At 40.1% G+C, this 56,321-nt stretch carries 64 protein-coding genes and 1 pseudogene (2 of these 65 running past the window's edge); 13 read left to right on the top strand and 52 right to left on the bottom strand.

From position 1 onward, the window contains the following. The 20 genes and pseudogenes from infB to QZ114_RS03615 form a co-directional block, all read right to left on the bottom strand. On the bottom strand, positions 1-2,571 hold the 5' portion of the coding sequence (infB, locus tag QZ114_RS03705; RefSeq protein WP_295499807.1) for a translation initiation factor IF-2. The gene continues 234 nt to the left of window position 1, outside the view; only the first 2,571 of its 2,805 coding nucleotides appear in the window; the start codon lies at positions 2,569-2,571; its stop codon lies beyond the left edge, outside the window. 16 nt (positions 2,572-2,587) lie between these two features. Continuing rightward, positions 2,588-2,887: a YlxQ-related RNA-binding protein gene (locus QZ114_RS03700; RefSeq protein ID WP_061369062.1), complete on the bottom strand. Its 300-nt coding sequence runs from the start codon at positions 2,885-2,887 to the stop codon at positions 2,588-2,590. After that, the gene (locus tag QZ114_RS03695; protein WP_000857561.1) at positions 2,880-3,173 is read right to left on the bottom strand and encodes an RNase P modulator RnpM; all 294 of its coding nucleotides are present in this window, start codon (positions 3,171-3,173) and stop codon (positions 2,880-2,882) included. The genes QZ114_RS03700 and QZ114_RS03695 overlap by 8 nt, the downstream gene beginning before the upstream one ends. A gap of 18 nt (positions 3,174-3,191) precedes the next feature. Beyond that, positions 3,192-4,328 carry a transcription termination factor NusA gene (gene nusA / locus QZ114_RS03690; protein ID WP_295499803.1) on the bottom strand — a complete coding sequence of 379 codons (1,137 nt, stop codon included), beginning with the start codon at positions 4,326-4,328 and terminating at the stop codon, positions 3,192-3,194. 42 nt (positions 4,329-4,370) lie between these two features. After that, complete coding sequence (gene rimP / locus QZ114_RS03685) at positions 4,371-4,877, bottom strand: ribosome maturation factor RimP (protein ID WP_366926343.1); 507 nt, start codon at positions 4,875-4,877, stop codon at positions 4,371-4,373. 99 nt (positions 4,878-4,976) lie between these two features. Next, positions 4,977-5,612 (bottom strand): tRNA (guanosine(46)-N7)-methyltransferase TrmB, encoded by a 636-nt coding sequence (trmB, locus tag QZ114_RS03680; protein ID WP_295499799.1) that lies wholly within the window; start codon positions 5,610-5,612, stop codon positions 4,977-4,979. Beyond that, on the bottom strand, positions 5,609-6,403 hold the full coding sequence (gene ccrZ, locus QZ114_RS03675; RefSeq protein ID WP_295499797.1) for a cell cycle regulator CcrZ: 795 nt from the start codon (positions 6,401-6,403) through the stop codon (positions 5,609-5,611). The genes trmB and ccrZ overlap by 4 nt, the downstream gene beginning before the upstream one ends. Before the next feature lie 162 nt (positions 6,404-6,565). Next, positions 6,566-7,177: a CPBP family intramembrane glutamic endopeptidase gene (locus QZ114_RS03670; protein ID WP_295499796.1), complete on the bottom strand. Its 612-nt coding sequence runs from the start codon at positions 7,175-7,177 to the stop codon at positions 6,566-6,568. Between the two features lie 30 nt (positions 7,178-7,207). Further along, positions 7,208-7,456 carry an immunity protein BlpZ gene (blpZ, locus tag QZ114_RS03665; protein WP_295499794.1) on the bottom strand — a complete coding sequence of 83 codons (249 nt, stop codon included), beginning with the start codon at positions 7,454-7,456 and terminating at the stop codon, positions 7,208-7,210. 36 nt (positions 7,457-7,492) lie between these two features. Then, positions 7,493-7,876 (bottom strand): immunity protein, encoded by a 384-nt coding sequence (locus QZ114_RS03660; protein ID WP_295499792.1) that lies wholly within the window; start codon positions 7,874-7,876, stop codon positions 7,493-7,495. Between the two features lie 82 nt (positions 7,877-7,958). After that, positions 7,959-8,333: an immunity protein gene (locus tag QZ114_RS03655; protein ID WP_295500261.1), complete on the bottom strand. Its 375-nt coding sequence runs from the start codon at positions 8,331-8,333 to the stop codon at positions 7,959-7,961. Positions 8,334-8,392: 59 nt separating this feature from the next. Continuing rightward, positions 8,393-8,713, bottom strand: a complete 321-nt coding sequence (locus QZ114_RS03650) for a hypothetical protein (RefSeq protein WP_000645118.1) — start codon at positions 8,711-8,713, stop codon at positions 8,393-8,395. 14 nt (positions 8,714-8,727) lie between these two features. After that, entirely contained in the window at positions 8,728-8,955 is a 228-nt protein-coding gene (locus QZ114_RS03645; protein WP_084887559.1) for a bacteriocin class II family protein, read from the bottom strand. A gap of 127 nt (positions 8,956-9,082) precedes the next feature. Beyond that, positions 9,083-9,486 (bottom strand): annotated as a pseudogene (locus tag QZ114_RS03640) (immunity protein). A 58-nt stretch (positions 9,487-9,544) separates the two neighbouring features. After that, positions 9,545-9,976, bottom strand: coding sequence for a CPBP family intramembrane glutamic endopeptidase (locus tag QZ114_RS03635; RefSeq protein WP_295499788.1), 432 nt, complete (start codon positions 9,974-9,976; stop codon positions 9,545-9,547). 674 nt (positions 9,977-10,650) lie between these two features. Beyond that, the gene (locus tag QZ114_RS03630; protein ID WP_295499786.1) at positions 10,651-11,055 is read right to left on the bottom strand and encodes an immunity protein; all 405 of its coding nucleotides are present in this window, start codon (positions 11,053-11,055) and stop codon (positions 10,651-10,653) included. A gap of 452 nt (positions 11,056-11,507) precedes the next feature. Further along, on the bottom strand, positions 11,508-11,627 hold the full coding sequence (locus tag QZ114_RS03625) for a PncF family bacteriocin immunity protein (protein ID WP_004269601.1): 120 nt from the start codon (positions 11,625-11,627) through the stop codon (positions 11,508-11,510). 482 nt (positions 11,628-12,109) lie between these two features. Beyond that, the gene (locus tag QZ114_RS09835; protein ID WP_366926340.1) at positions 12,110-12,466 is read right to left on the bottom strand and encodes a hypothetical protein; all 357 of its coding nucleotides are present in this window, start codon (positions 12,464-12,466) and stop codon (positions 12,110-12,112) included. Between the two features lie 68 nt (positions 12,467-12,534). Next, the gene (locus QZ114_RS03620; protein WP_295499783.1) at positions 12,535-13,884 is read right to left on the bottom strand and encodes a sensor histidine kinase; all 1,350 of its coding nucleotides are present in this window, start codon (positions 13,882-13,884) and stop codon (positions 12,535-12,537) included. A 13-nt stretch (positions 13,885-13,897) separates the two neighbouring features. Beyond that, positions 13,898-14,635: a LytTR family DNA-binding domain-containing protein gene (locus QZ114_RS03615; protein WP_295499781.1), complete on the bottom strand. Its 738-nt coding sequence runs from the start codon at positions 14,633-14,635 to the stop codon at positions 13,898-13,900. A gap of 295 nt (positions 14,636-14,930) precedes the next feature. Here QZ114_RS03615 and QZ114_RS03610 point away from each other — a divergent pair, with 295 nt between their 5' ends. Next, the gene (locus QZ114_RS03610; RefSeq protein WP_295499779.1) at positions 14,931-15,260 is read left to right on the top strand and encodes a helicase BlpT; all 330 of its coding nucleotides are present in this window, start codon (positions 14,931-14,933) and stop codon (positions 15,258-15,260) included. Between the two features lie 60 nt (positions 15,261-15,320). Here the strand turns inward: QZ114_RS03610 and QZ114_RS03605 are convergent, their stop codons facing one another. Together QZ114_RS03605 and QZ114_RS03600 are read right to left on the bottom strand one after the other, a co-directional pair. Then, positions 15,321-16,370, bottom strand: coding sequence for an ABC transporter permease (locus tag QZ114_RS03605; RefSeq protein WP_295499777.1), 1,050 nt, complete (start codon positions 16,368-16,370; stop codon positions 15,321-15,323). Continuing rightward, complete coding sequence (locus QZ114_RS03600; protein ID WP_295499775.1) at positions 16,367-17,098, bottom strand: ABC transporter ATP-binding protein; 732 nt, start codon at positions 17,096-17,098, stop codon at positions 16,367-16,369. The genes QZ114_RS03605 and QZ114_RS03600 overlap by 4 nt, the downstream gene beginning before the upstream one ends. Before the next feature lie 67 nt (positions 17,099-17,165). Here QZ114_RS03600 and QZ114_RS03595 point away from each other — a divergent pair, with 67 nt between their 5' ends. Continuing rightward, positions 17,166-17,576 (top strand): HIT family protein, encoded by a 411-nt coding sequence (locus tag QZ114_RS03595; protein ID WP_295499773.1) that lies wholly within the window; start codon positions 17,166-17,168, stop codon positions 17,574-17,576. A gap of 9 nt (positions 17,577-17,585) precedes the next feature. Continuing rightward, entirely contained in the window at positions 17,586-17,873 is a 288-nt protein-coding gene (locus QZ114_RS03590) for a hypothetical protein (RefSeq protein ID WP_295499771.1), read from the top strand. 395 nt (positions 17,874-18,268) lie between these two features. Here the strand turns inward: QZ114_RS03590 and dnaJ are convergent, their stop codons facing one another. The 15 genes from dnaJ to QZ114_RS03515 form a co-directional block, all read right to left on the bottom strand. Then, positions 18,269-19,405 carry a molecular chaperone DnaJ gene (gene dnaJ, locus QZ114_RS03585; protein WP_261026197.1) on the bottom strand — a complete coding sequence of 379 codons (1,137 nt, stop codon included), beginning with the start codon at positions 19,403-19,405 and terminating at the stop codon, positions 18,269-18,271. A gap of 198 nt (positions 19,406-19,603) precedes the next feature. Then, positions 19,604-20,236, bottom strand: a complete 633-nt coding sequence (locus QZ114_RS03580; protein ID WP_295499768.1) for a DJ-1/PfpI family protein — start codon at positions 20,234-20,236, stop codon at positions 19,604-19,606. Between the two features lie 59 nt (positions 20,237-20,295). Next, positions 20,296-20,649, bottom strand: a complete 354-nt coding sequence (locus tag QZ114_RS03575) for a hypothetical protein (protein ID WP_295499765.1) — start codon at positions 20,647-20,649, stop codon at positions 20,296-20,298. A gap of 12 nt (positions 20,650-20,661) precedes the next feature. Next, positions 20,662-22,485, bottom strand: coding sequence for a molecular chaperone DnaK (gene dnaK / locus QZ114_RS03570; protein ID WP_295499763.1), 1,824 nt, complete (start codon positions 22,483-22,485; stop codon positions 20,662-20,664). Positions 22,486-22,741: 256 nt separating this feature from the next. After that, on the bottom strand, positions 22,742-23,266 hold the full coding sequence (gene grpE, locus QZ114_RS03565) for a nucleotide exchange factor GrpE (RefSeq protein ID WP_000046041.1): 525 nt from the start codon (positions 23,264-23,266) through the stop codon (positions 22,742-22,744). 26 nt (positions 23,267-23,292) lie between these two features. Then, positions 23,293-24,327 (bottom strand): heat-inducible transcriptional repressor HrcA, encoded by a 1,035-nt coding sequence (gene hrcA, locus QZ114_RS03560; RefSeq protein ID WP_295499759.1) that lies wholly within the window; start codon positions 24,325-24,327, stop codon positions 23,293-23,295. A 160-nt stretch (positions 24,328-24,487) separates the two neighbouring features. Beyond that, positions 24,488-25,000, bottom strand: coding sequence for a DUF2812 domain-containing protein (locus QZ114_RS03555; RefSeq protein WP_295499757.1), 513 nt, complete (start codon positions 24,998-25,000; stop codon positions 24,488-24,490). 34 nt (positions 25,001-25,034) lie between these two features. Beyond that, positions 25,035-25,610, bottom strand: coding sequence for a DUF2812 domain-containing protein (locus QZ114_RS09830; RefSeq protein ID WP_366926342.1), 576 nt, complete (start codon positions 25,608-25,610; stop codon positions 25,035-25,037). Further along, entirely contained in the window at positions 25,610-25,930 is a 321-nt protein-coding gene (locus QZ114_RS03545; RefSeq protein WP_295499755.1) for a PadR family transcriptional regulator, read from the bottom strand. The genes QZ114_RS09830 and QZ114_RS03545 overlap by 1 nt, the downstream gene beginning before the upstream one ends. A gap of 112 nt (positions 25,931-26,042) precedes the next feature. Then, entirely contained in the window at positions 26,043-27,389 is a 1,347-nt protein-coding gene (glnA, locus tag QZ114_RS03540; protein WP_295499753.1) for a type I glutamate--ammonia ligase, read from the bottom strand. A gap of 36 nt (positions 27,390-27,425) precedes the next feature. Beyond that, a complete protein-coding gene (glnR, locus tag QZ114_RS03535) occupies positions 27,426-27,782 on the bottom strand; it encodes a transcriptional repressor GlnR (protein ID WP_000659548.1) in 357 nt (118 codons plus the stop codon). Positions 27,783-27,858: 76 nt separating this feature from the next. Continuing rightward, positions 27,859-28,386 (bottom strand): aromatic acid exporter family protein, encoded by a 528-nt coding sequence (locus tag QZ114_RS03530; protein WP_000119911.1) that lies wholly within the window; start codon positions 28,384-28,386, stop codon positions 27,859-27,861. Positions 28,387-28,521: 135 nt separating this feature from the next. Next, positions 28,522-29,721 (bottom strand): phosphoglycerate kinase, encoded by a 1,200-nt coding sequence (locus tag QZ114_RS03525; RefSeq protein WP_295499750.1) that lies wholly within the window; start codon positions 29,719-29,721, stop codon positions 28,522-28,524. 402 nt (positions 29,722-30,123) lie between these two features. Beyond that, positions 30,124-31,338, bottom strand: a complete 1,215-nt coding sequence (locus tag QZ114_RS03520; protein WP_000666462.1) for a pyridoxal phosphate-dependent aminotransferase — start codon at positions 31,336-31,338, stop codon at positions 30,124-30,126. A gap of 159 nt (positions 31,339-31,497) precedes the next feature. Beyond that, positions 31,498-31,800, bottom strand: coding sequence for a hypothetical protein (locus tag QZ114_RS03515; RefSeq protein WP_295499747.1), 303 nt, complete (start codon positions 31,798-31,800; stop codon positions 31,498-31,500). A 160-nt stretch (positions 31,801-31,960) separates the two neighbouring features. Between QZ114_RS03515 and QZ114_RS03510 the strand changes: the two genes are divergently transcribed. Continuing rightward, a complete protein-coding gene (locus QZ114_RS03510) occupies positions 31,961-32,413 on the top strand; it encodes a universal stress protein (protein WP_295499745.1) in 453 nt (150 codons plus the stop codon). Positions 32,414-32,444: 31 nt separating this feature from the next. On the opposite strand, the gene QZ114_RS03505 is transcribed toward QZ114_RS03510, so the two are convergent. After that, positions 32,445-33,830: a Cof-type HAD-IIB family hydrolase gene (locus tag QZ114_RS03505; protein WP_295499743.1), complete on the bottom strand. Its 1,386-nt coding sequence runs from the start codon at positions 33,828-33,830 to the stop codon at positions 32,445-32,447. A 65-nt stretch (positions 33,831-33,895) separates the two neighbouring features. On the opposite strand from QZ114_RS03505, the gene QZ114_RS03500 reads away from it, so the two are divergent. Continuing rightward, on the top strand, positions 33,896-34,858 hold the full coding sequence (locus QZ114_RS03500; protein ID WP_295499741.1) for an asparaginase: 963 nt from the start codon (positions 33,896-33,898) through the stop codon (positions 34,856-34,858). A 55-nt stretch (positions 34,859-34,913) separates the two neighbouring features. Here QZ114_RS03500 and ccpA read toward each other — a convergent pair whose 3' ends face one another. Beyond that, positions 34,914-35,924 (bottom strand): catabolite control protein A, encoded by a 1,011-nt coding sequence (gene ccpA / locus QZ114_RS03495; RefSeq protein WP_295499739.1) that lies wholly within the window; start codon positions 35,922-35,924, stop codon positions 34,914-34,916. Positions 35,925-36,160: 236 nt separating this feature from the next. Here ccpA and QZ114_RS03490 point away from each other — a divergent pair, with 236 nt between their 5' ends. Continuing rightward, positions 36,161-36,478, top strand: a complete 318-nt coding sequence (locus tag QZ114_RS03490) for a DUF960 domain-containing protein (RefSeq protein ID WP_295499737.1) — start codon at positions 36,161-36,163, stop codon at positions 36,476-36,478. A gap of 45 nt (positions 36,479-36,523) precedes the next feature. Here QZ114_RS03490 and folK read toward each other — a convergent pair whose 3' ends face one another. The 6 genes from folK to QZ114_RS03460 form a co-directional block, all read right to left on the bottom strand. Continuing rightward, positions 36,524-37,336: a 2-amino-4-hydroxy-6-hydroxymethyldihydropteridine diphosphokinase gene (gene folK, locus QZ114_RS03485; RefSeq protein WP_295499735.1), complete on the bottom strand. Its 813-nt coding sequence runs from the start codon at positions 37,334-37,336 to the stop codon at positions 36,524-36,526. 42 nt (positions 37,337-37,378) lie between these two features. Continuing rightward, entirely contained in the window at positions 37,379-37,933 is a 555-nt protein-coding gene (gene folE, locus QZ114_RS03480) for a GTP cyclohydrolase I FolE (protein WP_004247172.1), read from the bottom strand. A gap of 3 nt (positions 37,934-37,936) precedes the next feature. Next, positions 37,937-39,238 carry a folylpolyglutamate synthase/dihydrofolate synthase family protein gene (locus QZ114_RS03475; protein ID WP_295499731.1) on the bottom strand — a complete coding sequence of 434 codons (1,302 nt, stop codon included), beginning with the start codon at positions 39,236-39,238 and terminating at the stop codon, positions 37,937-37,939. A gap of 1 nt (position 39,239) precedes the next feature. Then, a complete protein-coding gene (gene folP / locus QZ114_RS03470; protein ID WP_295499729.1) occupies positions 39,240-40,220 on the bottom strand; it encodes a dihydropteroate synthase in 981 nt (326 codons plus the stop codon). Positions 40,221-40,313: 93 nt separating this feature from the next. Continuing rightward, positions 40,314-41,021, bottom strand: a complete 708-nt coding sequence (locus QZ114_RS03465; RefSeq protein WP_295499727.1) for a CPBP family intramembrane glutamic endopeptidase — start codon at positions 41,019-41,021, stop codon at positions 40,314-40,316. Between the two features lie 58 nt (positions 41,022-41,079). Beyond that, the gene (locus tag QZ114_RS03460) at positions 41,080-42,498 is read right to left on the bottom strand and encodes an NCS2 family permease (RefSeq protein WP_295499726.1); all 1,419 of its coding nucleotides are present in this window, start codon (positions 42,496-42,498) and stop codon (positions 41,080-41,082) included. A 188-nt stretch (positions 42,499-42,686) separates the two neighbouring features. On the opposite strand from QZ114_RS03460, the gene QZ114_RS03455 reads away from it, so the two are divergent. The 5 genes from QZ114_RS03455 to QZ114_RS03435 all read left to right on the top strand — a co-directional run bounded on the left by QZ114_RS03455 (position 42,687) and on the right by QZ114_RS03435 (position 47,794). Beyond that, complete coding sequence (locus QZ114_RS03455) at positions 42,687-43,499, top strand: Cof-type HAD-IIB family hydrolase (protein WP_295499724.1); 813 nt, start codon at positions 42,687-42,689, stop codon at positions 43,497-43,499. A gap of 223 nt (positions 43,500-43,722) precedes the next feature. After that, positions 43,723-44,742: an alcohol dehydrogenase AdhP gene (adhP, locus tag QZ114_RS03450; protein WP_295499722.1), complete on the top strand. Its 1,020-nt coding sequence runs from the start codon at positions 43,723-43,725 to the stop codon at positions 44,740-44,742. A gap of 249 nt (positions 44,743-44,991) precedes the next feature. Beyond that, positions 44,992-45,981 carry a PTS sugar transporter subunit IIB gene (locus QZ114_RS03445; protein ID WP_295499720.1) on the top strand — a complete coding sequence of 330 codons (990 nt, stop codon included), beginning with the start codon at positions 44,992-44,994 and terminating at the stop codon, positions 45,979-45,981. A gap of 74 nt (positions 45,982-46,055) precedes the next feature. Next, positions 46,056-46,868 (top strand): PTS mannose/fructose/sorbose transporter subunit IIC, encoded by an 813-nt coding sequence (locus QZ114_RS03440; protein ID WP_001280328.1) that lies wholly within the window; start codon positions 46,056-46,058, stop codon positions 46,866-46,868. A 14-nt stretch (positions 46,869-46,882) separates the two neighbouring features. After that, positions 46,883-47,794, top strand: a complete 912-nt coding sequence (locus QZ114_RS03435; RefSeq protein ID WP_042749980.1) for a PTS system mannose/fructose/sorbose family transporter subunit IID — start codon at positions 46,883-46,885, stop codon at positions 47,792-47,794. A 54-nt stretch (positions 47,795-47,848) separates the two neighbouring features. Here QZ114_RS03435 and pepC read toward each other — a convergent pair whose 3' ends face one another. From pepC to QZ114_RS03405, 6 genes are all read right to left on the bottom strand, one after another. Then, complete coding sequence (pepC, locus tag QZ114_RS03430; protein ID WP_261042619.1) at positions 47,849-49,183, bottom strand: aminopeptidase C; 1,335 nt, start codon at positions 49,181-49,183, stop codon at positions 47,849-47,851. Between the two features lie 111 nt (positions 49,184-49,294). Beyond that, positions 49,295-50,017 carry a pseudouridine synthase gene (locus tag QZ114_RS03425; RefSeq protein WP_295499716.1) on the bottom strand — a complete coding sequence of 241 codons (723 nt, stop codon included), beginning with the start codon at positions 50,015-50,017 and terminating at the stop codon, positions 49,295-49,297. Positions 50,018-50,106: 89 nt separating this feature from the next. After that, the gene (locus tag QZ114_RS03420) at positions 50,107-50,265 is read right to left on the bottom strand and encodes a hypothetical protein (protein ID WP_295499714.1); all 159 of its coding nucleotides are present in this window, start codon (positions 50,263-50,265) and stop codon (positions 50,107-50,109) included. Positions 50,266-50,285: 20 nt separating this feature from the next. Further along, positions 50,286-50,516 carry a GlsB/YeaQ/YmgE family stress response membrane protein gene (locus QZ114_RS03415; protein ID WP_295499712.1) on the bottom strand — a complete coding sequence of 77 codons (231 nt, stop codon included), beginning with the start codon at positions 50,514-50,516 and terminating at the stop codon, positions 50,286-50,288. Positions 50,517-50,525: 9 nt separating this feature from the next. Beyond that, complete coding sequence (locus QZ114_RS03410) at positions 50,526-51,767, bottom strand: aminopeptidase (RefSeq protein WP_295499710.1); 1,242 nt, start codon at positions 51,765-51,767, stop codon at positions 50,526-50,528. Between the two features lie 21 nt (positions 51,768-51,788). Beyond that, on the bottom strand, positions 51,789-51,941 hold the full coding sequence (locus QZ114_RS03405) for a hypothetical protein (RefSeq protein ID WP_000776626.1): 153 nt from the start codon (positions 51,939-51,941) through the stop codon (positions 51,789-51,791). A 198-nt stretch (positions 51,942-52,139) separates the two neighbouring features. Here QZ114_RS03405 and QZ114_RS03400 point away from each other — a divergent pair, with 198 nt between their 5' ends. Together QZ114_RS03400 and tnpA are read left to right on the top strand one after the other, a co-directional pair. Further along, a complete protein-coding gene (locus QZ114_RS03400) occupies positions 52,140-53,939 on the top strand; it encodes an NACHT domain-containing NTPase (protein WP_295499707.1) in 1,800 nt (599 codons plus the stop codon). 224 nt (positions 53,940-54,163) lie between these two features. Further along, complete coding sequence (gene tnpA / locus QZ114_RS03395; protein ID WP_295499705.1) at positions 54,164-54,628, top strand: IS200/IS605 family transposase; 465 nt, start codon at positions 54,164-54,166, stop codon at positions 54,626-54,628. Between the two features lie 181 nt (positions 54,629-54,809). Here the strand turns inward: tnpA and QZ114_RS03390 are convergent, their stop codons facing one another. Next, positions 54,810-56,321: the 3' portion of a PolC-type DNA polymerase III gene (locus tag QZ114_RS03390; protein ID WP_295499703.1), read on the bottom strand. 2,880 nt of this gene lie beyond the right edge of the window; 1,512 of the gene's 4,392 nt are visible here — the last part of the coding sequence; its start codon lies off the right edge, out of view; its stop codon occupies positions 54,810-54,812.

Raw genomic sequence — 56,321 nt, 5'->3', positions numbered from 1 at the left:
TCCCACTTTAGACACCTTGAAGGTTTCACGAATAACTGCTTCACCAATAACTTTTTCTTCAAATTCTGGATCAAGCATCCCTTTCATGGCTTCTTCCATCTCTTCGATAACCTTGTAGATAATGCTGTGGAGACGGATTTCCACATCGTCAGCTTCTGCCTGTTGACGAGCTTGTGGTGTAGGGCGTACGTTGAAACCAACGATAAAGGCATTTGAAGCTTCGGCAAGGGTTACGTCTGATTCGTTGATAGCACCGACCGCAGAGTGAACGATGGTAACTTTGACACCTTCCACGTCAATCTTTTGAAGTGAGGCAGAAAGGGCTTCAACAGAACCTTGTACATCGGCCTTGATGATAACATTAACTGATTTGAGTTCACCAGCTTTAAGGGTATCAAAGAGGTTTTCAAGGCTGACACGTTGGGTAGCTTGACGTTGTTTCATAAGGGCACGTTTGGCACGCTCTTCACCTGCTGCACGCGCAGATTTTTCATCTTCGTAAACGGCAAAGTGGTCACCTGCCATTGGCGCTTCGTTCAAACCTGTGATTGAAACTGGTGTTGATGGACCTGCTACCTTAACACGACGACCAAGATCGTTGGTCATGGCACGGACACGACCGAAGGTATTTCCGACAACGATTGGGTCTTGGACATTCAAGGTACCTTGTTGAACAAGAAGGGTTGCGACCGCACCTTTTCCTTTATCCAGACGAGCTTCGATAACTGTACCGATCGCACGCACTGTTGGATCCGCTTTGAGTTCTTGGATTTCAGCTACAAGAAGGACTGTTTCCAACAATTCTTCGATGTTTTGGTTGAATTTAGCTGAGATCTCAACAAATTCAGAATCTCCACCCCAAGCAGTTGACATAACTCCATGCTCTGCCAATTCACCGATAACGCGTTCTGGGTTGGCACCTGGTTTATCAATCTTGTTGATGGCTACAATAATTGGAACGTTGGCTGCTTTTGAGTGGTTGATGGCTTCGATTGTCTGAGGCATAACCCCGTCATCTGCCGCTACGACCAAGATAGTAATGTCGGTAACAGAAGCACCACGCGCACGCATAGATGTAAAGGCCGCGTGTCCTGGTGTATCAAGGAAGGTAATCTTCTTGCCATTTTCAACAATTTGGTAGGCACCGATATGCTGAGTGATACCACCTGCTTCACCTGTCGCAACACGAGAGTTACGAAGAGTATCTAGGAGGGTTGTTTTACCGTGGTCAACGTGTCCCATGATAGTTACAACTGGTGGACGCTCAACCAATTCATCTTCATTGAGATAACCATCTTCGACAAAGAAACGTTCGATGTCAGCATTATCCACTTCAACCTTTTGTTTAGCTTCGATACCGTAATCCACCATGAGGAGTTCAATTGTTTCCCCATCCAAGGATTGGTTTTGTGTGGCCATGACACCCATCATAAAGAGTTTCTTAACGATTTCAGCTGGTTCACGTTTGATACGTTTTGCGATTTCCGCAACCGTCATACCATCTGTATACTCAAATTCTGTTGGCAATTCATGGAATTTACGCTCTGTAACAGGTTTTGGAGCCTGATTGCGATTGTTTTGCTTATTGCCTTTTTTATTCTTTTTGTTATTACTATTATTCCAGTTACTATTCTTTTGATTTCTCACTTGATTTTGACTACTTCGATTCTTTTGGTTTTTTCTAGGACCATCTTCTTCGTGATCATAATCGTCACGTTCTTTATCTGGTCGAGCTTGTTTTTTACGACGTGTATCCACTGCAGGTTCTTTTTTCTCAGGCACCACTTCAATTACTGCTTGAACTTGTTGCTCTTGTTGGGCTTGTTCAGCTAGTTTAGCAACCTCTTCAAAGATTTCCTCTGGCTCCTTGCGTTTGTTTGCTTGAGCCAAAGCTTCTTTAGCAGCCTGATATTGCTTGAAGCGTTCCTCACTTGAACGTGCATACTCTGCATTTTGCTCTGCTTTTAGGGCTGCTGCACGGGCTTTAAAGTCAATACGTGGAGCCGCTTGATTTGGACGTTTGTCCTCTTGTTGACGGCGCTCATTTTCACGATTTTGCTGACCTTGCTGTTTCTTAGCTTGGTCATTAAAGCGACGATTGTCGCGATTGCCTTGACCTTGTTTTCCACCATTGCGGTTATCATTCTTTTGATAATTTCCCTTTTGTTGGTCACGGTTATTGCCCTTATTTTGCTTGCGTCGTTCTGCCTGCTCTTTGGCACGAGCTTCACGCTCAGCCTTGAAATTACGACTTTGCGGTTTAGCTACTACTTTTTCTGTTTTAGGAGCGACTGGCTCAGCATTTTTTGCCTCTTCCTTGGCTACAGCTGGTTTAGCTGGCTCAGATTTCTCGGCTTTCTTTTCTGCACTTGCTTTTTGTTCTGCAGATTTTGCTTCTACTTTCGGAGCAGGAGCAGGTTTAAAGCTGGCAGCGATTTTTGCAGCGACAGCTTCTTCCACACTTGATGAGTGGCTTTTCACATCCAAGCCCAACTCTTTTGCACGCGCTACAACTTCTTTACTTTCTTTTCCAAGTTCTTTTGCGATTTCGTACAATCTTTTCTTAGACAAATCATGTCCTCCTCTTCTATTCCATAAGAGACCTCATTTTCTTTGTAAATCCAGCATCTGTTACAGCCAAAACCTTTCTCGATTTCCCGACTGCTATGCTTAATTCCAGTGTTGAAAACACGGTTACAATTTCTACTTGATAATAATGACTTTTATCTTGAATCTTCTTGGTCAGATTGGGTCCAGCATCATGGGCTAGAAAGACTAACTTGACCTTGCCGTCTTGAATGGCCTTGACCACCAATTCTTCACCCGATATGATCCGCCCTGCTCGCTGAGCAAGTCCCAAGAGATTGCTTATCTTTTGCTTATTCAAGTCCTAACTCTCTTCTTTTCACTTTGTGATCCACATAAGCGATCAACTCGTCATAAAAGCTTTCATCCACTTCCATGCTAAAGCTGCGGTTAAAGACCTTCTTCTTTTTCGCCTCTAGGGCTTCTGCATTGTCTAGTTTGATATAAGCGCCACGACCATTAGCCTTGCCTGTCGGATCAATAAAGACTTGCCCTTCTTTGTTTTTGACAATACGGAGCAAATCACGCTTATCAATCACTTCATTGGACACAACAGACTTGCGCAAAGGGATTTTTCTCGTTTTCATATTCCCCCCTAGCAGCTTTTATTCTTCTACAGTTTCGTTTTCTGCTTCCAAACCTACTGAAGCAGTTTCTTCCATAGCTTCAAATTCACTAGCAGACTTGATATCGATACGGTAACCAGTCAAGTGAGCTGCCAAACGAACGTTTTGCCCACGACGACCGATTGCAAGAGAAAGTTTGTTATCAGGAACAACCACCAAGGCACGTTTGCTGTCGTTTTCATCAAAGATAACTTGGTCAACTTCAGCAGGAGCGATGGCATTGTAGATAAATTCGGCTGGATCTGCTACCCACTCGATAACATCGATATTTTCCTCGATTGGCACCATACGATCATTTTTAGCATCGTAGCGAGCTGGGTGGAATTTGCTGGTAATCTTCTTGATATTAGCTCCACCACGTCCAACGATTGTACCGATAGCGTCCACGTTGGGATTGTGACTGCGAACAGCAACCTTAGTACGGTCACCAGCTTCACGAGCCACGCTCATGATTTCAACAGTTCCATCATAAACTTCTGGAATTTCTTGCTCCATCAATCGTTTGATCATTTCTGGATGGCTACGGCTGACAAAGACGTTCACTCCGCGAGGGTTGTCTTCAACCTTGTAGACATAGACTTCGATACGATCATGAGAAGCAAAAACTTCTCCAGGGATTTGGTCTTGTTTTGACAATTGGGCTTCGATACTGCCGAGGTTGACATAGATGAAGCGGTTGTCAAAGCGTTCTACTGTACCAGACATGATTTCTTGTTCATGTTCTTTATAAGTATTGTAGGTAATGGCACGTGTTTGCTTGCGCATTTTTTCCATGATGGTTTGTTTGGCAGATTGGGCTGCTACACGACCAAACTCAGCAGGTGCTTCTTCAAACTTGATTTTATCACCAAGTTCATAGGCTGAATTGATGGCAAGAGCATCTTTCAAGCTGATTTCCAAACGACTATCAAATACTTCATCAACCACTTCACGGACAGTATAAACTGTAAAGTCACCTGTTTTTTCGTTGAAGTCAATAGCTACGCTGTCTGATTGACCATAGCGTCTGCGATAAGCGGAACGAAGCGACTCTACTACTGCGTCGATGATATCTTCTTTTTTGATTCCCTTATCTTCTTCCAAAATGCGGAAGGCCTCTAGCATTTCTTTACTCATGTTTTCTTCACTTTTGAATCCTCAAAAGCTGTCCTTTCTTTTCTATAATTTAACTGCTAAACGTGCTTTTGATATTAAACTGTATGGGATTTGGACAGTTTTCTTACGCGTCTTGTCCATATATTCCATAGTTAACTCGTCCTCTTCAAAGGCCACCAAGGTTCCTTCAAAGACCTTTTGCTTATCTATGGCTTGGTAGAGCCCGACATGGATGTATTTCCCAACCGCTCCAGCGACAGCATCCTTGGTTTTCAAAGGACGTTCCAAGCCTGGACTGGTAATTTCTAGGAAATATTGTTCTGGGAAGGGATCTGGCTTGATAGTGTCTAGGACAGGACTGATCATTTCTGTCAAGTCTGCCGTATCGTTCAAGGTAATTCCTTCAGGTTTATCTACAAAAATACTGAGAATCATGTCACTGCCAATCTTTCCATACTCGATGTCCACGAGTTCAAAAGGTGCTTGAATGACAGGTTCTACAACTTCTCTGACTAATTCTACGATTGTTGCGATTGCGTCCACCTCCTCATAAGCAAGAGGCGAAGATATTTCCCCGCCTCACTTTCTCATATTCTTACTCTTAGTATAGCACGTTTGCCAACTTATGTAAAGCAAAAGCACTTATACAGCCTGATTTCAGGCTATTTCTTAAAATTCTGCCTCAACTCGGTAGATAACTTGCCCCTTGTTGGAGAATTTTTGCTCGTATTCTGTCATGACATTGCCTTCAAAATCACTGGCATGTAAATTAAGCCAGACACCGTTAAGCTTCATGCCATACTGAGAAAAACTCACCAGACTGTACTCAAACAAGCCACGATTGTCCGTTTTGAAATGAATTTCTCCATTTTCAGGTAAGATACGCTTGAAGGTATCCAAGAAGGTCTTGTAGGTCAAACGACGCTTTTCATGGCGTTTTTTCGGCCATGGATCTGAAAAGTTCAGATATAAGCGATCAATCTCACCGTCTTCAAAGTAGTCAGTCAAGTCAGAACCATCTACCCACAAGAGCTTGATATTAGGCACTCCAACTTCAAGAACCTTGTCCAAGGCGTAACTCAAAACAGACTTTTGAATATCAATCCCGATATAGTTGATGTCAGGGTTTTGTTTGGCCATACCTGAAACAAAGGCACCCTTTCCACTTCCAACTTCCACATGAATGGGATTGTCGTTGCCGAACAAATCCCGCCATTTTCCCTTAGCTTCTAAGGGATTGAGGACCACATATTGGGGATTTGCCTCTAGTAATTCTGTTGCCCCTTTACGATTTCTAACTCTCATTTTCTCTTTCCATACTTGTCCCGGAAGAGACGTAGTCCCTTAATCTCCCGATTGACATTTTCTAAATCTTGATTCATATAATATTTGGAAATCTGGCTCAAATAAGAATATTGACCATACCAATACAATTTATTCAATACTGTTTGATTGTACTTATACCCATAGTAGGTCAGCCATTCCTTCCACTCATGTTCTGGAATGTAATGACAGAGCATATGGGCCACATCAAACATGCGATCAGTCAAGCGAACCGAATCCCAGTCTACCAGATAAATCAAACCACTATCTGTCTCAATCCAATTACTATGACGTACATCTCCATGGACAATCGTCGCATGATCCTCTTTAAATCCTGGAACAGTTTTACGTAATTCAGCTACTACTTGACTGAGATACTGATTCTTACGCAAGGCATCTGGAACCATTCCTAGCCAAGATTGCAGTAAATCTGCGGGTCTTTCCATGGCATATCCCAAACGACTCAACTGTGTCATCAAAGGACGTGAACGATGAAGACGAGTTAAAATATTGACGATTTGTTTACTATTCATATCATAGGGGGTCAATATCTTGCCTGTCAACCATTCTTGAGCACACATATCACGCCCATCTGCCAAACGGCGACTCCATAATAACTGTGGAGCAATTTGTTCTCTAGCTAGACCAGGTAGGATTGGAGAGGTGTTCATTTTTACAAAGATACGCTTCCCATCAGGATAGCTACCCATATAAGCCTTGCCACTTTTCCCAGGTATGGGAGTCAGTGTTAGCTCATTATCACCCAAATCCATTTCTTTCCTCCGTATAAAGTTTCCTTACTATTCTACTAGTTTTTGGCCTATTCGTCAACCGCTCCACACCTGATTCTCAAAGAAAAGCCTCTGGATTGGCTTGGGCTATCATTCTAGAAAGAAAAAGGCAAGCACCGTCTTCTGCTTACCTTTTCATGATGTTTAGAAATAAGTTAAGAGTGGCAAACTATTGTAAAACATATGGACTAGAGTAGAAACCCATAGGTTTTGGCTCTTTTTATAAGCAAAGCCCAGTAACAAACCACCAAGTAGATAATAGAAAAACGAGGGCACATCATAAGGTTCATGCATGAAAGAAAAGAGAGAGGAAGTTAGTACAAGTCCCAGCCAAGAATTGTCAAAAACCGCACCCTGAAGAAGTCCTCTAAACAGGAGTTCCTCCTGGATAGGTGCCAAAACTATAGCACTAACAATAAAGGAAAGCGAAAGTCCTTTACTAGCTTCCTCAAGGTGTTGATCCGAAGCACCAGAAACAACTGAGAAAAAAGCATGATAGCTAATACTTACCAGCACAGTGAGAAGAAAAATTCCAATGAAGAGCAAGAGTTGTTTCTTGCTTAACATCCCCAAAGAAATCATATCAAACCATTTCGCATAGCCAAAACTAAGGAAAAGCAAGAGACTCTTTACAACAATGAATGTGTACTGGTGTTGAAAATAATCTCCTTGATTGACGGAATATCCCGCCGCACCAACGATTGCAAATACTAAAAATCCCAAAAACAAGGCATGACACTTATTGAAAATGACCATAAAACTATCCTCCTCAACAAACAGACTTCCCTACACGTCATTCTTTAGTTCTAGCCTTTCCAAAACAAACCATTTGAGTAACCAAAATACGACCACATAACCACCCCCTAAGAAGATAGCCATTAAAGATAGCATGGGATTTAGGAAATAAAAGGCCACAACAGATACAAAGGTTAGCACAAAAACATTAAAGGCAATGGTGTCAGAAGCCAAGACCAGAATATCAGGTGTCAACCAGTCTAAGGTTTTGGAATCTAGGAAAAATAAGTGTTTATGCATGATGACCTCCTCTTGTCAAGCTCTACTGCTGCAAGATTAAGAAGACAGTTTGCTCTTTTTAAGACTAACCCGACTACTAGATAATAGATATATTAAAGCATTAAAGACAATGAAAATATGTCCATAGAATAAAATCAACCTCACATCCAAACCAAGATAAAGTTTGACCATCAAAAAGATGAGCAAAAGAATTTGAAACCATATCGTTTTTCCAAAAATAAATTTAAAACGGTTTTTAATGTCTGCCTCCTTGATTTGTACCGTCACCCCTTTATTGGTAAGAAGAAAAACTCCTGCTTCAAACAAGCCACTGTAGAGAACCAGCCACCCAATCGATACATTAGAGATTTGTAAAAATGTCCCTAAAAGAATATTCAACATACTACTCAAGAAAATAACAAGAAATAATCTGTATTTCATATTAAATACCTCCATTCATTTATTTCACGAACTTTTTAATAGAGTCTTCTACTCAAATATCCTGATAAAAGAGGAAAGAAAGCTACTTTTTATAATACTTCAAGCCCCACATGAGCAGAAGCATGATGATCAAGCAGAGAATAGCACCAATGTAGGCAATCAATTGCTGATAGAATTCTCCTGCTGTGATACCTCTATACAAACAAATAATAGACATAAAGCCTGTCAAACCGATATACATGAGTTGATTGGTTCTAGGACTAACCAAATCATCATCTTTAAATTCTCTTATCCTCATTTCCCTAGTGAAGTAAACAGTGACCAAAATAGAAACCAAGTTAATAACCACTAAAAGAAATTGGAAAACCAAGGAAAAATTTAAAAACTGACGAGCTAGAAACAGATAAGTAGAGACAAGTAAGGGCAACTGCCCTAGGAACAATCTCGCAAGGGAGATGTTCCGTTTTTTAAAAAAATATTTTTTTCATAGCTTTCTCAATTACAATTAAATGATATCTAATCATTTTCTAAAATTTGATAACTTTTGTGAAATGTTTTAGCAGAAACAACTCTATGATTGGTGATATCTATATAATCACCTGGATAACCAAGAACATACATCCCATAACCAGCGAATCCTCCTCCAACTGTTCCAACTAAACCAAACTTGATATTCGTTGCGAGAGAAGTGTTAAGACCTGCCATTAGAATGCGCACATGATTATCCAACCAAACCATATAATTTTTTTGAAAAGCTTCCTCTACCCAACTTGGTTTAGGAGTTGCTTGACCAATTTCCCAAACATCAACAATTTGATTCCCATATTTTGCCTTCATAGCTTCAATCCTTTTTAAATACCATTACATGAGTTTGGAGTTCCCCCTATACCATAAGGACTACATGGTTTTGAAGGATGTATAATAGGCCACTTACCATTTAATTGATCCAAAGTTGGAGACAGTGCTAGCCCACCCAATAAAGCAGAAAGCATATCTCCCCAACCTCCAAAACCACCTTCAACGCAAGCAAGCATATCAGTATCCATAATCTCAAATTGTTCCATCATTTTTATATTCATAACAAATACTACTTTTTTGTTTTGTTGCAACTTTCACCAATTTAGTCTATCATTGTTTTTTAAAATTTTTCATCCAAATCTTGAATTGTCATCTAGATATCTTAAATTGTAAAAACTTCATTAGCCCCTACTTTTTATAATACTTCAAACCCCAAATGAGTAGAAGCATGATAAGCAAGCAGAGAATAGATCCAATATAAGCAATTAGTTGTTGTAAGATTCTCCTGCTGTGATACCTCTATACAAACAGATAATAGACATAAAACCTGTCAAACCGATAAACATAAGTTGATTGGTTCTAGGACTAACCAAATCATCATCTTCAAATTCTCTTATCCTCATTTCCCTAGTGAGGTAAACAGTGACCAAAATAGAAGCCAAGTTAATAACCACTAAAAGAAATTGGAGGACTAAGGAAAAATTTAAAAACTGACGAGATAGAAATAGATAAGTGGATACAAGTAAGGGCAACTGACCTAGGAACAATCTCGCAAGGAAGATGTTCCGTTTTTTAGCAAGAAAAGTTTTCATTTCTTTGCTCCTTTCATATACTATCAGACAAAGAACGACACATACTCACCTGTTCAACTTAAGTAGCCAGAAAAAAGAGACACGTAATAGTAGCATTCATTAAGCCATGTACAACTACACAGGAATATAGATTTCTTTGCTTTATATAAAGACAACCCAATACAAGTCCTGTCACAAGATGCTGAGAAATAATCTCTCCATCATGAGCAAATCCAAAAAGAACAGCTGAAAGAAAAACAGCAAAAATAGGAGAATATTTTTCTAAAGTTCCTAAAATGATTCCTCTAAAGAGCATCTCCTCCAAAAGAGGTTGAGTAAAAGCAGTTGACAACCAAAATAGAACTGTATAAAAGAAACCACTAGTTTCAAAATGTTGAAAAAAACTCAAAGAACTTGTGTTATCGTGGGCTTTTCCAAGGACGGTAGTAAAAAATATAAAACCAACTACTAAAATTAGATTAGCTAGATAAGCAAAAATAATCCATCTCAATTCTACCCACTTGATTGGTAAGCGATCTAAAGTAGTCTCGTCCCCCATCTCTTAACAAGATATACAATAATTGTTAAACATATAAAGAAAGATAAAAAGTAGACACCAACACCGAATACTTCTCCCATCACTCCGTCATAAAATCGTCTAACAACAGATAATGGTACAACTTGAATAGCAAAAGTAAGTAAAAATCAAGTCAGCACTTTTATAAAGATAGAACTTATGTTTTTCATAGTTTATCCTTTCTTTAATGTCTAGATGATTTTTTAGCATTGTCCCCTGTTTGTAGATTTGCTAAATCAATCATTTTTTCTCCTTTTGTATTTCTTATAATTAACATGACACGATATAATGGAAGTAATAATTAACACACCTCCAATAATAAAGTTTAATAAATCCTGATGCTCTACAACTATGTACAGACCAAATAAACATAGGCCAAATTGCGAAATACAGTTTTGAAATTTCATCAAGTCCCCACCCCCATTTTGCAAAATTGATATACACTCTAATCTGGTTCATACAATATACTTTTATAAGTATTTACTATGAATAAAACCTGTAAGATTGATACATTTCTTTTTTGTCCTGTTGCAACTTTGACAAGTTTAGTATTACTGTTTATTAATTTTTTTCATCCTAATCTTAAATTGCAAAAACTTCATTAGCCCCTACTTTTTATAATACTTCAAGCCCCAAATGAGTAGAAGCATAATAAGCAAGCAGAGAATAGCGCCAATATAGGCAATTAATTGTTGGTAGAATTCTCCTGCTGTTATCCCTCTATACAAACATATAATAGACATAAAACCTGTCAAACCAATGAACATAAGTTGATTGGTTCTAGGACTAACCAAATCATCATCTTCAAACTCTCTTATCCTCATTTCCCTAGTGAAGTAAACAGTAACCAAAATAGAAGCCAAGTTAATAACCACTAAAAGAAATTGGAGGACTAAGGAAAAATTTAAAAACTGACGAGATAGAAATAGATAAGTAGAGACAAGCAAGGGCAACTGACCTAGGAACAATCTTGCAAGGAAGATGTTCCGTTTTTTAGCAAGAAACGTTTTCATTTCTTTGCTCCTTTCTTTTTAGATAAAGCAAAATAGATCATAGCCGCAATCATATAGGCTATAGTATAAAATAGATGATACCAAATACTTTCCCTAAGTGGATAAAGAAAGATGGACATGATCAGATACAAGGTTAAAATAATAAATATTTTTCTCTTCATAAGATTTCCTCCTAAATGTATGCTTTATATTAGTTTAGCTACAACCTTTACACTGCCAGTATAGCACTCATTTTGACCTTGGAACACTCAAATCACAAATGGTCATCAAAACATCTTGAATTGTAAAAAATTAAAAAAAGCAAGCATGAAAAACATACTTGCCCTTTACACCATATTGATACCAACTTAATTTGTAGATTTTTTATCCTGCTATCACATATCATTTTGACAGGCGAAACAATATTAAAGAAACTCCCCTGTAGATTAAACTAGCGATAAAAATCTTTTTATCTAATTAGATCTATCTTTATTCTTCTTTGGAGATTTTAAAAATTTTTCCCTAATTAAAGAAGTAATAAAAGAAACAAACATACCAACAACAAAAACAATAAGAAAACTTTTGAAATCCATAATTACCTCCAAGTACACAAGTTCAAGTCTTTAAGCAACCATAATAGCCAATTGTAACATTGTTTTTATATTCACATAATACATCACTTTTCAGTCACGGAACAAGTTTAATATAAAAATTATCAAAAAAATATAGGCAATAAAAAGAAAAATTAATTTATCATAGATTAGAAATAATATGACAAAACAATTCAATGATGTTAATTCAATGATTCTTTGTTTTTTATCAGAGATACTTAAAGATAGATAAATAAGATAGGTTTGAAAGGTGAAGAGAATAATATAGAATATATCTTTCATAAAAATACCCCTTTACATTTGTTAGTTTTATCTTACCTTATTTAAGCTTACAAAATCACTCAAATCACGAATGGTCATCAAAACATCTTGAATTGTAAAAATTTAAAAAGCAAGCATGAAAAACATACTTGCCCTAGGGGAACTTAACAATGTGAAAATACAAAATAGAAAACTACTCACCCTCACTTCCGTATGTTCTTATATATTCTCATAATCGCAACAAGGATAGCAGCTGTCCCACTTGCCAAAAATAGGAGGGTAATGATAATGTTGAGAATTTCAGGCGTACTCCATATTCTGTTGATAAGACGGAGTAGAGATATAACTGTCAACTGAATCAGAAGTATTGATTCTACTCTTATCAATGAAGTCAGTTGGTTTTCAACTGCATATAAAAAGGCTGGTAGCAAAACACAGGCTATAGCAATCACAAACAGATTGCCCCCCGTTTCTTCTCCCTTGTTCACCACGGAAATCATGAGAAGATTCGAAGCTATGATCAACGTAGAACAGATGATAAAAAAGGATTTCTTATTCATTTATGATACCTCACATACTATAGTATTTTAATTGATGACTGCAGGCAGTACTTCTTTCCACAAGTCTTCTAATCATCAACCGACATCGAGTGAACCGTTAAAACCTGACGAAAGACTTGATTTTGACAGGTGGTATTTAGACTGGTATTAGGATGACTTTCGACAATCTTCATGACAGTATAGAGACCAACTCCTCTCTCCTCCCCTTTAGAACTGGCTCCAAAGGAGAAGATTTCAGAAATATCTATGCTCTCTTTTTTGATGGAGTTTTCAATGATAAAGGTCTCCTGTGCTCCATTTTTTAAAAAGGCGATTGAAACATGAGGTTGACTGGCCTCTGCACTGGCTTCAATAGCATTGTCACAAAGGATAGACACAATGGTTAGAAAATCAAGTAGGCTCATCCCCTCAACCTGAATCTCCTCAGGAACTTCGACATTAAAGACTATGTTCTTATCTCTGGCTTTTAGAAATTTCCCTGCTAGAAGACTTTTGAGGGCACGGTCACGAATATTCACGAGTCGTCCAAGGTCATATTTATTGTCCTGCAATTTTTCACTAGAATCCTTTAAGACCGAGTCGTAAACCTCTTTTATCTGCTCCATATCCTCCTCTTCAATACCCAGACGTAAACTAGTCAAGAGGTTGGTGTAATCATGGCGAAAACTCCGTACTTCCTTGTAAAGTTCCTCTATATGCCGACTATAGCGTTCCATATCTCTATAGCGCAAGGCCTGCTCTTGGTCCAGTCTCTCATGGAGTTTGTCCTTCAAATAGGTATCCAATTTCTTGATAATCCCCATAAAAAAGAGTAGGTAAAAGACTAGGATGAGATGGCGAACAGTCGTTGATTGAATACCTTGTTCATATTCAAAGAAAGACAGACTTTGCATCACTAGATAGTAAGCCCCCATTATCCAGTTAATCGTAGTCAGGGACTTTTGAAAAGCTTTATCTAGAATCTCCCTTCTCAAGTTAGTGAAATCATAGTCCAACCATTTCAAAAAGGCTAGGGAAATGAAGAAATTGAAAATTATTATACACAACCAAATCAAAGAGTAATTATCATGTACTTGCCCTTGTCCCAAAAATGGAAGCACAAAATAAGAAATACCTCTATAAAAGAGATTCACCAATATCATTGGAAAGAGACCATAAAAGAAAAGGAGTTTTTTAGGAAGCCCTCTTAACAATAAGAAAGACAAGCCTATACCGTACAAGGGTTCCGTAAAATAAGATAGGTAAGTATTTCCTACTATATAGTTAATCGTTACAAAAACGACTGCTAAAAGTAACTTAAAAAGAAAAGCTTTAAAAAATCTCTCCAGAGTTAGAACAATTCCATCCACCTTAAAAAATATAAACAATTCCAATCCAACTATCAAAAATGAATATACTATCTTCCAAACTATTTCCATTACATTACCTCACTCAGTGCAAGTTATTGATAGCCTCAGACACTTCCCTGACCTTATAACGCGCTATCATACAGCTTCCACCATTAGGAAAATAAAGAAGTTTTTCTTTCTTATCCAAACGAACCACATTGGCAGGATTGATGAGAAAAGAGCGGTGGCACTGCAAGAGACGGGGCTCCTGCTTGAAAACCTCCTCTAAACTCGCTGTAAATTCCAACCTGTCTGTCTTGGTATAGAGAATGACGCGATGGGCTCTGGGTGACGTTTCGAGATAGTAAACCTCTTTAAAAGGATACTGGAATTGAGCAAATTTTGATTTAAAATAAAAGCAATCTTCAGCTAGACTTTTACTGTCTTGACCATTGGCATAGAGGAGGGCTGTCTCGATACGAGATTCAAACTCCTCTGCCAAAAGAGCCTTATCAATATAGTCCAGAGCAGACACTTGGTAGCGAAAGGACAGGGGCATAAACTCCGAGTGAGTCGTCACAAAGACAATCAGGGCATAGGGGTCTCGATCCCGAATCTTTCTAGCTACTTCCAGCCCCTTCATCTCCTCATTTCGAATCTCAATATCCAAAAAGAATAGCTGATGGGCGCCCTTCTCATGCACCTCTGCCAGCAGTTGGTCTGCCTTCCCAAAGACCTCAAAAGAGCTGGGAATAATCTGATGTCCTTTTAAAAGTTTCTTAATCGTCGTTTCAATCCTAGTCTGTTGGGAAAAATCATCTTCTAAAACAAATATCCTCATCTTCTTACTCTCCTTGTTTCAATTTCTTCCTAAAAAGAGAATAGCAAAAATACTTTGATACAAGCCCACCAAATCCTAAACAGGCCTTTAACGCTCCTGAAGGGTATCTTGTTCCTCAAATAAGCATGATAATCTTACCACTATTTTATCATAAAATTTTAACAGTACCATTCAGGAAATTTCAAGGGCAATTAAAGATTTTATGGTGAAAAAGGAGATAAAAATGATAGACTGACAGTATCAAAACACAGTTGCTAGAAACAAGACTGGCACCCAGATTAAAGGAGGAATTCTCATGACAGATACAAACCCTATCAAAAGAGCTCAGACTTTGATTACTGACTTAAACAAAGCCTATCAAGCATGCAAACAGACAAGCGCTGACGACGTCCGCTTTCAGGAGCAATTAAACTCTATTCTTGGCTTTCTAGCCAAGGCTGAAACAGTGGATAATCGAGTCTTGATTGAACTGGAAAAATTTTACCAGACTTCCAGTCTTCTCATGGGACTCAGCGCCCTCAATCCAGATGCTCCTACTCGCGCCGCTTGGCGGGCCTATGACCGCTTCCACTTTGACCAAGTCAAGACAAAGTTGAGTCTCTACGGACCAACCATTATCCTGTAGAAAATAAAAGAAGTTGAGACAGACTGAACTCAACTTCTTTTTAATATCATATAAGCAATATTAGTCCTGCATCTGACGTTTTACCTGATAAGGTAGGTACAAGACTAGTAAAACCAAACCAGCTCCCAGTAAGGCTAGAAGGGCTAGTTTTTCTTGGAAGGTAATCAACCCGACAACTAATTCCACAAGTAAAACAAAACTGGTCAATCCTCGGACTACAGCCTGTAAACCTTTTTCCTTTTGCCCCTTGTCCAGCGGAAAGAGTTGGGTCAAATACTGGTAGTCAAAGGCATGATAGAGGGCCAGTAACTGGAAGAGCAGGAGGTAGTTAAAGAGAACCACCACTGCTGTCGCAATCCAAGCTTGCTCGATAAAGACCTGCGCCAGCAAGGAAAGTAGGAGCAGACGAAGACTGAGGGCAAAGAGATCTCCATTTCGCAGATAAGAACGCAAATAGAGATTTTGCCAAATCTTTCCAGGCACCTTCTGAACAGCCTTTAGGATAAAGTCCAGATAGGCACGACGCTTAACGCTGTTTGAAATCCCCTTGACCTGCGTAAAGAGGGCAAAGAAACGAAGCAAGACTTGCTTACGCTTGCTTTCTTGAGAAATAACATAGTCCCAGTCCAGTCCAGTTTCAGTAAAAAACTTGCTGGCCTTTTGACGAAAAAGGAAATATTTACCTAACCCAAACAAAAGCACATAGACCAGAAAAACAGGCAAGTCATAACCCATTGCCAAAAATAAGGGCGCAAATAACAGCAAGAAAAGGGTCTGGACAAAGAGCCAAAAGACTAGGGAAATGCCAGTTTGACGCTTGAGATGGAACTTGACTTCCTCTTCTCCAACTAAGAGAAAGAGCTTGTCTGGAGACTCCATATAGGTGGCAATTCCTCCCCAAAGCAAAAGTAAAACAGAGGTAATTCCTACAAATAAAAGGATAGGCCAATGATTTTCAGGAAAATCTTGCAAGAGTTGACTGTACTGGTAGGCTAGAAAGCCCAGCAGGACAAGCAGGAACAAGACAAAGTGGTCATTGAGAACATAGCGCAAATAACCAAGACACTCCTTACGAAAAGCCTGCTTTCTCTTTAAAAACAAGTCTTTCATAGCTCCTCCTCTTTGGTCAGAGCCAAGTAAATATCATTCAAACTAGCCTCAGGCATATCAAAGGCTTCGCGCAGTTGCAGGAGATTCCCCTTGGCACGCACCTCTCCCTTGTGAAGAATGACAAAGGCATCACACATCTTCTCCGCCGAATCTAAGACGTGAGTACTCATTAGAATGGACTTACCCTTTTGCTTTTCCACTTCCAAAAGTTGAATCAAGTCTGCAATAGCCAACGGATCAAGACCAAGGAAAGGCTCATCCACGATAAATAGACTTGGATCCACCACAAAAGCACAGATAATCATAACCTTCTGCTTCATCCCTTTGGAAAAATGAACAGGAAACCAATCTAACTTCTGCTCCAGACGGAACATTTTTAACAAAGGTTCTACTCGATCAAAAGCTACATTTTGCTCAATACCATAAGCCATAGCAACCGTTTCGATATGCTCTCTGAGGGTCAATTCCTCATACAGACTAGGCGTCTCAGGAATGTAACCAATCTGCTTGCGGTAGCTAGTCGCATCTCCTTGCAGGGTCAGGCCATTGATATTGATGGAGCCACTGTAGGGTGTCAACAGACCGATAATCTCATTGATAGTCGTCGATTTCCCTGCACCATTAAGACCAATCAAACCGACCAACTGCCCACTTTCAACGGTAAAGGATACATCTTTCAAGACAGGGACATGGAAATAGCCACCTGTCAGGTTTTTAATTTCTAACATATTTTCTCCAAATCTGGTATAATGTAGCTATATTATATCAAAATTCAAGACAGTAGAGGTAGATTTTATGTCAGATTGCATTTTTTGTAAAATCATAGCAGGAGAAATCCCTGCTTCAAAAGTATACGAAGACAAGCAGGTACTCGCCTTTCTGGATATTTCTCAAGTAACACCAGGACATACTTTAATCGTTCCTAAACAACACTATCGCAATCTTTTAGAAATGGACGCTACTAGCGCTAGCCAGCTCTTTGCCCAAGTTCCACAGGTGGCTCAAAAAGTTATGAAAGCAACCAAGGCCGCTGGCATGAATATTATCTCCAACTGTGAAGAAGTCGCTGGTCAAACCGTCTTTCACACCCACGTACACCTTGTACCTCGTTACGGTGCAGAAGATGACCTCAAACTAGACTTTATCTCTCACGAACCAGACTTTGACAAACTTGCTCAAGTCGCTGAAACTATCAAAAACGCCTAAGGAGTTACCATGAAATTATCCAATCTACTGCTATTTGCAGGAGCTGTAGCCGGAAGTTATCTGGTCACAAAAAATCGCCAAGCTATCACAGATGAAGTCTTAGATACAACTGACCGTATTGAAGCAATAAAGGACGACCTAGCCATCATTCAAAACAGCTTACAGGTTATTAACCAACAAAAAGAAGTCATTCAGGAATACCAAAAAGACCTTACTTACAAATTTAAAGTCTTAGAAAAGGATATCCAGACTAGACTAGCTGTGATAAAAGAAACACAGGAAATTGAAGATAAGTAAAAAGAGCCAGTCGGCTCTTTTTTAAAACGTAAACAGGTTATATCCCATCAACTATACATCATAATTCAGGTAACTCATTCACTATTTCACAACTAATACTCTTCGAAAATCTCTTCAAACCGCGTCAACGTCGCCTTGCCATACTCAAGTACAGCATGCGGCTAGTTTCCTAGTTTTCTCTTTGATTTTCATTGAGTATAAATCAAATACTTTCCCAGACTTTCCACCGTAATGAAAACACCTGAAATAGTTTGGTTTCAGGTGTTAGGAAACTTTGAGACCTGGGCTCAAAGTTTAGGTATGGAACTTCGAAGAAGGTCGCTACCGTCCGTCATTACTTAAGGAAAGTCTTAAAAAATCTATAAAGTAAAAAGAGCCCGACGGCTCTTTTTACTTTATTCTCCATCAAAGGCATCTTTAATATGGTCAAAGAAACCTTTTTTCTTTGGATTGACTTTTAAATCACCTGCAGCTGCGAACTCTTTAAGGGCTGCTTTTTGACGGTCGTTCAAGCCTGTCGGTGTTACAACATTAACTGTAACATATTGGTCACCAACTGCACCTCCACGAAGGCTCGGAGCTCCTTTGCCACGTAGGCGGAATTTCTTACCAGTCTGAGTGCCCTCTGGGATAACCAATTCAACATCACCGTGAACAGTTGGGATATCAACTGTGTCACCAAGAGCTGCTTGGACAAAGTTGAGGTTGAGATTGTAGAAGATAGTCGTTCCTTCACGTTCAAACTTGTCGCTGGCTTCCACAGAAACCACTACATACAAGTCACCATAAGGTCCACCATTAAATCCAGCTTCACCTTGACCTGCTAGGCGAATTTGTTGACCTGTTTCCACACCAGCAGGAATTTTGACATGTACGCTATGGGCTTGTTTTTCATGCCCTGTTCCGTGACAGGTTGTACATGGATCTTTGATTTCTTTTCCGCGACCGTGACAGACATCACAGGTTACTTGGCGACGCATCATGCCAAGCGGAGTCTGCGTATCGACGTTAATGACACCAGCGCCATGACAGCGTCCACAAGTGACTGGACTTGTTCCTGGCTTAGCACCTGATCCATTACATGTACGACAGCCAGCTTCACGATGATACTTAACTTCCTTCTCAGTTCCGAAGATAGCTTCTTCAAAGGTCAAGTTCACACGATACTGGAGGTCATCCCCTTGACGAGGAGCATTTGGATTGCGTGATGCACCGCCTCCGCCGAAGAAACTTGAGAAAATATCCTCAAAACCACCGAAGCCACCTGCCCCATTGAAACCGCCGAAACCACCAGCACCACCAAAGCCACCGTTAGCACCCGCAGCACCATATTGGTCATAGGCAGCCCGTTTTTGGTCGTCACTCAAAGTCTCATAGGCTTCCTGAACTTCCTTGTATTTTTCCTCAGCACCAGGCTCCTTATTGATATCTGGGTGATATTTTTTCGAAAGCTTACGATAAGCCTTTTTGATCTCGTCTGCCGAAGCGTTTTTTGACACCCCCAGACGATCATAAAATTCAGTATTGTTCATACAAGATACCAAGACCGTAAAATTCGACTGAAAAATAGGAAATCTGACGCTGGAGCGATGCTCCTAGGCAGATTTATCTTTTTTCCGAGAATTTAGGTCGGGTTCATTTCCTTTCTTTTATATTGAGTAAGAAATTTGGGAACCCGTGTTCAATTCCCTGAACACCCTTGTTCCTTTCTATAATTTTCATGTAAATCTTTAGAGGGTATTTTCTATACTCTGCTTCACTTGATAAAACTCTTCATCTGATAGAGTAAATATCAAATCCTCTTCAGCATACTCGTTCTGTTCTTTAAAATAATTGTCCGTATTCTCTGCCAACCCTAAACTGAAAATCACTTTTCTTGCAAACTCTTGATGTGCAAAACCGATAGCCGTAATGATTTGTTTATCTTGGACAAGGACTTTCGGTTGGAAATTCTCACGTGGAAGAAATTCAAAATAGTCAAAGAAGTTTTGCCAAATTCCACCTGTAAATTTCGTATTGTTCAACAAGCCTGCTTTCGCCAATAAAAGGGGCGCTGAAGAAATGGCTGCAATTAGGATATCTTGCTCATTAAGACTTCTCAAAAACGAGATCAATTTCTCATCTTGTAGAGCAGGACCTATATTTACCATTCCTGGCAAAATCACACAAGAATAATCTTCTATACAGATCTGATCCAATGTTTTCGTCGGTTGACAGGACAAACCATCCTCAGAGACCACCATCGAATTCTCAGAAGCGACATAATCAATCGTGATTTCAAAAGACAGAGCTAAAGTACTCGTTAAAGTGGTTATCTCATAAAGAGAAAAATTAGGATAAATGATACAAAGTACTTTTTTCATACGCAACATCCTCTATTTTACCGAAAAACAGAGGCTGGGTTGCAACCTCTGTGGTTAGATTATTCCTTTGAAATAAAAATTATTGTATTATCTCTAGTAGTAATCTTCAAAGACCTTTTAGCCAAATCAAATTCAAATTTATTATAGTGTGGGTCTTGTGTTTTATATAGATCTAACTCCTGACGTATATGATCTGAAAAGTCAATCATAACATCTTTAAACACAGAAGTGTAGTCATATTTACTCTTACCAACAGCTACTTCTGTAAATTCTTTATAAATGACATTTCCATTTCTTTCCACAGTTACCATCATTTCTGTTGAATTACAATGCAAATTAAATAATTCTTCAAAAAACTCTATCTTTTCATGATAATCTGCAATGTCAGAAAGATTATTTTTATTAACACTCATAACACTAGCCCCTTACTTCTCAGTAAACTCTCCGTCTACGACGTCATCGCCTGCGTTTCCTGTTGCTTGTGCGCCTTCTGCTCCTGCTTGAGCTTGTTGGGCTGCGGCGGCTTGTTCGTAGAGTTTAACAGCAAGTCCTTGAGCTTTTTCGTTCAATGCTTCAAGTTTTGCTTTCATTTCGTCCAAGTTGTTGTCTTCTTGAGCTTTCTTAAGATCATCAAGGGCAGCTTGGGCAGCGTCACGTTCTGTGTCGAAGCCTTTGCCTTCAGTTTCCTTGATTGTCTTTTCAGTCGCAAAGATTGCTTGGTCTACTTCGTTACGAAGGTCAACTTCTTCTTTACGTTTCTTATCTGCTTCAGCATTTGCTTCTGCATCTTTCATCATGCGATCAATTTCTTCGTCAGTCAAACCTGAGTTCGATTGAATCACAATTGTTTGTTCTTTTTGAGTTCCAAGGTCTTTGGCTTTAACAGACACGATACCATTCTTATCGATGTCAAATGTTACTTCGATTTGAGGAATTCCACGAGGTGCGGCTGGGATATCTGTCAATTGGAAGCGTCCAAGAGTCTTGTTATCTGCTGCCATTGGGCGTTCACCTTGAAGAACATGGATATCGACGGCTGGTTGGTTGTCTGCCGCAGTTGAGAAGACTTGTGATTTAGATGTTGGAATAGTAGTGTTGCGGTCGATGAGTTTTGTGAAGACACCACCCATTGTTTCGATACCAAGTGACAATGGTGTTACATCAAGAAGGACAACGTCTTTAACATCACCAGTAATGACACCACCTTGGATAGCAGCACCCATAGCAACAACTTCATCAGGGTTTACTGATTTGTTTGGTTCTTTACCAGTTTCAGCCTTAACAGCTTCTACAACGGCTGGGATACGAGTTGAACCACCAACAAGGATCACTTCGTCGATTTCTGACAAACTCAAACCTGCATCTGAAAGGGCTTGACGAACTGGAACTTTTGTACGTTCTACAAGGTCACGAGTTAAATCGTCAAATTTAGCACGAGTCAAAGTCATTTCCAAGTGAAGAGGTCCAGCCTCACCAGCAGTGATAAATGGCAAGCTGATTTGTGTTGAAGTTACACCAGAAAGGTCTTTCTTAGCTTTTTCAGCCGCATCTTTCAAACGTTGAACAGCCATCTTGTCAGTAGACAAGTCAATACCGTTTTCTTTCTTGAATTCTGCTACCAAGTGGTCGATAATTTTTTGGTCAAAGTCATCACCACCAAGTTTGTTGTCCCCTGCAGTTGACAATACGTCGAAGACACCGTCACCCAATTCAAGGATAGAGACGTCGAATGTACCACCACCAAGGTCAAATACCAAGATTTTTTCTTCTTTGTCAGTCTTGTCCAAACCGTAAGCAAGAGCGGCTGCAGTTGGTTCGTTGACGATACGTTCTACTTCAAGACCAGCGATTTTACCAGCGTCTTTAGTTGCCTGACGTTGAGCATCGTTAAAGTAAGCAGGAACTGTGATAACTGCTTTGGTTACTTTTTCACCAAGGTAGTCTTCAGCGTAGCCTTTCAAATATTGAAGAATCATAGCTGAGATTTCTTGTGGAGTGTATTCTTTTCCGTTAGCAGAAACTTTTTCAGAAGTTCCCATTTTAGATTTGATAGAGATGACTGTATCTGGGTTTGTAACTGCTTGACGTTTTGCAGCATCACCGACGATGATTTCGCCGTTTTTGAATGAGACTACAGATGGAGTTGTACGGTTCCCTTCTGGGTTTGCGATGATTTTTGATTCAGTTCCTTCAAGAACTGCAACTGCTGAGTTTGTTGTACCTAAGTCAATACCGATAATTTTAGACATGTGTCTTTCTCCTTGTTTGTTAATTTTCTATTTTTCTTTTTGATACTCTTCTTAGGTGACGGCGCCGTCAGAGCTTGACTTCGTCAATCTCTTTGACTAAACTTTGAGCCTAAGGTCTCAAAGTTTGCGCAAATAGCGCCACGGCGAAGAGTATCGTCTTTGGTTCGCTTCGCTCACTATTGCAAAGTTGAACTACTTTTTTATCTTTCTTCATAGTTTAGTGTCGTTTCGGACAAATTTTGTCAAGTTTTCTAAACTAGTTATAGACCACTACCATTGCTGGGCGTAGGATGCGGTCATGGAGTTTGTAGCCTTTTTGGAAAACTTGGGCGATGGTATCTGCTGGGTGTTCATCGTCTGCTGGGAGAGTTTGGATGGCCATATGGTAGTTATGGTCAAATTCACCGTCAGCTGTAATTTCTTCGATTCCTTCTTCTTTCAAAGCGTGAATCAAGCTTTCTTGCACCATTTCCAAGCCCTTCTTCACATCATCTGTCAAACCTTCAACCGCGAGTGCACGCTCAAGGTTGTCCAAAGAAGGGAGAATCGCTTTTGCCAAGTCCTGGCTACGATAACGTTGCAAGTTTTGACGCTCTTCATTGGCACGTCGTTGGATATTTTGCATTTCTGCATGAGCGCGAAGGTATTTGTTTTCGAACTCATCTGCACGTTCATTTGCCAAGTCCAACTCAGACTTCTCAGGAGTCGTTTCTTCTACCGTTTCCACAACTTCCTCTTCTTGAACTTCTTCTACTTCTTCATTTTTTATATCTTGGGCCATTTTCGCCTCCTTTAATGATTTCAATCTTAATGTACTTCGTAATGATTACTGCTGAGGTAGCGGTAAAAATCTGTCAACTTCATGGTCAAAACACGGTTGACCACATTGACTTGGTTGATTAGCTGTTGGTAATCCAGATTGACCGGACCAATAATCGCTAGAATTCCAACTCCCCGATAAGGAATCAGGAACTTGCTACTAATCACCGCTAGGTCAGCTAGACAGGACTCTTGACTGTCTGCAACACGGACGTTTTGCATCTGATCTTCACGCAACCCCTCACGAATCTCCAGAGCCACCTTTTGCGGCTGGTCAAAGAACTGATAAGCTGCTAGATTGGCAAAATTCAAGAGATTAACCTTGCCTGCCACCACAATATTTTCGTTGAACATTTCTTTAAAAATATGTTCAAAGAGATCGATAACATTATCCGTCGTTGTAAAGTAACGCTGGATAATCTGCGGAATCTCCGTCCGAATCTTGTAGTGAATATCTAGAACGGTGTGGCCGAGGAAACGTTCCTGAATGATGCTCTTCAGTTTCAGCAAATCCTCCTGCAAGAAGTTCCTTGGAATCAGAAACTGACTGGTAACTGTTCGCGACTCGTCTAGGGTAAATACTGCCAAGGCTGTATGTTGCCCCAGAACAACGATATCAAAGGCTGTCAAACGTTGCCTGCTCGGCTCAACATCCAGTGCTACTACCGTACAGCCACTCAAGTCTGTCAGTAGACTAGCAGCCTCTTGCAGAATATCCTCCAATTTGAAGAATTCCTGATCAAAGGCTTTGACAATCTCATATACCTCATTTTCAGCCAGTCGGTCAAAATCCAGTGAGTGTTTTACATAGTACTGAAAACCAGCAACACTTGGCATCCGACCACTTGAAGTATGCGCCTTTTCAAGCAATCCTTGCTTTTCTAGAGCCGCCATGTCATTACGAATGGTAGCACTGCTAGAGTTAATAGACTCTTGCAAGGCTTTGGATCCGACAGGTTCGTGCGTTTTGGTAAAGATGTCAATAATCAGATTTAAAATATCCTGCTGACGCTCTGTAACCATCTCATCACTCCTCTCTGTCTGATCGATTAGCACTCGATACACTCAAGTGCTAACTTATGATTCTATTATACACCCTTAAAAGAGAATGTCAAGACAAAAACTCAAAAATTTAGCACTCTTTTATTAAGAGTGCTAAAAATTAGTCTAAAGACCTAGAACCTTACCATTCATCTACTCGGTATTTCCTTTTTAATCTGAAATAACCATAGATTAGATAAGAAATCATGAGAGCATATAGGGCAAAAATGATAAAGAAAGACATAGAAAGATCTTCTCTAAATAAACTCATACAAACAACAAGACCACCTAAGAAAGTAGCTGTACATGAACGAAGTCTATATCGCATAACTTCCCATCTGAGATCCTTACTCATATAGACTTGATCCTCCGTAAGTAAATCAGAAGATGATTTATGAAGAATTGAACAAAACCCTGTTTCTATCAATTCCCAACCTCTATTTCGAAAATCTTGCAGTTCATACTTATACTTTTTAAGAAATCTAGAATCATAGATACGGTAGATGATATCATCTGGTTGACATTGGTCAAAATAGAAAAAACCAAAACGACTAGTCCTATACCTCCAACCTTTCAAATGCATCTCATGTAAATATTCTTCTTCCTTGTCCAAATCAAGAATAGTGAAAATCCGAAATTGTAGTTTACTTTTCATTGTCTGACCTCCAAATTAGAAAATAGGCATTGTTTCATTTATCAGATAATTCTTTCCACTTTTGAAACAACTTCCAAAAAATATAAGAAATCTGAATCGCAAAAACTATCAATAAAACCCAATCTATTATGACAATCAAAAACATTTCCCAACTGAAAGAACTACCTCCACTGACAAACTTTGAGAAAACCGGTAGTAGAGCTGAAAAGAGAAGCAAAATAGGAAGCATCCGCATTGTTAAAATCCGTTTGACCATAGCCAATTTCCCAGCAGCGTCATTATAGATTTCAAACTCAGTATCCGATTCAATTCCAGAATGAAGCTTTCTAAAGTAGGAAAATCCATTAAAATCTGTAATATGCTCCCAGCCACAGTCTTTAAATAGTTGTAAATAGGAGGCTCTCTCTGATTTTTTCATAGGATAAAAGTCCAACTGATACGACATCTGCTCCGGTTGACACTTTTCAAAAGTATACTTAACCGCAACTACTAGGTTAGAGTAGCTTACTTCCTTAAGTTTCCAGCCTTCAGCATGCATTTTCCTAAGATATAAAGCCTCTCTGTCATAATCCACAATGGTAGCAATTCTATAAACAACCTTCTTTTCCATCATCCTTCCTCCCTACTATTTCTGTAGAGTCGTTCAATACGTTTCAATTCAATATCTAAGACTTTGCGTCCCAAGTCTGTAATCTGATAGATTTTACGCTTCTCCTCTTCACGGACAAAGGAAATCAAGCCGTCCTTTTCCATCTTTGACAAGGTTCCATACATAGTTCCAGGACCAATCAAGACTTGCGAATCTGTCATATCCTTGACCTTTTGCGTAATACTATAACCATGACCTTCCTTTTGTAGACAGAATAAGATATAAAATCCTGTTTCCGTCATCGGAAGATAAACTCGACGAACCTTATCTGTTAATTCCATTTTTACCACCTCCTATGCAGTTAGATGTATCGTACTTCGTTATACAAAATATATCATAACTCGATATAAAATACAAGAAAAAAGACCGCCCTTAGGCAATCTTTCTTCTATATTAGTAAAGATCTAAATAGTTATCAATTTCCCATTGTGAAACGAAGGTTGCATAACTTGCCCATTCGATTCGTTTGGCTTCAAGGAAGCTAGTATAGATATGCTCTCCAAGAGCCGCTCTAACAACCTCATCCTCTGTCAAAGCCTTCAAAGCGTTGTGGAGAGTTGATGGAAGATCTGTAATACCAGCTTCCTTACGCTCTTCTGCTGTCATGATGTAGATATTTTCTTCAATAGGAGCTGGTGCTTCGATTTTGTTTTCAATACCATGCAAACCAACTTCTAACAGAACCGCCATAGCAATGTATGGGTTAGCCATTGGATCCACTGAACGCAACTCAAGACGAGTTCCCATACCACGTGAAGCAGGCACGCGCACAAGTGGCGAACGGTTACGGCCAGCCCAAGCAATGTAAACAGGCGCTTCATAACCTGGAACCAAACGTTTGTATGAGTTAACTGTTGGGTTCATGATAGCAGTATAGTTGTAGGCATGCTTGATCAAACCGCCAAGGAAATAGTAGGCAGTTTCTGACAACTGCATTCCTTTTGGATCATTTGGATCAAAGAAGGCATTATTTCCTTCTGCATCAAACAAGGACATATTACAGTGCATACCTGATCCAGCAATACCAAATTTTGGTTTGGCCATAAAGGTTGCATAAAGGCCATGTTTACGAGCAATGGTTTTAACAACGAGCTTAAAGATTTGAATCTTATCACAGGCACGGAGGACTTCATCGTACTTGAAGTCAATCTCATGTTGTCCAACTGCAACCTCGTGGTGACTCGCTTCTACTTCAAATCCCATTTTGGTCAAGACATTCACAATCTCACGACGTGTATTGTCCGCAAGGTCAGTAGGCGCTAAATCAAAGTAGCCACCCTTGTCATTCACTTCAAGAGTTGGATCTCCATTTTCATCTAGTTTAAATAGGAAGAACTCTGGTTCTGGACCAAGGTTGAAGGATTTGAATCCTACTTCTTCCATGTGACTAAGAGCACGTTTGAGGTTTCCACGAGGATCACCTGCAAATGGAAGACCTTCAGTTGTATAGACATCACAGATCAAACCTGCAACACTTCCGTTTTCATCCCCCCAAGGGAAGACTGTCCAAGTGTCCAAGTCTGGGTGCAAGTACATATCTGACTCATTTATACGTACAAAACCTTCAATAGAAGATCCATCGAACATAGCCTTGTTTGACAAGACTTTATCTAATTGTTCATCTGTAGCAGGAATTTCGACGTTTTTCATGGTTCCGAGAATATCTGAAAACATGAGACGGATAAAGGTAACATTTTTTTCCTTGACTTCACGACGAATATCTGCAGCTGTGATTGGCATGAGTTTTCTCCTTAATGTATGACTACTTGCGGTTGCCTAACCGCGACCAAAAGGTGACCGTACTGAAGCAAAGCGACCCTGTTGGAGGAGTTCATTGTGAAGTGCACGACGCACCTCAGTCTGACTCACCGCTTTCTTGGATTTCGCCTCACGTTCAGCATATTTTTTCTTAATAGCAGCGATATTGTAGCCCTCAGAGATATAATCTTTGATTTCAAGCAGACGATCCATGTCATTTAAAGAATACATGCGACGGTTTCCTTCGTTACGATCAGGTTTAATCAACTCTTGATCTTCATAATAGCGAATCTGACGCGCCGAGAGATCGGTCAACTTCATAACACTGCCGATAGGAAAAACAGCCATATTTCGGCGAAATTCTTTTTCCTTCATTTACAATTTCCTTCTTTCTGTCTATTATAGTCTAAAAAAATTTATCCGTCAATCGATAATGTTATAAAATATAACATTATTTTTCTTTTTTTTCTAAAAAGAGACGAATGCGGTCAATATCGTAATTTACCAAAATTGCAACAAAAACTCCCATAAAAGTTTCCGATACACGCGCAAACACGTACAAAATTGTCTCTCCGCTCGGAATCGATAGGGTAATGATTAACATGGCTGCTACACCACCAATAACCCCTGCTTTGTTATTCATAGCTACATTTGTCATAATGGTTAACATGGTGCAGATTGGAACAACTACTAAAGTTACCCAAAAAGCTTCATGGAAAAAGCCATTTAATAGGAAGAAGACCAGAGCATAGAAGCCACCGATACTATTTCCTAGAATACGCGAAGTTCCAAAATGGACACTCTTATCAAAGCTCTCCCTCAGACTAAAAACAGCTGTCAAAGCACCGATTTGAAGACCTTTCCAGCCAAAAAAGCCAAAAATCAAGAGAACTAGAAAAACAGCTATACCTGTTTTAAAGGTTCGCATACCAAGTTTAAACTGGGATTTATCGAATTTATATTTTTTAAAATAACTCATAATCTCAACTTTCTATTTCCATTTTATCATAAATCGGTGATTTTTATGAGCAATAGTTGAGAGGAAGCGTTTTTATTTTAAGTAAAAGAAAAGAGGAACTTTCATTCCTCTCTTCTTTGATTCATTTATAAAATCTTATTTTTCTGTCAAGGCTGCAAGTCCTGGCAATACTTTACCTTCGAGAAGCTCCATTGAAGCGCCTCCGCCTGTAGAGATCCATGAGAACTTGTCTGCACGGCCAAGGTTAATCGCTGCGGCAGCTGAGTCACCACCACCGATGATTGATTTAACGCCTGGTTGTTTCACGATAGCGTCCATTACACCGATTGTTCCAGCTTGGAAGTCTGGATTTTCAAATACACCCATAGGTCCGTTCCATACAACTGTTTTGGCACCAGTCAAAGCTTCGTCAAATTTAGCGATAGATTTTGGACCGATGTCAAGACCAAGGAAGCCTTCAGAAACTGCTTCACCTTCAGTGTCACGCACTTCAGTGTAGTCAGCAAATGCGTTAGCTTCTTTTGAATCAACTGGCAAGATCAATTTACCGTTTGCCTTTTCAAGGAGAGCTTTCGCAACATCCAATTTGTCTTCTTCTACAAGTGAGTTACCGATTTCAATACCTTGTGCTTTGTAGAATGTGTAAGTCATACCACCACCGATAAGCACTTTATCAGCTTTTTCAAGCAAGTTTTCGATAACACCGATCTTGTCTGAAACTTTTGAACCACCAAGGATCGCTACGAATGGACGTTCTGGAGCTTCAACGGCTTCTTGGATGTAGGCAATTTCGTTTTCAAGAAGGAAACCAGCAACTGCTTTTTCAACGTTTGCTGAGATACCAACGTTAGATGCGTGTGCACGGTGAGCTGTACCGAATGCATCGTTTACGAAGATACCATCTCCAAGTGATGCCCAGTATTTACCAAGTTCAGGGTCGTTCTTAGATTCTTTCTTGCCGTCAACATCTTCATAACGAGTGTTTTCAACCAAAAGAACTTGTCCATCTTCAAGAGCATTGATTGCAGCTTCCAATTCAGCACCACGAGTAACGCCTGGAAGGAAAGCAACATCTTGACCTAATTTAGCAGCCAAGTCAGCAGCTACAGGAGCAAGTGATTTACCAGCTTTATCAGCTTCTTCTTTAACACGGCCAAGGTGAGAGAAGAGGATAGCACGTCCACCTTGTTCAAGAATGTACTTGATAGTTGGAAGAGCTGCAGTGATACGGTTGTCGTTTGTAATCACGCCATCTTTTACAGGAACGTTGAAGTCAACACGAACGAGGACTTTTTTCCCCTTCAACTCAACGTCTTTAACAGTCAATTTTGCCATTTGGAAAGACTCCTTAATTTATTTTATTCGAAACTATTATATCACACTTTATTGATATAAGGAAAGATTTCACAATATTTTTCAATATTTAAATTAAATTTTAGCCGATTTAAATATTCTAGAATAAAATTATAAATACCGGCTAAAAAGCAAATGAACAACAACTTTATTGATGTCAGTACTTCTTACCATAGATCATCTATTTCATTGGAAAAGCCTATCATTTATGAAAATATCCTTATTGACTAGCTAGGGAGACTTGCTTTATCTTCAAAAATCAAATAAAAACTGACATGTAAGCTAAAAATCAGAGACTAAACTCTAACTTTTGAGGACATATCAGTTGTTATCCAAAAACTATTTTTTATCTATACAAATTAAGATTAAAATAGAGCTTAGTCCTTATCTGCGATACTGTTTCAGGAATCGAGTCATCTTTTCTTGGATTTGGGCTAGCTCATCGACACGAGGAAGGTAAACGATACGGAAGTGGTCTGGTTCCTGCCAGTTAAAGCCTCGACCATGAACCAAGAGAACCTTTTCCTGTTTCAAGAAATTCAAAACAAACTGCTCATCATCATCGATACGGTACATGTTGCGGTCGATTTTAGGGAAGATATAGAGTCCTGCCTTAGGCTTTACTGCAGACAATCCTGGAATCTCTTGAATGGCATTGTAGATAAAATTTCTTTGCTCGTAAATGCGGCCACCTGGAAGGAGCAATTCATCGACTGACTGATGACCTCCAAGTGAAGTTTGTACAACCTGCTGGGCCAAAACATTGGAACAAAGACGCATATTGGACAGCATATTGAGCCCTTCGATATAGCCTTTGACATGTGTCTTAGGTCCAGACAAGACCATCCAACCTACACGGAAACCAGCGATACGGTGGGATTTTGATAGACCATTCATGCTGACACAGAAGACATCTGGTGCCAAGCTAGCCACAGGCGTATGCACATGTCCATCCATGACCATGCGGTCGTAAATTTCATCCGCAAAGATAATCAAATCATTTTGACGGGCAATCTCAATAATCTCCAACAAGAGTTCCTTAGGATAAAGGGCTCCAGTTGGGTTATTTGGATTGATAAGGACGATGGCCTTGGTATTGGAAGTGATTTTTGACTTGATATCGTCAATATCTGGGTACCATTCGGCAGCTTCATCACAGATATAGTGAACGGCATTTCCTCCAGCTAGACTGACAGCCGCTGTCCAGAGAGGATAGTCTGGCATAGGTACCAAGACCTCATCTCCATTGTCCAAAAGTCCCTGCATAGACATGACAATCAACTCACTGACACCATTTCCAAGGTAAATATCATCAATATCTACATTTGGAAATTTCTTCAATTGGCAATACTGCATGATAGCCTTACGGGCCGAGAAAATCCCTTTAGAGTCAGAATAACCTTCACTATCACGCGCATTCATAATCAAGTCATGAATGACTTCATCTGGCGCTGTAAAGCCAAATTCTGCTGGATTTCCTGTATTCAGACGTAAAATCTTTTCTCCGTTTGCTCGCATCCGCATGGCTTCTTCCAAAACAGGACCACGGATATCATAAGCAACATGCTCTAACTTACTAGACTTGTTATATTCTTTCATCTTGTTTCCTCAATTCTTCGGGATGATAGTAACATTATACCATTAGAAAGAGAATGCGACAAGTTTGCTGAAATGTGTTACTAGATTCCTATAGAAGAAAAACCTCACTAAAAGCGAGGTCAAGACAGGGGAGATAGCAGGTATTTTGCCAGAGAAAAATCACATACCAAAAGATAAACCTAGAAAAAGCAAGCCTAAAAAGGAATCATAGAGAAGATTGAACATGAGGAAGAGCCCCCATGTCATCAAATAACCCAAGTCCCCACTTCGTTTTGCAACTAAGAATAATAGCAGATGGTAGAGTACATGAAAGACTAAAAAGCCGATAAAATCTGAATAGAGAAGCAGAACCAGCCTCTCCAATTGCCAGATCATGATAAGTTCTACCAAGACAGACACTAGGATAATTCCATAATAAAGGAAATTTGATTTTTTTGATTTTTGAAAAGAGTTTTTCATCATTCTCCCTCCCTTACTTGTTTCCTGCTATCCTTTCTTTTATTTTATCATATATTTATATAGATTTTAAGCACTAATATTTTTTAGGAAACTGCGCTTTTTACTTTACTTCTATAGTGAAAAGGTTTACAATTAAGGTGAGGAAATTACAGGAGGTATCACTATGACACAACGTTACCAAAATATCATGGTCGCAATCGATGGTTCTAACGAAGCGGACTTGGCTTTTGTCAAGGGAGTTCATTCTGCTCTACGAAACGACGCTAAACTCACCATCGCACATGTCATTGACACACGTGCACTCCAAAGTGTATCCACCTTTGATGCTGAAGTTTACGCAGAACTCCAAGAAGACGCTGAAAGCATGATGAAAGAGTACGAAAAACGTGCACATGATGCTGGTGTCACTAAAGTTCATACTATTATCGAAATGGGTATCCCAAAAAAACTTCTTGCACGTACCATTCCAGATGCCGAGGGGGTTGATCTCATTCTCGTTGGTGCAACAGGCCTCAATGCCTTCGAACGTCTCTTAGTCGGTTCTTCTTCCGAATACATTCTTCGTAATGCAAAAGTCGATCTGTTGGTTGTGAGAGAACAAGAAAAAACTTTTTAAACACTAAAAAGGAGCTCCAAAGCTCCTTTTCTTATTTTTGTCTTTCTTTATGACGTTCAAAAGCCTTTCGTTGACGCTGCAATTCTTTTTCAATAGCTGCTTCTGGGGCGTATTTTTCTTCCCAATCATCTGGTTTCAGTATTTTGTGGGTAAGGGGATCAAAGTGTGCCTTCCCATCCGGGAAGATTTTCCCCATATTAGCTTGGTGGACAATGTCAAAAATACGTTCTGGATCTACCCCCATCAAGACAAAACTACCGTAGGTAAAGTAAAGCGTGTCAATCAAGGCATCCACCTGCCCCACCAAATCTTGCTGGGCAGGCGTCTTCTTGGCTACTTTATCTGCTGCCTTATCAAGAGCCTGATGAAGCTGCGATAGAGCTTGATCAAAGTCCTCTTCAGACGAACTCGCTGCTCTAACAAACTCTACTAATTCTTCTATCTTAAATCCAGCTCTATGGGTTGCTCCTTCTATATCCCATGCTTTAGGCTCTTCTTGAGTCCGTTCATCCATCATGTGGTGGAAGGTCTTGACCTTATTGAAATGATAGTCACGGCTGACAAAGACTTTTTCTGAAGCCAGAACACCAAAATGTTCCAAGGCCTTGTGGATTCCGTCTTGCTGATTGCTAGTGGTAATATGCTTGGCAACTTCCTTGACACTGCTACTACCATTTCCCATAGCGACCGACATACCAACACCCGCCAGCATTTCAAGATCGTTATCTGAGTCACCAAAGGCCATGACTTGGTTGAGGTCAAAGCCATATTCTTTCCCAACTCGGCGAATTCCTTCTAATTTAGAATTTCCCCGATTAATGATATCTACCGCAAAAGGATTACTACGAGTTAATTTTAAATCATCAAAGTCAGCTGCAGCCTTCTCTGACTCTTCTGGCGTCATTAGCATCAAAACTTGGTAGATGGGTTGATTCATCAAGTAAAGCAAGTCCTCTTCTTTTTGAGGAACAACCTTGCTGACCAATCTGTTAAAGGAATGACTAACTGTCCTAGTCAACACGGATGGAACAAAACGACTAATTCTCTGAGAAAAAGAACCCATGCCAAAAGACATGATCTTCGAACCCACCATAGCATCCTTAGTTCCTAGGGCAATCTCCTTGCCCTCTTTTTTTGCATAAGTAATTAGCTGTCGCAAATGTAGCTTGGAAATCGGGCTCGTGAACAAGACTTTATCTTTAGTAAGGATATACTGACCATTGTAGGTGACTGCAAAATCCAGATTTAAATCTTCCATTAAACCCTTAACAAAAAAAGGTCCTCGTCCTGTCGCTACTCCAACAAGCACCCCTTGTTCTTTGACAATCTTAATCGCGTCCTTAGTGGATTTCAAAACACTCTTACGATCGTTGACGAGAGTTCCATCGATATCAAAAAAAACAGCTTTGACTTCCATCCTATCTCATTCTCCCCTTTTATGTTACAATGATTATACCACATTTCAGAAAGAGTGAGTAAATCATGACTAAGAAAATCCTTGTTTTACATACGGGTGGAACTATTTCCATGCAGGCCGATTCTTCTGGCGCTGTTGTGACTAGTTCAGATAATCCCATGAACCATGTGTCCAATCCTCTTAAAGGAATCCAAGTCCACACCTTAGATTTTTTTAATCTGCCAAGCCCCCATATCAAACCCAAGCATATGTTGGCCCTCTACCAAAAGATCAAAGAGGAAGCTGCTAACTACGATGGAGTGGTAATCACACACGGAACCGATACTTTGGAAGAAACAGCCTATTTCCTTGATACCATGGAAATCCCTCGTATCCCTATCGTACTGACAGGTGCCATGCGAAGTTCCAACGAACTAGGAAGCGATGGTGTTTATAACTATCTAAGTGCCTTACGTGTCGCTAGTGATGACAAGGCTACTGATAAAGGTGTCTTGGTGGTCATGAATGATGAAATCCATGCTGCTAAGTATGTAACTAAAACCCACACTACTAATGTCAGTACCTTTCAAACACCAACTCACGGGCCCCTTGGTCTTATCATGAAGCAGGAAATCCTCTACTTTAAAACCGCTGAACCCCGTGTGCGTTTTGATCTTGATCGCATAGAAGGACTCGTTCCAATCATTACTGTATATGCCGGAATGACAGATGAGTTACTTGATATGCTTGATTGGGATAAAATAGATGGTCTAATCATCCAAGCTTTTGGTGCTGGCAATATTCCAAAGGAAACAGCTCAGAAATTAGAAAGCCTTCTTCATAAAGGAATCCCAGTAGCTCTGGTTTCACGTTGTTTTAACGGTATCGCAGAACCTGTTTACGCCTACCAAGGTGGTGGTGTGCAATTGCAAAAAGCTGGCGTCTTATTTGTTAAAGAACTGAATGCCCAAAAAGCCCGTCTGAAACTCCTCATTGCTCTCAATGCCGGATTAAAAGGGGAAGCTTTAAAAGGATATATAGAAGGATAATGACTTTCCCCACAGAAAACAGAATCAGGAAATCTGCACGATTCCCTGATTTTTTCTATTTACGTTTTCGTGTTGAACGACGTTCTGTCAAACCATGAGGTAAGAGAACTTCACGTTCTTCCAACTCTTCCTTATGCATAATCTTAGTCAACATACGCATACTGATAGCCCCAAGATCATAAAGTGGTTGTGCAACTGTAGTCAAATTAGGACGAGTAAAGCGTGAGACTTGTGAATCATCACTAGTAATAATCTCAAATTCTTCTGGTACTGACACACCCTTATCAGCAAGGCCGTTCAAGACACCTGCTGCCAATTCATCACCTGTCACTACTGCCGCAGTAGCATTTGAAGAGATCAAACGTTCCGCCAAAGCATAGCCATCTTCATAAGTATATTTAGACTCAAAGACCAAACCTTCACTATAAGAAATACCCGCTTTTTTCAAGGCGTCTTTATAGCCGACCAAACGGACTTTCCCATTGATATCATCTACTAATGGACCACTAACAAATGCAATTCGCTCGTTTTCTTTTGCAAGGTAGCTCACTGCATCAATGGTCGCTTGTTTATAATCAATGTTAACGCTTGGAAGCTGATGTTCTATATCCACTGTCCCAGCAAGAACTACAGGGGTCCGTGAACGAGAAAACTCTGAACGAATCTTTTCAGTTAAGTGGTAACCCATGAAAATAATTCCATCCACTTGTTTTGAAAAGAGGGTATTGACAACAGAAACTTCCTTGTCATCATCTTCATCACTAGTAGCAAGAACGATATTATACTTGTACATTTCTGCAATATCATCAATTCCCTTAGCAAGAGTTGAAAAATATCCATTGGTAATATTAGGAATTACTACACCTACTGTAGTTGTTTTTTTACTTGCAAGACCACGTGCAACTGCATTTGGACGGTAATCTAAGCGATCAATCACCTCAAGCACTTTTTTACGTGTATTCTCTTTTACATTCTTATTGCCATTAACCACACGGCTAACAGTCGCCATTGAAACTCCTGCTTCACGGGCGACATCATAAATCGTTACTGTATCGTCTGTATTCATTCCATTTCCTTTCTATATCATACCTCATGAGACTCCGAAAAAGAGACGGTATGAAAATTTCGTTTTCATGTTTCTATTTATTCCATTCTATCACTTATTGTAAACACTTTCAAGTATTTTTTAAGATTGTTTGAAAAAAATTTCATAGAAAACTATGTTTATGAAGAAAAAATCACCTTTTCTTGATTTTTAATCCTATTTGCTGTATGATAAGGAAAAGAAAGGAGAGCAGATATATGGCTTTTACCAATACCCTCATGCGATCTGCCAGTTTCGGCATTGTTACCAGCTTGCCTGATGATATCATTGATTCTTTTTGGTATATCATTGACCATTTTTTAAAAAATGTCTTTGAATTGGAAGAAGAACTTGAATTTCAATTACTTAATAAAAACGGGAGTATTACCTTTCATTTTTCTAGCCAACATCTTCCTACAGCCATTGACTTTGACTTCAATCATCCTTTTGACCCTCTATATCCTCCCAGAGTACTTGTTCTAGATATGGATGGGAAAGAGACCATTCTCCTTCCAGAAGAAAATGACCTATTTTAAAAAACTCTAGTCTCCTTTGAACTCAGATAGGAAACTAGAGTTTTTCTATTTTTTCAAATCTTCATATAAATCACGAATTGGTTTGTTTAATACCGGATGAACAAAATAAGGAGCGATTTCCTGCAAGGATTCAAGGACAAAGAGCCGTTCTGCTACATAAGGATGTGGTAAAATCAAGTCATCTGTATAGATTACCTCATCTTCCATAAAAAGCAAATCTAAATCAATCAAACGCGGTCCCCAATGTACTTCTCTAATGCGACCCATTTCTGATTCAATCTCTAACAAAGTCCCTAACAAGACCTGAGCTGGCAACCATGTCTCCACCTCAACAACTTGATTAACAAAGCTATCCTGCTCAACTCCACCCCAAGGTTCAGTTATCATGACACTGGATTCTTTAAGGATCCGAATACCTTTAGTCTGCATTTTTTCAATAGCATCTTGCAGATTAGCTTGCTTATCCCCCATGTTGCTTCCTAGGGCAACAAAGGCTCGTTGCTTGCGGCGATGAATGATTACTGAGCAAGTATTTAGTGGCAAATGAACTGGCGCCCAAGGTTTTTTCAGTTCCAGCTGAATTTCTTGGACAAGAGGATAAGCCTCAAAAGTACGCTCCACCAGTTTATAAGCTACCGTTTCAATCAAATCTTCACTCGTTTCCTGAAACCAAGTCGTCCACTGCTGACACAGTTCTCCATAATGGACAGAAGCCGTTAAATCCAAGTCTGTAGCTGCCTTGGTCATATCATAGGATAGGATAGCTGAAACGACAAACTTTTGCCCCAATTCCTTCTCACTAGGAAAAAGACCATGATAGGCAAAAATTTCCAAATCCTTAATCTGCAGTTGATCCATAACTAGTCCTTTCTAGAAAAATCCGCTTGAAGCGGATTCTTTTTATAGTCCCATTAAACGATAAGCCTGATCTCGGAGGTCCTTATCTGTTTCAAATAGACCACGAGCTACTGTCGTCAAGGTTGCAGTGCCTGGTTTTCTGACACCACGCATGCTCATACACATATGTTCCGCCTCAATGACAACAAAGGCTCCTTTAGCACCTAGATACTCCATCAAGGCATCGGCCACTTCGATATTCAAACGTTCTTGAATTTGTGGTTTTTTCGAATAAACTTCAACCGTACGGGCTAGCTTAGACAAACCTGCCACACGACCATCTGGAATGTAGGCTATGTGCGCTCTACCATAAAATGGCAAGAAGTGGTGTTCACACATGGTATGGAAAAAGATATCCTTTTCTACAACCATATTGTCATCAATAATCTCAAAGGATTTTGACAAATGTTCCTCCGCTGTTTGACCAAGACCTGAAAAAATCTCTTGGTACATACGAGCCACACGAGCAGGTGTTTCCTGCAAGCCCTCGCGGTTAGCGTCCTCTCCGACAGCTTCAATAATCATTTTTACAGCTGTTTCAATCTTTTGTGTATCCATTCTTTAGTTTTTCCTCTCCATTAGGTAGGCTCTCACCTGGCTCAAGAAATATAGGGAACCAGTGACAATCCTAACTGTTTGTTTCTCTTCTTTTTTATCTGTCAATTTCTGCTCTAGAAAATCCTGCCAACCTTGGTAGCTGAGATTTCTAGACTTAGCCGCCTCTTTCAGCACGCTTTCATCCGTCGCCCGACTATCGTCAAAATGTGTCAGGATAAGCTCGGTATCTGGTATTGCCCCCAGCAAATCCAACATATCTTCCAAAGCCTTGGTTTTGATACAAGTAAAGAGAATCTTCTTGTGATAGCCGGCAAAGCGTTCTTGCAAGATTGCCAATAAAGTTTTAATAGCATGGGGATTATGGGCCCCATCCAAAATCATCAATGGTTCTCTCGACACAACTTCCAAACGCCCCGGCCACCTTGTTTTTTCCAAGGCTTGAGCAACCAAGGTATTAGCTGGTAACTCTAGATCATTTTCTTGACAAAAAGTATCAAGTAAAGCTATGGCCATCCCAGCATTCTCTATCTGGTGCAAACCAAGTAAACCAGTCTGGAAACAGCCTTGTCTGAGAGAACTAGTATAATCAAAGACTTCCCCTGTCACCACACTCTTTTGATGACGAACCTGATAATCTATCCCAAATCGTATTCTTGTAGCATTTTTAGCTTCTGAAATAGAATCAATCACTGCTAAAGCTTCTGGAGCAATGCGACCGGTCACCAAGGGAATTCTTGGTTTGATAATGCCTGCTTTCTGCTCTGCTATGGCTTCCAAGGTGTCACCAAGTAGGGCTACATGATCTAGTCCAATGGTCGTAATACCTGTTAAAATTGGCTGGCAGACATTGGTACTATCCAAGAGTCCACCCATGCCCACTTCCATGATGGCCACATCTACTTGCTCTGAGGCAAAGTAGTCATAGGCTATGGTTGTGATAATCTCAAACTCGGTTGTGCCCTGTAAATTAGCGACCGCTTCTCCCTCCAGCAAAGACTGATAGTCTGCCATGAGAGCTTCTAGTCTATCCTCGGGAATAGATTTCCCATTGATGCTAATCTGGTCTGTGTAATGAATGAGATAGGGCGAGCTGAAAACACCAACTCTCAGCCCTAGCTTTTCTAGCATATTTTTCAAAAAAGCAATGGTAGATCCCTTGCCATTGGTCCCTCCGATATGGATGACCTTGAGTTTGAGATGAGGATTGCCACGCAAAGCTAATAGTTCCACCATGCGTTCCAAGCCAAAATGCGGTTGATCCGTCCGGTAGTTAGCAATCCACTGATTGTTTTCAATTTCTTTCATCTTATTTATATTGTTTTAAATCTAAATTTTCCGCTTCATCAGCCAGACGAATAGCGGAGGCAATTTCAACTGCCATCCTGTGACTAGCTACGTCATGCACGCGCACCACTTCTACTCCCTGCCTCGTAGCGATACTAGTTACATGAGCCGAAGCTGTATCTCTATTTCGGAAACCAAGTTCTGTCTCAGGATTGACTTCAAAACCACTTTCTTCAAGGATATTGATGACAAATCGCTTGCGCGACACTCCAAGAAAGATTGGATAACCTTTCTGATGTAGTTTATCCAGATCCCGTAAAAGAAGTAGATTTTCCTTCTTGGTCAGCCCAAAGCCGATTCCTGGATCCAACAGGATATTTTCTTGTGCAATCCCAACTTCCTCTGCTCTCGCTAGTGCTCGTTCAAAGAAAGTCTCCATCAACTCTTCGATTGGTAATTTTTCAAAGTCAGCTAACTCTTCTACTGTAAAAGCTTGACCAAAGCCAAAATGAGGGAATATGAGCGAGCTAGGATGCTGAGGTCGAACCATAACTGGATTAAACATGATGACCACTTTCGCTCTCGCTTCTGCTACCACATGAGCCATTTTTTCATCACCCATGAGACCAGTGATATCATTAACTAGATTAGCACCAGCAGCCAAAGCCGCCTCTGCTACCTGACTTTTCCAAGTATCGATAGAGATGAGAACATCACTTTCCTTACGAATAGCTTTGATTACCGGAACAACACGCTGGATTTCCTCTTCTATCTCAACATAGCTACTTCCCGGCCGAGGCCGAGTCGATTCTCCGCCGATATCTAGCATACTAGCCCCTTCTGCTATCAATTTACGAGCCTGCTGGAGTGCCTGCTCAAGAGCAAAAAATTGACCACCATCCGAAAAGGAATCTGGGGTTACATTGATAATTCCGCAAATAGCTGTCTTTGCATGATTTACTTTAGTTGACATATCGGTCACTCCCTCAAGGCTTTTCATCATATTATTTCTCTATTTTACCATAAAAAGAAAAAGATGGACACGATTACATTCATCTTTCTCCCAGTAGAAACAAGTAAGCAATTGTCAAAAATCTTAAACAGAAATCCCTAATGTCCGACTCATGATCACCACAAGAGCCAACAAACAGAAAGCAACCCCATTCACAATCATGTGAAGCAAGATAGACATTTCCAAACGTTGGGTCATGTAAGCCGTCCAAGATAGAACGATCGACATACCTCCATAAATCAATAAAGAAGGTAAATTACTTGGTTGATGCAATAAAGCAAACACAATCGTACCGACTACAAATCCCAAGTTCTCCTTGCCTCGGAAAATCTTTTTAGGAACAATTCCCCGACACAAGATTTCCTCACAAATCGGAGCAAGTACGGCTAGCAAGAAGAAGCTAGAAATCAGAGAACTATTCTGAACCATGTCGTTAATCTGAGACTGGTTAGCTGTTGTCGTCTCATTTGACAGTTGTAACAAGATAGAACCAAGTATATTTGAACAGATAATGACTAAATAACTCAAGCCTAAACGTGCCAAATCCTTAGCTCTAAAAAAAGAAAAATTAAAACTGGCTAATTGCGTTTTACGAGCTCCAACTATAAATAGTGATAAAACTACAACCGAAATAGCAGCAACTATCAAACCCGACTGTAACAGCGGTACTTCTTTTAAGATCAATATAGAAGTAACTGCTACAGGAATCTGATATAAAATTGTCGCTAGCAGAAAGATTAAAAACCATCCTGCACGATTCAACAATTCTTTCCACATACTTTTCTCTTCCATGATTCATCTCCTGGACTCTGTATTAAAAAAAGGGGGAAATTCCCCCTGGGTAATTATATTATAGGGCCATGCTGATATAGTTAAGGATAAACAAGGCATCCAAAATCCAAATCATTACATGGACATCTTTAGCTTGACCTTTGACAAGCTTAGTCAAAGTGTAAGTCAAGAAACCAACTGCAATCCCTTGAGTGATAGAGTAGCTGAATCCCATAAAGATAGATGTGAAGAAAGCAGGAACCGCTTCAGACATATCATCCCAATGAATATTTTTCAAACTAGCCAACATCATAATCCCAACAATAATTAAGATTGGAGCTGTAGCAGATGTTGGTACAATAGCGAGAAGTGGGCTAAAGAAGCTTGAAATTGCAAAACAGATAGCTACAACCAAGGCTGTCAAACCAGTACGTCCACCTGCACCGATACCAGCAGCAGACTCAACATAAGTCGTCACGTTTGAAGTACCAGCTACTGCACCAATTGTTGTAGCAATTAAATCAGAATAAAGAGCTTTGTCCAATTTAACTGATTCCTTGTTTTCACCTTTAGAAGCAATGATTCCAACTTTTTCACCAGTACCAATTAGAGTACCAATTGTATCGAAAATATCTGTTAACGAGAAGGCCAGAATAGCCATAAGAGTCTCAGGTAAGCGAGCTGTATCTGAAATCAAAGCTCCCAAACCTTCTGAACCAAGAGCTGCACCAAAAACTTTCTTCAAATCTTCTACCGCAGCACCCAAGTGATTATTTGAAAAATCAATGCTAGAAATATTAACTAAACCTACTGCAATTGCAAGAACTGTTGTTGTTAAGATAGAAAGGATAATCCCTCCCTTAATGCCTTTGATGACAAAGAAGATAGTAATGGCAAGTCCTGCAAGAGCCACCAAAACAGCTGGGCTATTAAAGTCAACCAATCCTGGAACTGCTGAAGAGTTTGCTGCAATCGTTGCTTGAGCTTTGTCAGCACCTTCTCCTATAACAGTATAGTTACCTGGATCAATCGTAAATTTCAAAAGTCCTGCATTCTTAATCCCTACGTAGGCAAGGAAGACACCGATACCTGCTGAAATAGCTGAACGAAGAGCAGTAGGAATGGATTCAATGATCATTTTGCGTACATTTGTCAAAGTAATAATCAATGAAATAAGACCACAAATGAAGACCATAGCCAAAGCTTCTTGCCAAGAATAACCAAGTCCAAAGACAACTGTAAAGGTAAAGAAAGCATTCAGTCCCATACCTGGAGCTTGGGCATATGGTAAGTTGGCATAAAAAGCCATCATAAGGGTTCCTACCACAGAACCAATAATCGTTGCTAGGAAGACACCCTGAGCAGGCATTCCTGTTTGCGAAAGAATTTGTGGGTTTACAAAGAGAATATAGCTCATTGCAAAGAAAGTTGTTAAACCAGCGAGAACCTCTGTACGAACATCCGTTCCGTTCTCTTTTAGTTTAAATAGTTTGTCCATTTTTAATCTCCTTTTGTTTTTTTACGAACAATATTGGTATTGTATCATTTATTATTCATATTTTCAATATATTTGTTTGAATTATTTAATAAATTGACGAATTTTATTTTCGTTTCTGGTCTGCTTTTCTCCTTGATTTTTGTTATAATAGAAGACATCTTATCTGGAAACGTACTAGAAAGGTTTATATGACTAAAAAAATAATTGCAGTTGATCTTGACGGAACCTTGCTCAACTCAGAAAGTCAGCTTTCTGACTTTACCAAACAAACGATTAAAAAAGTCTCTGCTAAAGGACACAAAATTATTATTACAACAGGGCGTCCCTATCGCATGGCAATTGATTACTACAAAGAATTGGGGTTAGATACCCCAATGATTAATTTCAACGGCTCTTTAACACACATTCCTAATAAAGATTGGGAATTTGAACAATCTGTAACTTTAGATAAAAGCTATTTACTCGATATGGTCAAACGTTCAGAGGAAATCCAAGCTGATTTTATCGCCAGTGAATATCGAAAACAATTCTATATTACCAATACCGATGAATCTATTGTCAATCCTGCCCTCTTTGGAATTAAAAATTTCTCAAACGGTCACCTCTTTCAGGAAGAATTAGTTTCTGAAAATCCTAACGCCTTACTCCTTCAAACAAGGGCAAATGATAAGTATGCCTTAGCAGCTGAAATGAATGCTTTTTATAAACATCAATTAGCCATCAATACATGGGGAGGTCCCCTTAATATCCTTGAATGTTCAGCCAAGGGTGTTAACAAGGCTTTTGCCTTAGACTACTTACTTAAGGTCATGAATCGTGACAAAAAAGATTTGATTGCCTTTGGAGATGAAAACAATGATACTGAAATGCTAGCTTTTGCTGGGAAGGGCTATGCCATGAAAAATGCCAATCCAGACCTGCTCCCCTTTGCGGATGAGCAAATCTCACTGACCAATGACCAAGATGGGGTTGCCAAAACACTTGAAACTTTATTCTTATAACCGAATCCGACCAGCCTTAAGCTGGTCTTTGTGCTATTTTCACAGTTTTATCAACCGGTTAATCGATTGTTCTATTTTTTACCCCCAAAACCTTGGAAAAGGCTTTCTTTTGTGATATACTTCACATATAAATACAAGAGAGCTCGTCACACTCGACTCTGTTGACACAAAATCAATCCAGTCCTGTTGTCCCTGTTCTCGGCCAATATCAAGGAGGATAGCTATGAAAGCTGTTGTTGTAAATCCAGAAAGCACTGGTGTTGCTGTTGAAGAAAAAGTACTCCGTCCACTTGAAACTGGGGAAGCACTTGTAGAAATTGAATACTGTGGTGTTTGCCACACTGACCTCCACGTTGCCCATGGTGACTTCGGTCAGGTACCAGGACGTGTCCTAGGACATGAAGGTGTTGGTATCGTTAAAGAAATTGCACCAGATGTTAAAAGTCTTAAAGTCGGTGACCGCGTCAGCGTTGCTTGGTTCTTTGAAGGATGTGGTACTTGCGAATACTGTACAACTGGTCGCGAAACCCTTTGCCGTACAGTAAAAAATGCTGGTTACTCAGTAGACGGTGGTATGGCTGAACAGTGTATCGTAACTGCAGACTATGCTGTTAAAGTTCCTGACGGACTCGATCCAGCCCAAGCTTCTTCTATTACATGTGCTGGGGTAACAACTTATAAAGCGATTAAAGAAGCCAAAGTTGAACCTGGCCAATGGGTTGTTCTCTACGGTGCTGGTGGACTTGGTAACCTAGCTGTTCAATATGCTAAAAAGGTATTTAATGCTCACGTAATTGCAGTAGATATTAATAATGATAAACTTGCCCTTGCAAAAGAAGTTGGTGCTGATATTGTTATTAACGGACTAGAAGTTGAAGATGTCCCAGGACTCATCAAAGAAAAAACAGATGGCGGAGCTCACTCAGCTGTCGTAACCGCTGTTTCTAAAGTTGCCTTCAACCAAGCAGTTGATTCAGTTCGTGCTGGTGGTCGCGTAGTCGCTGTTGGTCTTCCTTCTGAAATGATGGAGCTCAGCATCGTGAAAACCGTTCTAGATGGAATCCAAGTCATCGGTTCTCTTGTAGGAACTCGTAAAGACTTGGAAGAAGCCTTCCAATTCGGTGCAGAAGGTTTGGTAATTCCAGTTGTTCAAAAACGCCCAGTAGAAGATGCCGTAGCAATTTTCGACGAAATGGAAAAAGGTCAAATCCAAGGACGTATGGTACTTGATTTCACAAACTAATTCAATACAAAAACCTATATAAAAAAGTTGGATCCCTCTTCCAACTTTTTTATATTAACTTTTTAAAATAAACATTTATTCTCTCCTTATAAATGTTTATATATCAACATTTCAAAACAGCCGTGTTTTGTTTTTTAAAAAAATTCTATATCAAATAGTTGATTTTTTTATGAAAACGGTTTATACTAATCTAGTCTTAAAGTTTTCTTAAACAATGGGCACAACATTTTATAAGGAGGAATGACAATAATGAGTATCGGAATCATTATTGCGAGCCACGGCGAATTTGCTGCGGGTATTCATCAGTCAGGATCTATGATTTTTGGTGAACAAGAAAAGGTTCAAGTTGTAACCTTTATGCCAAATGAAGGTCCAGATGACCTATATGCTAAATTTAACAACGCTGTGGCTGCATTTGACGCAGAAGATGAGGTGCTAGTTTTGGCTGACCTTTGGAGTGGTTCTCCATTCAACCAAGCTAGTCGCGTGATGGGAGAAAATCCTGATCGTCAGTTTGCCATCATCACAGGACTTAACTTACCGATGTTAATCCAGGCCTATACAGAGCGCCTCATGGACGCCACAGCAGGTGTGGCAAAAGTCGCTGCGAATATTATCAAAGAAGCCAAAGATGGTATCAAAGCTCTTCCAGAAGAGTTAAATCCAGTTGAAGAAGTTGCAAGTGCTGCAGCTGCTCCAGTTGCCCAAGCTGCTATCCCAGAAGGAACAGTTATCGGTGACGGTAAACTGAAAATCAATCTTGCCCGTCTTGACACACGTCTCCTTCACGGTCAGGTTGCAACTGCTTGGACTCCAGATTCAAAAGCAGACCGTATTATCGTTGCTTCAGATAACGTTGCCAACGACGACCTTCGTAAAGAATTGATTAAACAAGCTGCTCCTAACGGAGTAAGAGCCAATGTTGTACCAATCCAAAAATTGATTGAGGTTTCAAAAGACCCACGTTTTGGAGAAACTCATGCCCTTGTCTTGTTTGAAACACCTCAAGATGCCCTTCGTGCAATTGAAGGTGGCGTGCCAATCAAGACTCTTAACGTAGGATCAATGGCTCACTCAACTGGTAAAACAATGATCAACAACGTTCTGTCTATGGACAAAGAAGATGTTGCTACATTTGAGAAAATGCGTGACCTCGGTGTTGAATTTGACGTACGTAAAGTACCAAACGACACCAAAAAAGATTTGTTTGACTTGATTAACAAGGCCAACGTTCAATAACAAATATCAAACTATAGAAGAATTCTAAGAAATTTTTTCACTTTATTACAATTAAATAGAAAAGGAATAAAACCATGTCAGATATTTCAATTATTTCTGCTGTCTTGGTTGTAGTTGTTGCCTTCCTTGCAGGTCTTGAAGGTATCCTCGACCAATTCCAATTCCATCAACCAATCGTCGCATGTACCCTTATCGGACTTGCAACTGGTAACCTCGAAGCAGGTGTTATGCTTGGTGGATCACTTCAAATGATCGCCCTTGGTTGGGCAAACATCGGAGCTGCCGTAGCTCCTGACGCTGCTCTTGCATCTGTTGCCGCAGCAATCATCTTGATCAAAGGTGGTAACTTTACTACTGAAGGTATCGCCGTTGCAACAGCAACAGCTATCCCTCTTGCCGTAGCTGGACTTTTCTTGACAATGATTGTTCGTACAATCTCAGTTGGTTTGGTTCACACTGCAGATGCTGCTGCTAAAGAAGGAAATATTGCAGCTGTTGAACGTGCTCACTTTATCGCACTTCTTCTTCAAGGTCTTCGTATTGCTATCCCTGCTGCCTTCCTTATCGCTATCCCAGCTTCTGCCGTTCAAGATGCTCTTAAATTGATGCCAGACTGGTTGAACGGTGGTATGGCTGTCGGTGGTGCTATGGTCGTTGCCGTTGGTTACGCTATGGTTATCAACATGATGGCAACTCGTGAGGTATGGCCATTCTTCGCAATCGGTTTTGCTTTTGCTGCCATTTCTCAATTGACTTTGATTGCCCTTGGTGTAGTCGGTGTTGCCCTTGCCTTCATCTATCTTAACCTTTCAAAACAAGGTGGTAACGGTGGCGGCGGAGCTGCGACTTCTAACGACCCAATCGGTGATATCCTAGAAGACTACTAGAAAGGGGAACAATCATGACTGAAAAACTTCAATTATCAAAATCAGATCGTAAAAAAGTTTGGTGGCGTTCACAATTCCTTCAAGGTTCTTGGAACTACGAGCGTATGCAAAACTTGGGTTGGGCTTATTCATTGATCCCAGCTATCAAAAAATTGTACACTACTAAAGAAGACCAAGCTGCTGCTCTTGAGCGTCACCTTGAGTTCTTCAACACACACCCATACGTAGCTGCTCCAATCATGGGGGTTACTCTTGCACTTGAAGAAGAACGCGCTAACGGTGTTGAAATCGACGACGCTGCTATCCAAGGGGTTAAAATCGGTATGATGGGACCTCTTGCAGGTATCGGTGACCCAGTATTCTGGTTTACAGTTCGTCCTATCCTTGGAGCTCTTGGTGCATCACTTGCTGCATCTGGTAACCTTGTAGGTCCACTTCTCTTCTTCTTTGGATGGAACGCTATCCGTATGGCCTTCCTATGGTACACACAAGAGTTCGGTTACAAAGCTGGATCTGAAATCACTAAAGACATGTCTGGTGGTATCTTGAAAGACATCACTAAAGGTGCTTCTATCCTCGGTATGTTCATCCTTGCCGTTCTTGTACAACGTTGGGTATCTATCAACTTCACTGTTAACCTTCCTGGTAAACAATTGGCTGAAGGTGCCTACATTAACTTCCCAGAAGGTGCTGTATCAGGTGCTGAATTGAAAGGTATCCTTGGTCAAGCACTTGGTGGATTGAGCCTAGATAAAATTCAACCACAAACCCTTCAAGGTCAGTTGAACTCATTGATTCCAGGATTGATGGGACTTCTCCTTACTTTCCTTTGCATGTGGTTGCTTAAGAAAAAAGTATCACCAATCTCAATCATCCTTGCACTTTTTGCAGTAGGTATCGCAGCTCGTTTCTTCGGTATCATGTAATCAAGCAACTTAAAAGGAACCAGGTTCTAAACCTGATTCCTTTTTTCTATGCTTTTATTCAGCCAAGGCACCCATTGGATCCCATGGTGCAAGCACGATTGGCTCTGCTTCATAGGCAGCTTGTTCTTCGGTTGTTAACAATTCTTTGCGGACAACTATCTGGTAAGTGTATTCGTCCATCCAAGCGTCTGAGGCAACAAAGTAACCATCTGTACCGACCTTGTCTCCCCATGAGTTTTCAACCTTCCACTTGGTTGACTTCCCATTTTCATCCAAGTCAACACCTGTCAAGACCATAGCGTGGGTCATTAAGCTTTCGCTGTAGTCCAAACGTCCAGCCTTGTCTTGAGTGAATTGAATATCCATGCTTGATTCAAAGTCATAAACATCTGTCGCAAGGATTCCAGCTTTACGGTTGCTGAGCTGACCAACATCAGAACCAAACCAAACAGTCTCACCTGCTTGCATTTGAGCAATCGCCAATTCTTTCAAACGCTCCATTGGAACGTTGATGTAACGAACCGCACGGCTACCAACCACATTCCCTAACATCTCAACTGTGTAAGATTGGCCGTAAGGCTTGTCAGCGGTTGGAGCGTTGATAACAGAAACGTAGTCTTCTAGAGGAAGATTGACATATTTCTTGTAAAACTCTTGTGGTGTGATGCCCTTTTCACTTTGGTAGTTGTTGTCTTTATCGCGATAAGCAAAGTCAAATTTACGTGGTGGAAGCCCTAGTGACATAGCAAGGAAGTTAAAGATTTCTTGCAAGAGGTCTTCTTTCTTAGCTTGAACAGTCGCTTGGTCTGCACCAGAAGCAAGCAAGTCACGCAAGATTTGAGCATCTTGACGAAGCAATTTATTAAGGATTGCATTAAGCTCACGACTGCTGCTTGATGAAACAGATTCAGGATAGACTGACTTGGGAACAACACCGTATTTCTCAAAAAGAGATACCACCATATCCCATTGGCCACCATCTTGTTGAGGTGTTTGAAGTAGGAATTTAACCTTACGACTCGTCAAGTCTTGGTCTGCAGTCGCAATCACTTGTTCCAAGAACCAGTTGGATTTCTCATACTTGTCCCAGAAGAAAGTGTGAGCCTGTGACAACTCAAAGTTTTCTAGTTTGTATTGCGAGATGAGCTTGTGGCGGAAAGTGTTAAGGGCTGCAAACATCCAACAACGACCAGACGCTTTCTGGTTGGTTACCTTGTCCTTGGTCAAATCCAATGAGAAAACAGGCGTGTTGTCTACATGGCTTTGGCGACGTTCCAGAGCTGCAAAAATTCCGTTGTGGCTGGCAGCATTTTCAATCGCTTGGTATTTGACATTTGCTTCATAATTGGCAAATAATTTATCAGTAAATGATTCTTGAATCGCGTTCATAGATTCCTCCTTTTATTCTACAGTCTATTATAACTCTTTTCACAAAGGAAGCAACTGAAAAACATAAAAGGCAAGGACATTGTCTCTCACCTTTTTCGAATACAAACAAAATTAAGCAATACTAGCAAGAAGAACTTCTAACTCCTCCTTGGTCAAGCGACGCCATTCTCCTCGCTGCAAGTTCTCATCCAATACTAGAGTTCCCATAGTCAAACGTTGCAAGTCTATTACTTCCTTGCCACAGTAGGCCACCATACGCTTGACCTGATGAAACTTCCCTTCTGCAATGGTCACACGGATTTGGCTTTGATTCTTTTCTGTATCTATGGACACAAGCTCCAGTCTAGCGGGTTGACAGGTAAAGTCTTTGAGAGGAATACCCTCAGCAAATATATCCACATCTTCTTGGGCCATAATTCCCTTGACCTGAGCCAGATATGTCTTGTCCACATGACGCTTAGGTAAAAGAAGAGCATGAGCCAGCTGACCATCATTGGTCAAGAGCAAAAGACCATGCGTGTCAATATCCAAGCGTCCTACTGGGAAAACTCCCTTGCTCCGAGCAATATCATCCAGCAAGTCCAGAACGGTTCTGTGCTTAGGATCCTCAGTCGCTGAAATAACTCCTTGGGGCTTGTTCATCATGTAGTAGACAAACTCTTCATACTCCAACACCTGCCCATCAAAGCAAATCTCATCTCTTTCTTCATCAATCTGCAATTTAGCTGATTTTTCTTTTTTACCATTTACCGTCACGCGCCCAGCCTTGAGCAAGTTTTTGACCTCAGTCCGGCTCCCCACAGCGCAGGCAACTAAAAATTTATCTAATCTCATAGAACTATTATATCACACTCAAAAGGAGGCTGGTACAATGACCAACCTCCTTTTCGTTTCATACTCTTCAAAAATCTCTTCAAACCGCATCAACATCGCCTTGCCGTATATATGTTACTGACTTCGTCAGTTCTATCTGCAACCTCAAAACAGTGTTTTGAGCTGACTTCGTCAGTTCTATCTACAACCTCAAAACAGTGCTTTGAGCAACCTGCGGCTAGTTTCCTAGTTTGCTCTTTGATTTTCATTGAGTATCAGATTTAGGAAATTAACTTCCTCGTCTCCAAAAAATAGCTAAGACAATCATGGCTCCTAAAATCGCTGGGATAATAGCTGTTCCTGATAAAATTGGTCCCCAAGTTCCAAAAAGCAAGTGACCCAGAAAAGCGCCAATCCAACCGAGAAACATTTTCCCAAAGCACCCCATTCGTTCTCCACGATTGGTCAAAGCACCTGCCAAGAATCCCACTAGGAGACCAACAAACATACTTCCTATCATCTTGTCTCCTTAATTTGCCCAATCTCCGTTACGGAAGATTGGCACACGTGTTCCATCCTCACGGATACCATCGATATTCATTTGACTAGACCCAATCATAAAGTCAACGTGCACATCTGAACGGTTAAGCCCCGCAGCTTCAAGCTCCTCTTCGCTCATCTCCGCTCCACCAACAACGCTAGTTGCATAGGCTGCACCGATAGCCAAGTGGTTTGAAGCATTCTCATCGAAAAGGGTGTTGAAGAAGGTAATGCCTGACTGAGAAATTGGGCTTGGATCTGGTACCAAGGCACATTCACCCAAGGCACGCGCACCCGCATTTTCAAAGACAAGGTCTTTCATAACCTGATCACCCTTCTCAGCAGTAATGTCAACGATTTGTCCATCCTTGAAGGTCACCTTAATGCCCTCTATGATGTTTCCATTATAACTCAGCGGTTTTGTAGAGGTTACATAACCATCTGCACGACGGAAGTCAGGGGCTGTGAAAACTTCCTCTGTCGGCATATTTGGCAAGAATCCTTCGCCCTGTGCATTGATAGCACCAGCTGATTCCCAAACGTGGTTCTTCGGCAAGCCAAGGATCAAATCTGTTCCTGGCGCTGTGTAGTAAAGGGCTGAAAATTGCTCCTTATTAAGCATATCTGCCTTGCTCTTTAAGACAGCTGCATGTTCCTCCCAAGCCTTAACGGGATCTGCTTCGTAGACACGGCAAGTTTTGAAGATTTGATCCCAAAGGAGATCGACTGCTTCTTCGTCGCTCGCAGCATTTGGAAAGACTTTCTTAGCCCACTCAAGTCCAGCAGCGGCTGCCACAGTCCAGCTAACCTTGTTGGATTGGGTTGCGATACGCATTGGCTTCATAGCAAGTCCCATAGCTTTAGCAGAAGCTGATAACTTGTCAGCATCCACACCGTTCAAGGCACCTGGATCAGATGAACGAACTCCAAGACGGCTAGCTTTGTTTTCCAAGAGATAGTTCATCTCAGCAATCTTGTATTCTGGCACATTGTCCAGACGCTCCATTGGCGCATGGAGGAATTTCTCACGGTTAATCACATCATCTGTCCACTGAACGATAACCTCATGCGCACCCAAGGCATAAGCTTCTTTGACGATTAAGTGAGCCAACTCACGTTGCTCCACATCGATAGAGAGAGCCAAAGTGTGACCAGGTTGCACGTTGATTCCATTTGCAACCAACAATTTCGCATATTTTTCTAGATTTTCTTTAAAATTTGGTAAAACCATGTTGTTTTCTCTTTTCTATTTTTATTTTTCTTTCAAAGCAGAGAATAATCCTGCTAAAGCAATAGCGCCCGACAATAGTGCTGTTGATAGAAGAATTGTCTGATCAGCAAGTTCTAATTGATATTCAAATACCTTCTCAGCCGGCTTATCTTCCGCGAATATTCTTAGTTTCATTAAAAATCTTCCGTTACTAGTATACCACATATGATGTAAATTTAAAAACAAGCCTAATAAAGCTTGTTTTTAATTACCTATCCAAGAATTAAAAACGAAATATATAGCTATTGACACTCTTCTTTTAATTATATTGACATAAAAAAGGCGAGGTGATATTCTATAGATATACACTAAAAAATATACAGGAGCCAAAAAATGATGAACGAAATATTTAACAATGAAATTGCAAAACAAGTTACTAGTGCTATTCTGGATAAATACTTTTCACCTATTATTTCCAAAACGACTGACAAATTTAAAACGCTCTACAATGAGGCAAAAATTAATCTAGAGATTCCATTCCAAGATTATTTAACAAATTCTTATGAAAAATATAGTAAAATCAAAACGATTATCTACGGAATCGAACCCAAAAGACTGTATGATTTTTTTGAAATCCCATTTTTAAGAAAAGGCTCAGACATCATCAAGCCCACTACAACAAGAGTACTAACTGAACTCTCAAAATTTTTGATCATTGAAGGTTCTGGTGGAATTGGCAAATCCACTCTCATGAAACACCTTTTTCTAAGTGAATTAAAATTGGAAGACTATATTCCTATTTTTATTGAATTAAAAGATTTCAACGACGAGGAGCATTTAGAACTTGAGAAATTACTATTAAAAAAACTAAATCAATTTCACAATAAATTTCAAGAAAAATATTTAGATTATGCACTTCAATCTGGATGTTTTTTATTCCTATTGGATGGCTATGATGAATTGTACAGCAAAAACCAAAAAGAATTTTTCAAAAAATTAAATGATTTTTGCGACAAATATCCTGAAAACCATTATATCCTTTCTTCAAGACCTTATAGCGAATCCGAATTCATTGAATTTCAACGATTCACAGTTTTAAAAGCTGTTCCTTTTACTAAGGAACAAGCTATTAGTCTTATTACAAAAATTGAATATCCAGATAAGGAACTCAAAAATAAATTTATCCGTGACCTAGAGAGTGGTTTATATGCTAGACATAAATCCTTTGCTTCAAATCCTCTGTTACTAAATATTATGCTCTCCACTTACAATGACTATGCAGAAATCCCGCAAAAATTACACCTATTCTACTATCAAGCATTTGATACCATGCTCTCGAAGCACGATGCTACGAAAAGTTATCGACGAAAAATGTTATCAAATTTAAGTTCAGATACTTTTAAAGAGTGCTTTGCAATCTTCTGTTTTCTAACATATCAAAAAGCAAAAACAGAGTTTACCCCCCCAGAGATTGACGAAATTTTTAAAAAATTTCCTCCTCGAATTAAAAACGTTCTTAATATAGACAATTTTATTGACGATTTAGGAAACGCTCTGTGTGTATTATACAGAGAAGGTAACCGTTATAAATTCACCCATCGTTCTTTCCAAGAATATTTTGTTGCCTATTTTCTCAATATACAAACGGATAGTAAAATGCGGGACTATAGCTTTCGTCTAATAGAATCCGGAAAATTTAGCACTAGTGCAGATTCGGTATTCTTTATGTTAGAGAATATGAATGCCCGACGTTTCAACAATAATATATTGATTCCGTTGTTAGATAATTTTGAAAAATCTAAAACTAGTGATAAAAACTTACTGGAATACTACATCCTCACCCTTCCTCTAGTGATTGAAATTAATACTGAGTCTAGGAGCACTAGAGATTTTGCAGTATATTTTTATTTACCAACAAGTGTATTTCATAGTTTTATTTATCATTTTTTCGAAAAAACTATCAACGAAAATATAGACAAATCAATAGAGTTTTCTAATAACCAGCTAGTTTCATTCTGCAAAGCTAATGGTTTAGTATTCAGAAAAATATATCCTCAGGAGCTTATAGAGAATAAAGAATTATTTGACTTATTTAAAAAATCGAGTATTGGTCAAAATATACTTTCTCTCACTCACTACAAACAGAAGCTGATAGAAGACCTAGAAGAAGAGGATATCGTCTTAGAAGATTAGTAATCTAGCCGTTGTATATTCATGTTCACAATTAAAAAATAACAGGATTGTCTAATGTCCTGTTATTTTTTTAATTATGTGACTTTCAGTCCGTCTCGCTCCGCTAGGTGCGAGACAAATAAACCACCCGCTATGCGGGTGCGCGTCGAAGGTTATACCAAAAAAACTCCAAACGCGATACAATAAAGGTGTTCAAGCCAATTGTAAAGCGAAAGGAGAAAAATATGGCACAAAAGGCACATAGTTTATCACACACAAAGTGGATGTGTAAATATCACATTGTGTTCACCCCTAAGTATAGACGAAAAGTCATTTATAATCAATATCGAAGTAGTTTAGGCGAAATATTTCATCGCTTGTGTAGTTATAAAGGAGTTGAAATTATCGAGGGTCACTTAATGCCAGACCATGTACATATGTTAGTAAGTATTCCACCAAGAATAAGTGTTTCGAGTTTCATGGGTTATTTAAAGGGAAAAAGTGCACTCATGATGTTTGACAAACACGCCAATCTCAAATACAAGTTTGGGAATCGGCATTTCTGGGCGGAAGGTTATTATGTAAGTACGGTGGAACTCAATGAAGCCACAATTAAGAAATATATTCAAGAGCAGGAAAAGCATGATATAGCACTAGATAAATTGAGTGTAAAAGAATATGAGGATCCCTTTAGGGATAGTGGTAAGTAATACTAAAGCCTCTTTGAGAGGCAAGTGACGAGTCAAGAGCAATAAGGCTTGAACAACGTGAAAGCCAGCGTCTTTAGGCGCTGGCTGGTGATTGGGGCTTATAGCCCTGGGACAAACCACCCGTTAGACGGGTGGTCATGATTATCAAACATCTCTGTAAAATTGGGGATAATCTGCCCTATTAAAACAACTCATCAAACAAACTGAGCTGGTTATCCTCTGGCATATTTCCAAGAATACCCATTTCATCCATCTTTTCAACCAAGGTTGATGAGAGCCCACCACGCTTGCGGAGTTCTGTTTTAGAGAGGAATTCTCCCTCTTCACGCGCTCGCACTAACTGCTTGGCAACGTTTTCTCCCAGACCATCCATAGCGACAAATGGTGGAATCAGTGTATCTCCGTCAATGATGAATTCAGTCGCATCACTACGGTAGAGGTCTAACTTCCCAAACTTGAAACCACGTTCCCACATTTCATTGACAATCTCAAGAGTTGTATAGAGGTCAATCTCCACATTAGAGGCCTCATTATTCTTCCGTTTTTCAGCGATTTCTTCTATTCTATGCTTGATAGCATCCAAGCCCGCACCCATGGTCTTGATATCAAAAGCCTTAGCACGAATGGAGAAGTAAGCACAGTAGTAATAAATGGGATGGTGAACCTTGAAGTAAGCTACACGCAAGGCCATCATAACGTAGGCTGCCGCATGGGCTTTAGGGAACATGTACTTAATTTTCCCACAGGATTCGATATACCACTCTGGCACCTTATTAGCCTTCATGGCTTCGATGTAGCCATTGCGTTCCTCTTCTGAAATCTTCAGCCACAAGCCTTTACGCACCCGTTCCATGATAGTAAAGGCCATCTTAGGCTCTAGACCCGCGTGCATGAGGTAAACCATGATGTCGTCTCGACAACCGATAACAGTCGATAGGTCTGCTATTCCTTGCTTAATCAGATCTTGAGCATTGCCCAACCAAACGTCGGTACCGTGGGACAGACCAGACAACTGCAACAACTCCGCAAAAGTTGTCGGATGGGTTTCATCGACCATGCCACGGACGAAGTTGGTTCCAAACTCTGGAATTCCCAGCATACCTGTCGCCGTTCCGATTTGCTCAGGTGTTACCCCTAACACATCCGTCCCAGAAAAGAGGGCCATCACACCTTCGTCATCCATAGGAATTTCATTAGGATCAATCCCAGACAAATCCTGAAGTTTCCGAATCATGGTCGGATCATCATGTCCCAGCACATCAAGTTTGAGGACGTTCTCATCGATATCGTGGAAGTTAAAGTGAGTGGTCTGCCATTCAGCTGTCACGTCATCTGCTGGATATTGGACAGGCGTAAAATCATAGACATCCATGTAGTTAGGAATAACAACGATTCCCCCTGGGTGTTGTCCTGTTGTCCGCTTGACACCAGCCGCACCTTGAGCGAGGCGTTCTACCTCTGCATCACGATAAAACTTGCCATAATCTCGCTCATAGCCCTTGACAAAACCATAGGCAGTCTTGGCAGCCACCGTACCAACCGTTCCTGCACGGAAGGCATATTCCTCACCAAAGATATCACGTACATCCAAGTGAGCACTAGGCTGGTCTTCTCCCGAGAAGTTCAAGTCAATATCGGGAACCTTGTCCCCATCAAAACCAAGGAAGGTCTCAAACGGAATATCCTGTCCGTT

The organism is uncultured Streptococcus sp., from assembly GCF_901875575.1.
Lineage (GTDB): Bacteria > Bacillota > Bacilli > Lactobacillales > Streptococcaceae > Streptococcus.
This window is presented reverse-complemented; position numbering and strand designations above follow the sequence as displayed.

Excerpts from the sequence above, each read along its gene's own strand:
- QZ114_RS03415 (WP_295499712.1), bottom strand. The coding sequence starts at position 50,516 with ATGATAGGAAGTATGTTTGTTGGTCTCCTAGTGGGATTCTTGGCAGGT.
- QZ114_RS03600 (WP_295499775.1), bottom strand. The coding sequence starts at position 17,098 with ATGTTAGAAATTAAAAACCTGACAGGTGGCTATTTCCATGTCCCTGTC.
- trmB (WP_295499799.1), bottom strand. The coding sequence starts at position 5,612 with ATGAGAGTTAGAAATCGTAAAGGGGCAACAGAATTACTAGAGGCAAAT.
- QZ114_RS03530 (WP_000119911.1), bottom strand. The coding sequence starts at position 28,386 with ATGAGTTATTTTAAAAAATATAAATTCGATAAATCCCAGTTTAAACTT.
- QZ114_RS03455 (WP_295499724.1), top strand. The coding sequence starts at position 42,687 with ATGACTAAAAAAATAATTGCAGTTGATCTTGACGGAACCTTGCTCAAC.
- QZ114_RS03475 (WP_295499731.1), bottom strand. The coding sequence starts at position 39,238 with ATGAAAGAAATTGAAAACAATCAGTGGATTGCTAACTACCGGACGGAT.
- nusA (WP_295499803.1), bottom strand. The coding sequence starts at position 4,328 with ATGAGTAAAGAAATGCTAGAGGCCTTCCGCATTTTGGAAGAAGATAAG.
- pepC (WP_261042619.1), bottom strand. The coding sequence starts at position 49,183 with ATGAACGCGATTCAAGAATCATTTACTGATAAATTATTTGCCAATTAT.
- QZ114_RS03630 (WP_295499786.1), bottom strand. The coding sequence starts at position 11,055 with ATGAAAACGTTTCTTGCTAAAAAACGGAACATCTTCCTTGCAAGATTG.
- QZ114_RS03445 (WP_295499720.1), top strand. The coding sequence starts at position 44,992 with ATGAGTATCGGAATCATTATTGCGAGCCACGGCGAATTTGCTGCGGGT.
- QZ114_RS03625 (WP_004269601.1), bottom strand. The coding sequence starts at position 11,627 with ATGGATTTCAAAAGTTTTCTTATTGTTTTTGTTGTTGGTATGTTTGTT.
- dnaJ (WP_261026197.1), bottom strand. The coding sequence starts at position 19,405 with ATGAACAATACTGAATTTTATGATCGTCTGGGGGTGTCAAAAAACGCT.
- folE (WP_004247172.1), bottom strand. The coding sequence starts at position 37,933 with ATGGATACACAAAAGATTGAAACAGCTGTAAAAATGATTATTGAAGCT.
- QZ114_RS03620 (WP_295499783.1), bottom strand. The coding sequence starts at position 13,884 with ATGGAAATAGTTTGGAAGATAGTATATTCATTTTTGATAGTTGGATTG.
- QZ114_RS03425 (WP_295499716.1), bottom strand. The coding sequence starts at position 50,017 with ATGAGATTAGATAAATTTTTAGTTGCCTGCGCTGTGGGGAGCCGGACT.
- ccpA (WP_295499739.1), bottom strand. The coding sequence starts at position 35,924 with ATGAATACAGACGATACAGTAACGATTTATGATGTCGCCCGTGAAGCA.
- QZ114_RS03615 (WP_295499781.1), bottom strand. The coding sequence starts at position 14,635 with ATGAGGATATTTGTTTTAGAAGATGATTTTTCCCAACAGACTAGGATT.
- QZ114_RS03500 (WP_295499741.1), top strand. The coding sequence starts at position 33,896 with ATGACTAAGAAAATCCTTGTTTTACATACGGGTGGAACTATTTCCATG.
- QZ114_RS03400 (WP_295499707.1), top strand. The coding sequence starts at position 52,140 with ATGATGAACGAAATATTTAACAATGAAATTGCAAAACAAGTTACTAGT.
- QZ114_RS03410 (WP_295499710.1), bottom strand. The coding sequence starts at position 51,767 with ATGGTTTTACCAAATTTTAAAGAAAATCTAGAAAAATATGCGAAATTG.
- QZ114_RS03515 (WP_295499747.1), bottom strand. The coding sequence starts at position 31,800 with ATGATGAAAAACTCTTTTCAAAAATCAAAAAAATCAAATTTCCTTTAT.
- ccrZ (WP_295499797.1), bottom strand. The coding sequence starts at position 6,403 with ATGGATTTGGGTGATAATGAGCTAACACTGACTCCCATACCTGGGAAA.
- QZ114_RS03695 (WP_000857561.1), bottom strand. The coding sequence starts at position 3,173 with ATGAAAACGAGAAAAATCCCTTTGCGCAAGTCTGTTGTGTCCAATGAA.
- QZ114_RS03555 (WP_295499757.1), bottom strand. The coding sequence starts at position 25,000 with ATGAAAAGTAAACTACAATTTCGGATTTTCACTATTCTTGATTTGGAC.
- QZ114_RS03460 (WP_295499726.1), bottom strand. The coding sequence starts at position 42,498 with ATGGACAAACTATTTAAACTAAAAGAGAACGGAACGGATGTTCGTACA.
- QZ114_RS03545 (WP_295499755.1), bottom strand. The coding sequence starts at position 25,930 with ATGGAATTAACAGATAAGGTTCGTCGAGTTTATCTTCCGATGACGGAA.
- QZ114_RS03510 (WP_295499745.1), top strand. The coding sequence starts at position 31,961 with ATGACACAACGTTACCAAAATATCATGGTCGCAATCGATGGTTCTAAC.
- QZ114_RS09835 (WP_366926340.1), bottom strand. The coding sequence starts at position 12,466 with ATGAATAAGAAATCCTTTTTTATCATCTGTTCTACGTTGATCATAGCT.
- grpE (WP_000046041.1), bottom strand. The coding sequence starts at position 23,266 with ATGGCCCAAGATATAAAAAATGAAGAAGTAGAAGAAGTTCAAGAAGAG.
- QZ114_RS03505 (WP_295499743.1), bottom strand. The coding sequence starts at position 33,830 with ATGGAAGTCAAAGCTGTTTTTTTTGATATCGATGGAACTCTCGTCAAC.
- QZ114_RS09830 (WP_366926342.1), bottom strand. The coding sequence starts at position 25,610 with ATGGAAAAGAAGGTTGTTTATAGAATTGCTACCATTGTGGATTATGAC.
- folP (WP_295499729.1), bottom strand. The coding sequence starts at position 40,220 with ATGATGAAAAGCCTTGAGGGAGTGACCGATATGTCAACTAAAGTAAAT.
- QZ114_RS03605 (WP_295499777.1), bottom strand. The coding sequence starts at position 16,370 with ATGAAAGACTTGTTTTTAAAGAGAAAGCAGGCTTTTCGTAAGGAGTGT.
- QZ114_RS03490 (WP_295499737.1), top strand. The coding sequence starts at position 36,161 with ATGGCTTTTACCAATACCCTCATGCGATCTGCCAGTTTCGGCATTGTT.
- QZ114_RS03435 (WP_042749980.1), top strand. The coding sequence starts at position 46,883 with ATGACTGAAAAACTTCAATTATCAAAATCAGATCGTAAAAAAGTTTGG.
- QZ114_RS03575 (WP_295499765.1), bottom strand. The coding sequence starts at position 20,649 with ATGAGTGTTAATAAAAATAATCTTTCTGACATTGCAGATTATCATGAA.
- blpZ (WP_295499794.1), bottom strand. The coding sequence starts at position 7,456 with ATGCATAAACACTTATTTTTCCTAGATTCCAAAACCTTAGACTGGTTG.
- QZ114_RS03645 (WP_084887559.1), bottom strand. The coding sequence starts at position 8,955 with ATGAATATAAAAATGATGGAACAATTTGAGATTATGGATACTGATATG.
- glnA (WP_295499753.1), bottom strand. The coding sequence starts at position 27,389 with ATGCCAATCACAGCTGCAGATATTCGTCGTGAAGTCAAGGAAAAAAAT.
- QZ114_RS03525 (WP_295499750.1), bottom strand. The coding sequence starts at position 29,721 with ATGGCAAAATTGACTGTTAAAGACGTTGAGTTGAAGGGGAAAAAAGTC.
- adhP (WP_295499722.1), top strand. The coding sequence starts at position 43,723 with ATGAAAGCTGTTGTTGTAAATCCAGAAAGCACTGGTGTTGCTGTTGAA.
- QZ114_RS03440 (WP_001280328.1), top strand. The coding sequence starts at position 46,056 with ATGTCAGATATTTCAATTATTTCTGCTGTCTTGGTTGTAGTTGTTGCC.
- QZ114_RS03590 (WP_295499771.1), top strand. The coding sequence starts at position 17,586 with ATGAAATTATCCAATCTACTGCTATTTGCAGGAGCTGTAGCCGGAAGT.
- QZ114_RS03650 (WP_000645118.1), bottom strand. The coding sequence starts at position 8,713 with ATGAAGGCAAAATATGGGAATCAAATTGTTGATGTTTGGGAAATTGGT.
- QZ114_RS03465 (WP_295499727.1), bottom strand. The coding sequence starts at position 41,021 with ATGGAAGAGAAAAGTATGTGGAAAGAATTGTTGAATCGTGCAGGATGG.
- QZ114_RS03660 (WP_295499792.1), bottom strand. The coding sequence starts at position 7,876 with ATGAAATACAGATTATTTCTTGTTATTTTCTTGAGTAGTATGTTGAAT.
- QZ114_RS03420 (WP_295499714.1), bottom strand. The coding sequence starts at position 50,265 with ATGAAAATCAAAGAGCAAACTAGGAAACTAGCCGCAGGTTGCTCAAAG.
- QZ114_RS03520 (WP_000666462.1), bottom strand. The coding sequence starts at position 31,338 with ATGAAAGAATATAACAAGTCTAGTAAGTTAGAGCATGTTGCTTATGAT.
- folK (WP_295499735.1), bottom strand. The coding sequence starts at position 37,336 with ATGGATCAACTGCAGATTAAGGATTTGGAAATTTTTGCCTATCATGGT.
- tnpA (WP_295499705.1), top strand. The coding sequence starts at position 54,164 with ATGGCACAAAAGGCACATAGTTTATCACACACAAAGTGGATGTGTAAA.
- QZ114_RS03580 (WP_295499768.1), bottom strand. The coding sequence starts at position 20,236 with ATGAAAAAAGTACTTTGTATCATTTATCCTAATTTTTCTCTTTATGAG.
- QZ114_RS03405 (WP_000776626.1), bottom strand. The coding sequence starts at position 51,941 with ATGAAACTAAGAATATTCGCGGAAGATAAGCCGGCTGAGAAGGTATTT.
- dnaK (WP_295499763.1), bottom strand. The coding sequence starts at position 22,485 with ATGTCTAAAATTATCGGTATTGACTTAGGTACAACAAACTCAGCAGTT.
- QZ114_RS03670 (WP_295499796.1), bottom strand. The coding sequence starts at position 7,177 with ATGGTCATTTTCAATAAGTGTCATGCCTTGTTTTTGGGATTTTTAGTA.
- QZ114_RS03610 (WP_295499779.1), top strand. The coding sequence starts at position 14,931 with ATGACAGATACAAACCCTATCAAAAGAGCTCAGACTTTGATTACTGAC.
- QZ114_RS03595 (WP_295499773.1), top strand. The coding sequence starts at position 17,166 with ATGTCAGATTGCATTTTTTGTAAAATCATAGCAGGAGAAATCCCTGCT.
- hrcA (WP_295499759.1), bottom strand. The coding sequence starts at position 24,327 with ATGGTTACAGAGCGTCAGCAGGATATTTTAAATCTGATTATTGACATC.
- glnR (WP_000659548.1), bottom strand. The coding sequence starts at position 27,782 with ATGAAGGAAAAAGAATTTCGCCGAAATATGGCTGTTTTTCCTATCGGC.